At 51.5% G+C, this 57671-nt stretch carries 55 protein-coding genes and 2 tRNA genes (1 of these 57 only partly in view); 41 read left to right on the top strand and 16 right to left on the bottom strand.

Annotated features, from left to right (window positions below; all coding sequences use genetic code 11):
- Nucleotides 1-8, top strand: the 3' end of a protein-coding gene (gene gltX, locus HEM79_RS07580) for a glutamate--tRNA ligase (RefSeq protein WP_016158730.1). Its footprint begins 1408 nt before the window's first position; only the last 8 of its 1416 coding nucleotides appear in the window; the start codon falls outside the window, past its left edge; its stop codon occupies nt 6-8.
- Nucleotides 9-58: 50 nt separating this feature from the next.
- On the opposite strand, the gene HEM79_RS07575 is transcribed toward gltX, so the two are convergent.
- Both HEM79_RS07575 and HEM79_RS07570 read right to left on the bottom strand, forming a co-directional pair.
- Nucleotides 59-451 carry a MerR family transcriptional regulator gene (locus HEM79_RS07575; protein ID WP_000826491.1) on the bottom strand — a complete coding sequence of 131 codons (393 nt, stop codon included), beginning with the start codon at nt 449-451 and terminating at the stop codon, nt 59-61.
- Nucleotide 452: 1 nt separating this feature from the next.
- Nucleotides 453-812 carry a YfeC-like transcriptional regulator gene (locus tag HEM79_RS07570; RefSeq protein ID WP_000472025.1) on the bottom strand — a complete coding sequence of 120 codons (360 nt, stop codon included), beginning with the start codon at nt 810-812 and terminating at the stop codon, nt 453-455.
- A gap of 220 nt (nt 813-1032) precedes the next feature.
- Between HEM79_RS07570 and HEM79_RS07565 the strand changes: the two genes are divergently transcribed.
- Together HEM79_RS07565 and HEM79_RS07560 are read left to right on the top strand one after the other, a co-directional pair.
- Nucleotides 1033-1108 (top strand) — tRNA-Ala (locus tag HEM79_RS07565).
- A gap of 207 nt (nt 1109-1315) precedes the next feature.
- Nucleotides 1316-3505, top strand: a complete 2190-nt coding sequence (locus HEM79_RS07560; protein ID WP_021551172.1) for a bifunctional diguanylate cyclase/phosphodiesterase — start codon at nt 1316-1318, stop codon at nt 3503-3505.
- A 233-nt stretch (nt 3506-3738) separates the two neighbouring features.
- Here HEM79_RS07560 and nupC read toward each other — a convergent pair whose 3' ends face one another.
- Nucleotides 3739-4941, bottom strand: coding sequence for a nucleoside permease NupC (gene nupC / locus HEM79_RS07555; RefSeq protein ID WP_010351048.1), 1203 nt, complete (start codon nt 4939-4941; stop codon nt 3739-3741).
- 298 nt (nt 4942-5239) lie between these two features.
- On the opposite strand from nupC, the gene HEM79_RS23160 reads away from it, so the two are divergent.
- Entirely contained in the window at nt 5240-5299 is a 60-nt protein-coding gene (locus HEM79_RS23160; protein ID WP_423779531.1) for a hypothetical protein, read from the top strand.
- On the top strand, nt 5280-6518 hold the full coding sequence (locus tag HEM79_RS07550; RefSeq protein ID WP_021551171.1) for an Nramp family divalent metal transporter: 1239 nt from the start codon (nt 5280-5282) through the stop codon (nt 6516-6518). The genes HEM79_RS23160 and HEM79_RS07550 overlap by 20 nt, the downstream gene beginning before the upstream one ends.
- Before the next feature lie 143 nt (nt 6519-6661).
- Here the strand turns inward: HEM79_RS07550 and ypeC are convergent, their stop codons facing one another.
- Together ypeC and HEM79_RS07540 are read right to left on the bottom strand one after the other, a co-directional pair.
- Nucleotides 6662-6988, bottom strand: a complete 327-nt coding sequence (gene ypeC, locus HEM79_RS07545) for a DUF2502 domain-containing protein YpeC (RefSeq protein ID WP_000490072.1) — start codon at nt 6986-6988, stop codon at nt 6662-6664.
- A gap of 114 nt (nt 6989-7102) precedes the next feature.
- Nucleotides 7103-8359: an ion channel protein gene (locus tag HEM79_RS07540; protein ID WP_176242374.1), complete on the bottom strand. Its 1257-nt coding sequence runs from the start codon at nt 8357-8359 to the stop codon at nt 7103-7105.
- Between the two features lie 203 nt (nt 8360-8562).
- Here HEM79_RS07540 and glk point away from each other — a divergent pair, with 203 nt between their 5' ends.
- From glk to ptsP, 6 genes are all read left to right on the top strand, one after another.
- Entirely contained in the window at nt 8563-9528 is a 966-nt protein-coding gene (gene glk, locus HEM79_RS07535) for a glucokinase (RefSeq protein WP_176242372.1), read from the top strand.
- 218 nt (nt 9529-9746) lie between these two features.
- Nucleotides 9747-10073, top strand: a complete 327-nt coding sequence (locus HEM79_RS07530) for a PTS fructose transporter subunit IIB (protein ID WP_000038454.1) — start codon at nt 9747-9749, stop codon at nt 10071-10073.
- A gap of 21 nt (nt 10074-10094) precedes the next feature.
- The gene (locus HEM79_RS07525; RefSeq protein WP_000985310.1) at nt 10095-11342 is read left to right on the top strand and encodes a PTS fructose transporter subunit IIC; all 1248 of its coding nucleotides are present in this window, start codon (nt 10095-10097) and stop codon (nt 11340-11342) included.
- A 14-nt stretch (nt 11343-11356) separates the two neighbouring features.
- The gene (gene ypdF, locus HEM79_RS07520) at nt 11357-12442 is read left to right on the top strand and encodes an aminopeptidase (protein ID WP_176242370.1); all 1086 of its coding nucleotides are present in this window, start codon (nt 11357-11359) and stop codon (nt 12440-12442) included.
- The gene (gene ypdE / locus HEM79_RS07515) at nt 12442-13479 is read left to right on the top strand and encodes an aminopeptidase (RefSeq protein ID WP_176242368.1); all 1038 of its coding nucleotides are present in this window, start codon (nt 12442-12444) and stop codon (nt 13477-13479) included. Before ypdF ends, ypdE begins: the two co-directional genes overlap by 1 nt.
- Before the next feature lie 24 nt (nt 13480-13503).
- Nucleotides 13504-15999: a phosphoenolpyruvate--protein phosphotransferase gene (ptsP, locus tag HEM79_RS07510; protein WP_176242366.1), complete on the top strand. Its 2496-nt coding sequence runs from the start codon at nt 13504-13506 to the stop codon at nt 15997-15999.
- Nucleotides 16000-16001: 2 nt separating this feature from the next.
- On the opposite strand, the gene HEM79_RS07505 is transcribed toward ptsP, so the two are convergent.
- From HEM79_RS07505 to ypdA, 3 genes are read right to left on the bottom strand one after another with little or no spacing between them, the layout of a single operon-like run.
- A complete protein-coding gene (locus tag HEM79_RS07505) occupies nt 16002-16859 on the bottom strand; it encodes an AraC family transcriptional regulator (protein ID WP_176242363.1) in 858 nt (285 codons plus the stop codon).
- 12 nt (nt 16860-16871) lie between these two features.
- Complete coding sequence (gene ypdB, locus HEM79_RS07500) at nt 16872-17606, bottom strand: two-component system response regulator YpdB (protein WP_001298580.1); 735 nt, start codon at nt 17604-17606, stop codon at nt 16872-16874.
- A gap of 14 nt (nt 17607-17620) precedes the next feature.
- A complete protein-coding gene (ypdA, locus tag HEM79_RS07495; RefSeq protein WP_000544385.1) occupies nt 17621-19318 on the bottom strand; it encodes a two-component system sensor histidine kinase YpdA in 1698 nt (565 codons plus the stop codon).
- A gap of 377 nt (nt 19319-19695) precedes the next feature.
- Here ypdA and alaC point away from each other — a divergent pair, with 377 nt between their 5' ends.
- On the top strand, nt 19696-20934 hold the full coding sequence (gene alaC, locus HEM79_RS07490) for an alanine transaminase (RefSeq protein ID WP_000785931.1): 1239 nt from the start codon (nt 19696-19698) through the stop codon (nt 20932-20934).
- 63 nt (nt 20935-20997) lie between these two features.
- Here alaC and ypdK read toward each other — a convergent pair whose 3' ends face one another.
- Nucleotides 20998-21069 carry a membrane protein YpdK gene (ypdK, locus tag HEM79_RS22595; RefSeq protein ID WP_010723117.1) on the bottom strand — a complete coding sequence of 24 codons (72 nt, stop codon included), beginning with the start codon at nt 21067-21069 and terminating at the stop codon, nt 20998-21000.
- Between the two features lie 354 nt (nt 21070-21423).
- On the bottom strand, nt 21424-22344 hold the full coding sequence (lpxP, locus tag HEM79_RS07480; RefSeq protein ID WP_000484421.1) for a kdo(2)-lipid IV(A) palmitoleoyltransferase: 921 nt from the start codon (nt 22342-22344) through the stop codon (nt 21424-21426).
- 351 nt (nt 22345-22695) lie between these two features.
- Between lpxP and HEM79_RS07475 the strand changes: the two genes are divergently transcribed.
- Nucleotides 22696-22938, top strand: a complete 243-nt coding sequence (locus HEM79_RS07475; protein ID WP_000639882.1) for a YfdY family protein — start codon at nt 22696-22698, stop codon at nt 22936-22938.
- 4 nt (nt 22939-22942) lie between these two features.
- On the opposite strand, the gene HEM79_RS07470 is transcribed toward HEM79_RS07475, so the two are convergent.
- Together HEM79_RS07470 and HEM79_RS07465 are read right to left on the bottom strand one after the other, a co-directional pair.
- A tRNA-Arg gene (locus HEM79_RS07470) sits at nt 22943-23017 on the bottom strand.
- Nucleotides 23018-23092: 75 nt separating this feature from the next.
- Nucleotides 23093-24025, bottom strand: a complete 933-nt coding sequence (locus HEM79_RS07465; protein ID WP_000368111.1) for a formate/nitrite transporter family protein — start codon at nt 24023-24025, stop codon at nt 23093-23095.
- Nucleotides 24026-24328: 303 nt separating this feature from the next.
- On the opposite strand from HEM79_RS07465, the gene mlaA reads away from it, so the two are divergent.
- Nucleotides 24329-25084, top strand: coding sequence for a phospholipid-binding lipoprotein MlaA (gene mlaA / locus HEM79_RS07460; RefSeq protein ID WP_000776783.1), 756 nt, complete (start codon nt 24329-24331; stop codon nt 25082-25084).
- A 61-nt stretch (nt 25085-25145) separates the two neighbouring features.
- On the opposite strand, the gene fadL is transcribed toward mlaA, so the two are convergent.
- On the bottom strand, nt 25146-26486 hold the full coding sequence (gene fadL / locus HEM79_RS07455; protein ID WP_010355469.1) for a long-chain fatty acid transporter FadL: 1341 nt from the start codon (nt 26484-26486) through the stop codon (nt 25146-25148).
- A gap of 371 nt (nt 26487-26857) precedes the next feature.
- Between fadL and HEM79_RS07450 the strand changes: the two genes are divergently transcribed.
- From HEM79_RS07450 to HEM79_RS07400, 11 genes are all read left to right on the top strand, one after another.
- Nucleotides 26858-27142 (top strand): YfcZ/YiiS family protein, encoded by a 285-nt coding sequence (locus HEM79_RS07450; protein WP_001296261.1) that lies wholly within the window; start codon nt 26858-26860, stop codon nt 27140-27142.
- 181 nt (nt 27143-27323) lie between these two features.
- On the top strand, nt 27324-28634 hold the full coding sequence (gene fadI / locus HEM79_RS07445; RefSeq protein ID WP_176242362.1) for an acetyl-CoA C-acyltransferase FadI: 1311 nt from the start codon (nt 27324-27326) through the stop codon (nt 28632-28634).
- Entirely contained in the window at nt 28634-30778 is a 2145-nt protein-coding gene (gene fadJ, locus HEM79_RS07440; protein WP_176242360.1) for a fatty acid oxidation complex subunit alpha FadJ, read from the top strand. Before fadI ends, fadJ begins: the two co-directional genes overlap by 1 nt.
- 202 nt (nt 30779-30980) lie before the next feature.
- Nucleotides 30981-31466: a phosphohistidine phosphatase SixA gene (gene sixA, locus HEM79_RS07435; protein ID WP_001195811.1), complete on the top strand. Its 486-nt coding sequence runs from the start codon at nt 30981-30983 to the stop codon at nt 31464-31466.
- 672 nt (nt 31467-32138) lie between these two features.
- Nucleotides 32139-32702 carry a fimbrial protein gene (locus HEM79_RS07430; protein WP_176242358.1) on the top strand — a complete coding sequence of 188 codons (564 nt, stop codon included), beginning with the start codon at nt 32139-32141 and terminating at the stop codon, nt 32700-32702.
- A gap of 82 nt (nt 32703-32784) precedes the next feature.
- Nucleotides 32785-35421: a fimbrial biogenesis outer membrane usher protein gene (locus HEM79_RS07425; RefSeq protein WP_176242356.1), complete on the top strand. Its 2637-nt coding sequence runs from the start codon at nt 32785-32787 to the stop codon at nt 35419-35421.
- Nucleotides 35422-35440: 19 nt separating this feature from the next.
- On the top strand, nt 35441-36193 hold the full coding sequence (locus tag HEM79_RS07420; protein ID WP_176242354.1) for a fimbria/pilus periplasmic chaperone: 753 nt from the start codon (nt 35441-35443) through the stop codon (nt 36191-36193).
- A 15-nt stretch (nt 36194-36208) separates the two neighbouring features.
- The gene (locus HEM79_RS07415) at nt 36209-36724 is read left to right on the top strand and encodes a fimbrial protein (RefSeq protein ID WP_176242352.1); all 516 of its coding nucleotides are present in this window, start codon (nt 36209-36211) and stop codon (nt 36722-36724) included.
- Nucleotides 36721-37209, top strand: a complete 489-nt coding sequence (locus HEM79_RS07410) for a fimbrial protein (RefSeq protein ID WP_176242350.1) — start codon at nt 36721-36723, stop codon at nt 37207-37209. The genes HEM79_RS07415 and HEM79_RS07410 overlap by 4 nt, the downstream gene beginning before the upstream one ends.
- On the top strand, nt 37206-37745 hold the full coding sequence (locus tag HEM79_RS07405; RefSeq protein WP_176242348.1) for a fimbrial protein: 540 nt from the start codon (nt 37206-37208) through the stop codon (nt 37743-37745). Before HEM79_RS07410 ends, HEM79_RS07405 begins: the two co-directional genes overlap by 4 nt.
- A gap of 1 nt (nt 37746) precedes the next feature.
- Entirely contained in the window at nt 37747-38616 is an 870-nt protein-coding gene (locus HEM79_RS07400) for a StfH/YfcO family fimbrial adhesin (protein ID WP_176242346.1), read from the top strand.
- A 105-nt stretch (nt 38617-38721) separates the two neighbouring features.
- On the opposite strand, the gene smrB is transcribed toward HEM79_RS07400, so the two are convergent.
- Nucleotides 38722-39273 (bottom strand): endonuclease SmrB, encoded by a 552-nt coding sequence (gene smrB, locus HEM79_RS07395; protein ID WP_000730806.1) that lies wholly within the window; start codon nt 39271-39273, stop codon nt 38722-38724.
- Between the two features lie 165 nt (nt 39274-39438).
- Here smrB and prmB point away from each other — a divergent pair, with 165 nt between their 5' ends.
- Genes prmB through HEM79_RS07365 form a run of 6 tightly spaced genes read left to right on the top strand, consistent with a single transcriptional unit; the run spans nt 39439 to nt 43988 of the window.
- On the top strand, nt 39439-40371 hold the full coding sequence (prmB, locus tag HEM79_RS07390) for a 50S ribosomal protein L3 N(5)-glutamine methyltransferase (protein WP_010351486.1): 933 nt from the start codon (nt 39439-39441) through the stop codon (nt 40369-40371).
- Between the two features lie 34 nt (nt 40372-40405).
- A complete protein-coding gene (gene aroC / locus HEM79_RS07385) occupies nt 40406-41491 on the top strand; it encodes a chorismate synthase (protein WP_010351484.1) in 1086 nt (361 codons plus the stop codon).
- A 3-nt stretch (nt 41492-41494) separates the two neighbouring features.
- Nucleotides 41495-42319 (top strand): penicillin-insensitive murein endopeptidase, encoded by an 825-nt coding sequence (gene mepA, locus HEM79_RS07380; protein WP_001043810.1) that lies wholly within the window; start codon nt 41495-41497, stop codon nt 42317-42319.
- Nucleotides 42319-43128: a sulfite exporter TauE/SafE family protein gene (locus tag HEM79_RS07375; RefSeq protein WP_000447361.1), complete on the top strand. Its 810-nt coding sequence runs from the start codon at nt 42319-42321 to the stop codon at nt 43126-43128. The genes mepA and HEM79_RS07375 overlap by 1 nt, the downstream gene beginning before the upstream one ends.
- Nucleotides 43128-43676 (top strand): elongation factor P hydroxylase, encoded by a 549-nt coding sequence (gene epmC, locus HEM79_RS07370; RefSeq protein ID WP_001089209.1) that lies wholly within the window; start codon nt 43128-43130, stop codon nt 43674-43676. The genes HEM79_RS07375 and epmC overlap by 1 nt, the downstream gene beginning before the upstream one ends.
- Nucleotides 43677-43709: 33 nt before the next feature.
- Nucleotides 43710-43988 carry a YfcL family protein gene (locus HEM79_RS07365; protein ID WP_000559764.1) on the top strand — a complete coding sequence of 93 codons (279 nt, stop codon included), beginning with the start codon at nt 43710-43712 and terminating at the stop codon, nt 43986-43988.
- A gap of 213 nt (nt 43989-44201) precedes the next feature.
- Here the strand turns inward: HEM79_RS07365 and mnmC are convergent, their stop codons facing one another.
- Nucleotides 44202-46208: a bifunctional tRNA (5-methylaminomethyl-2-thiouridine)(34)-methyltransferase MnmD/FAD-dependent 5-carboxymethylaminomethyl-2-thiouridine(34) oxidoreductase MnmC gene (gene mnmC / locus HEM79_RS07360; protein WP_176242344.1), complete on the bottom strand. Its 2007-nt coding sequence runs from the start codon at nt 46206-46208 to the stop codon at nt 44202-44204.
- Nucleotides 46209-46366: 158 nt separating this feature from the next.
- Between mnmC and fabB the strand changes: the two genes are divergently transcribed.
- Nucleotides 46367-47587: a beta-ketoacyl-ACP synthase I gene (fabB, locus tag HEM79_RS07355; protein ID WP_000817178.1), complete on the top strand. Its 1221-nt coding sequence runs from the start codon at nt 46367-46369 to the stop codon at nt 47585-47587.
- 229 nt (nt 47588-47816) lie between these two features.
- Nucleotides 47817-48995 carry an MFS transporter gene (locus HEM79_RS07350; RefSeq protein ID WP_176242343.1) on the top strand — a complete coding sequence of 393 codons (1179 nt, stop codon included), beginning with the start codon at nt 47817-47819 and terminating at the stop codon, nt 48993-48995.
- On the opposite strand, the gene flk is transcribed toward HEM79_RS07350, so the two are convergent.
- The gene (flk, locus tag HEM79_RS07345) at nt 48992-49987 is read right to left on the bottom strand and encodes a flagella biosynthesis regulator Flk (RefSeq protein ID WP_000615848.1); all 996 of its coding nucleotides are present in this window, start codon (nt 49985-49987) and stop codon (nt 48992-48994) included. The genes HEM79_RS07350 and flk overlap by 4 nt on opposite strands.
- Nucleotides 49988-50086: 99 nt before the next feature.
- Here flk and pdxB point away from each other — a divergent pair, with 99 nt between their 5' ends.
- The 8 genes from pdxB (at nt 50087) to cvpA (ending at nt 57659) form a co-directional block, all read left to right on the top strand.
- The gene (gene pdxB, locus HEM79_RS07340; RefSeq protein ID WP_176242341.1) at nt 50087-51223 is read left to right on the top strand and encodes a 4-phosphoerythronate dehydrogenase PdxB; all 1137 of its coding nucleotides are present in this window, start codon (nt 50087-50089) and stop codon (nt 51221-51223) included.
- 65 nt (nt 51224-51288) lie between these two features.
- On the top strand, nt 51289-52302 hold the full coding sequence (locus tag HEM79_RS07335; protein WP_176242339.1) for an aspartate-semialdehyde dehydrogenase: 1014 nt from the start codon (nt 51289-51291) through the stop codon (nt 52300-52302).
- The gene (truA, locus tag HEM79_RS07330; RefSeq protein ID WP_001283597.1) at nt 52302-53114 is read left to right on the top strand and encodes a tRNA pseudouridine(38-40) synthase TruA; all 813 of its coding nucleotides are present in this window, start codon (nt 52302-52304) and stop codon (nt 53112-53114) included. Before HEM79_RS07335 ends, truA begins: the two co-directional genes overlap by 1 nt.
- An 82-nt stretch (nt 53115-53196) precedes the next feature.
- Nucleotides 53197-53856: a DedA family protein gene (locus tag HEM79_RS07325; RefSeq protein WP_000364335.1), complete on the top strand. Its 660-nt coding sequence runs from the start codon at nt 53197-53199 to the stop codon at nt 53854-53856.
- A 153-nt stretch (nt 53857-54009) separates the two neighbouring features.
- Nucleotides 54010-54924 (top strand): acetyl-CoA carboxylase, carboxyltransferase subunit beta, encoded by a 915-nt coding sequence (gene accD, locus HEM79_RS07320; RefSeq protein ID WP_000118402.1) that lies wholly within the window; start codon nt 54010-54012, stop codon nt 54922-54924.
- A gap of 69 nt (nt 54925-54993) precedes the next feature.
- On the top strand, nt 54994-56262 hold the full coding sequence (folC, locus tag HEM79_RS07315; RefSeq protein WP_176242337.1) for a bifunctional tetrahydrofolate synthase/dihydrofolate synthase: 1269 nt from the start codon (nt 54994-54996) through the stop codon (nt 56260-56262).
- Nucleotides 56252-56914 (top strand): cell division protein DedD, encoded by a 663-nt coding sequence (dedD, locus tag HEM79_RS07310; protein WP_000146984.1) that lies wholly within the window; start codon nt 56252-56254, stop codon nt 56912-56914. The genes folC and dedD overlap by 11 nt, the downstream gene beginning before the upstream one ends.
- Nucleotides 56915-57170: 256 nt before the next feature.
- Nucleotides 57171-57659, top strand: a complete 489-nt coding sequence (gene cvpA / locus HEM79_RS07305) for a colicin V production protein (protein ID WP_000262106.1) — start codon at nt 57171-57173, stop codon at nt 57657-57659.
- The last annotated feature ends 12 nt before the right edge of the window (nt 57660-57671 follow it).

Below are 57671 nucleotides of genomic sequence, written 5' to 3'. Positions count from 1 at the left end.
AGCAGTAATTAGCGCATAAAAGATAAACGGCAGGAGATAGTATCCTGCCGTTTTTTATTTATGCTGATTCGTCAATGTCGAGACGGGCAAGGAAATTACGAATCCCTTCACGCGATAAAAATTGCGCAACTTTTTCCTGCTCACTGTGAGTCATATTGTCTATTGCGCTGATTATTTGCCGATAAGCCGGAGTGCGCATACCCGGCGCGTATTCAGCAAGGGATTCTTCGGCCTCGAGAAGCATTGGCGTATTATGGAAGGCAGGCGTGTTTTGAATAAATTCGCAAACATGTGTGTCCAGTAGAATAAGTCTGGCTCGACCACCTTTCACTCCGGGAAATTTTTCTGTTTTCCAGCCTTTTTCTCTAATCCAGCGGTTAACTGTTTGTTTCGCCACACCGAGGCATTCCGCCAGTTCTTCGGTGGTCATTTTATTGCGTAATCTTTTCATATTATTTGCTGTTGCGAATCCCTAAGCGTTGTAATAACCCGATAATCCCTTCCCGCAGAAGCAATGATGTAAACTGCTTTTGTTCAGCCGGCGTCATCTCTTTCGCCAGCGTAGCTAACAGCACTTCAAGCGGTGCATCGCCAGACAGGGCGGGTATTTCTCCCTGACCCTCCGGGCGTTCTGCATTGCGAATATATTCACGAACCTGTTCATTGACGTGTACCAGTCGAGCCTTGCCCCCCTGGACGCCCGGTTTTGGTGATGTCGTCCAGCCTTCCTTGCGTACCCATTTATTAATGGTCTGCCGGCTATAACCGGTCAGTCTGGCAAGTTCATCTGGCGTCATCCTCTCCTTGAACATAACAATTCCCTGAATAGTTGTGGGTCTATTAAGTGTTCATTTTATAGCATCAATTTACATGAAACCGTGACATGAATAACTACTGAATGCGAGGCGTAATCCAAAAATGTTCATTTGCCTGATTTTTCAGCGATTGAAACAAGGCGCTGCAATTTGCCGTTGACACATTCGGACGGAATTCATATGATGCCGCCCGTCAACTCGACAAGCTTTACGTGATGGGGCTATAGCTCAGCTGGGAGAGCGCTTGCATGGCATGCAAGAGGTCAGCGGTTCGATCCCGCTTAGCTCCACCAAATTTCAAACCCTCGCTGTGAAGCGGGGGTTTTTTGTCTCTGATTTTTGCCGCTTTTGTAATACAGTCTACGCCCGGGTTAGTGCCGTCTGGTGAAAGCATTATTGGATGAAAAACCGGCAACAGGCCGACTCCTGTTTGCTTCGCGATGCGAATAAACTTATTATTTGGGTGCCTGAAAACCCCGATCAGTGAGAGTAGTCTACTCATGTTTGTGGAGCATAATCTGATAAAAAATATCAAGATATTCACACTGGCGTTTACGCTCACCGTGGTACTTATTCAGCTATCCCGTTTTATTTCGCCACTTGCCGTTATCCACTCCAGCTATATCTTTCTGGCGTGGATGCCACTGTGCGTAATGCTGTCAATATTGTTCATCTTTGGCTGGCGTGGTGTTGTTCCTGTTTTATGCGGGATGTTTTGCACTAATCTGTGGAATTTCCATCTCTCATTTTTGCAAACTGCCGTCATGCTCGGTAGCCAGACATTTGTAGTGCTGTGTGCCTGTGCAATATTACGCTGGCAGTTAGGAACGCGTTGGCGTTATGGGTTGACCACCCGATACGTCTGGCGACGTCTCTTCTGGCTTGGTTTAGTGACGCCGATTGGCATCAAAGGCAGCATGTATCTGGTGGGTAGCTTTTTTGATTTCCCGCTAAAGATATCGACATTTTTCGGCGATGCAGATGCTATTTTCACGGTCGTTGATTTGCTTAGCCTTTTCACGGCAGTGTTGATTTACAACATGCTCTATTACTATCTCACTCGCATGATTGTAAGCCCCCACTTTGCGCAGATATTGTGGCGCAGGGATATCGCTCCGTCGCTGAACAAAGAGAAACGTGCATTTACTTTAAGCTGGCTGGCGGCTCTTAGCGTACTGCTACTTCTGATGTGTACGCCTTATGAAAACGACTTTATTGCCGGTTACCTGGTGCCCGTTTTCTTCATCATCTTTACCCTTGGTGTTGGTAAACTTCGTTATCCGTTTTTAAATCTCACCTGGGCTGTTTCGACTCTTTTCCTCCTGAATTACAACCAGAATTTTTTACAAGGGGTCGAAACTGAATATTCGCTGGCATTTATTCTTGCGGTGCTGATTTCCTTTAGCGTTTGCCTGCTTTACATGGTGCGTATTTACCATCGAAGTGAATGGCTTAACCGCCGCTGGCATTTGCAGGCACTGACCGATCCATTAACGCTATTACCCAACTTTCGTGCACTGGAGCAATCGCAGGAGCAGGAGGCGGGAAAGAGTTTTTGCTGCCTGCGTATTGATAATCTTGAGTTTATGAGTCGTCATTACGGTCTGGTGATGCGTGTTCATTGTATCCGCTCAATTTACCGTACCTTGCTGCCGTTGATGCAGGAAAACGAAAAGTTGTATCAACTGCCGGGCAGTGAATTGCTGTTGGTACTGACCGGGCCGGAAACGGAAGGCCGACTACAGCATATGGTTAACATCCTCAATAGTCGGCAGATTCACTGGAACAACACCGGCCTGGATATGGGCTATGGTGCCGCCTGGGGGCGTTTTGATGGCAATCAGGAAACTCTGCAGCCCATGCTGGGGCAGTTAAGCTGGCTGGCGGAACAATCCTGCGTTCATCACCACGTGTTGGCGTTGGATAATCGAGAGGAAATAGCGTCCGGGCAGACCACCAAACAGGTACTGTTGCTGAACACCATTCGTAAGGCGTTAGATAATGGTGATTTGCTTCTCTACGCCCAGCCCATTCGTAACAAAGAGGGGCAGGGCTATGATGAGATCCTGGCGCGTCTGAAATATGACGACGGCATTATGACGCCGGATAAATTTCTGCCGCTTATCGCCCAGTTTAACCTTAGCGCGCGTTTCGATTTGCAGGTGCTGGAATCTCTGTTGAAGTGGTTAGCAACTCACCCTTCCAACAATAAAGGTCCGCGCTTTTCAGTCAATTTAATGCCGCTCACTCTGCTGCAAAAAAATATCGCCGGGCGGATTATTCGTCTGTTTAAGCGTTATCACATCTCCCCGGAGACAGTCATTCTTGAGATCACCGAGGAGCAGGCGTTTTCAAATGCAGAAAGCAGCATGTACAACATCGAGCAACTGCATAAATTTGGCTTCCGTATTGCGATTGATGACTTTGGCACTGGTTATGCCAACTACGAGCGATTAAAACGTTTGCAGGCCGATATCATCAAGATTGATGGCGTCTTTGTGAAAGATATAGTGACTAATACGCTAGATGCGATGATTGTGCGGTCAATTACCGACCTGGCGAAAGCGAAGTCGTTAAGCGTGGTAGCGGAGTTTGTCGAAACGCAACAGCAGCAGGCGTTATTGCATAAACTTGGGGTGCAATATCTGCAAGGGTATTTGATTGGTCGCCCGCAGCCATTAGCTGATTAACAGGCGTAAAAAAGCCGGGGGATTATCCCCGGCATTTGAGGCTGATGACAACCAGTAAACGGCCTGATGCGCTATGCTTATCAGGCCTGGATGGGAATCACAATCTATTGAATTTGCGATGTTTTGTATGCCGGATAAAGCGTTTACGCCGCATCCAGCATAAACAGAGCACACGTTGTCAACAAACTGAAGCCGGGGAACATTCCCCGGCTTTTTTAATTAATGTGTTGGACTTACAGCACCAGTGCTGCGATTGACGCAGAAAGTACGCTCACCAGCGTAGAGCCGTAAACCAGTTTCAGACCGAAGCGAGAAACCACGTTACCTTGCTCTTCGTTCAGGCCTTTAACCGCGCCCGCGATAATCCCGATAGAAGAGAAGTTAGCAAAGGATACCAGGAACACAGAGATGATGCCTTCTGCACGCGGAGAAAGCGTGGAAGCAATTTTCTGCAGATCCATCATCGCAACGAACTCGTTGGAAACCAGTTTGGTCGCCATGATACTGCCCACTTGCAGTGCTTCGTTGGACGGAACACCCATTACCCATGCAACCGGATAGAAGATGTAGCCCAGGATACCCTGGAAGGAGATGCTGTAGCCAAACCAGCCAGTCACGGTGGCAAACAGTGCGTTCAGTGCGGCGATCAGGGCGATAAAGCCGATCAGCATCGCTGCAACGATAATGGCGACTTTGAAACCTGCCAGAATGTATTCACCCAGCATTTCGAAGAAGCTCTGACCTTCGTGCAGGTTGGACATCTGGATGTTTTCTTCGCTGGCATCAACGCGGTAAGGGTTGATCAGCGACAGCACGATAAAGGTGCTGAACATGTTCAGTACCAGTGCAGCAACGACGTATTTCGGCTCCAGCATCGTCATGTATGCGCCAACGATGGACATCGACACGGTGGACATCGCTGTTGCTGCCATGGTGTACATACGATTACGGGAGATTTTGCCGAGAATATCTTTATAGGCGATAAAGTTCTCGGATTGTCCCAAAATCAGGGAACTGACGGCGTTAAAGGATTCCAGTTTGCCCATGCCATTGACTTTGGAAAGCAGGAAACCAATCGCGCGGATAATCACCGGCAACACGCGAATGTGCTGGAGAATACCGATCAACGCAGAAATAAAGACGATAGGGCACAGCACTTTCAGGAAGAAGAACGCCAGGCCTTGATCATTCATGCTACCAAAGACGAAGTTAGTACCTTCGTTGGCAAATCCGAGCAGTTTTTCGAACATTTCGGAGAAGCCTTTCACGAAGCCCAGACCAACGTCAGAGTTCAGGAAGAACCACGCCAGTAATACTTCGATAACAAGCAGTTGAATAATATAACGGATACGAATTTTTTTGCGGTCGCTGCTTGCCAGCAATGCGAGAATCGCAACAACGGCTAGTGCCAGTACAAAATGAAGGACGCGGTCCATATTTGCTCCAAATATGAGGCAGGTTAAATTTCCGTGCACATTCTATGCAACATGATTCAGGAAAACGAGATCTGACACACACTATAATGACGTCCTGTGACAAGCTTCAAAAATAGTGAGCTGTCCTACATTTCTGCTATGTTGTGTATGGAAGCGGAAAGTTATGTAAATGTGCTAACATTAAACATAAAAATAACATTCAAGCCATCAATCTTTTCGTAGTCATAATCCTGGTCTATCAGAGAAATCATCACAACCCATTTAAATGAATTTGATAATCATTCTCGTTTGACATAGCATGAAACATAGCAAAGGCTATGTTTTAGAGGCACAACAAGATGACGAACTATCGCGTTGAGAGTAGCAGCGGACGGGCGGCGCGCAAGATGAGGCTCGCATTAATGGGACCTGCGTTCATTGCGGCGATTGGTTATATCGATCCCGGCAACTTTGCGACCAATATTCAGGCGGGTGCTAGCTTCGGCTATCAGCTATTGTGGGTTGTTGTCTGGGCTAATCTGATGGCGATGCTGATTCAGATCCTCTCGGCCAAACTGGGGATTGCCACCGGTAAAAATCTGGCAGAACAAATTCGCGATCACTACCCGCGTCCGGTCGTCTGGTTCTATTGGGTTCAGGCAGAAATTATTGCGATGGCAACCGACCTGGCGGAATTTATTGGCGCGGCTATCGGTTTCAAACTGATTCTTGGGGTTTCGCTGTTGCAGGGCGCCGTATTAACGGGTATCGCAACCTTCCTGATTTTAATGCTGCAACGTCGCGGGCAAAAACCGCTGGAGAAAGTGATTGGCGGGCTACTGCTGTTTGTCGCAGCGGCTTACATTGTTGAGCTGATCTTCTCCCAGCCTAACCTGGCGCAGTTAGGTAAAGGAATGGTGATCCCGAGTTTACCTACCTCAGAGGCGGTCTTCCTGGCTGCGGGTGTGCTGGGGGCGACGATTATGCCGCATGTGATTTATTTGCACTCTTCGCTGACCCAGCATCTGCATGGTGGGTCACGCCAGCAACGTTATTCAGCCACCAAATGGGATGTCGCGATTGCCATGACTATTGCTGGTTTTGTCAATCTGGCGATGATGGCAACGGCTGCTGCCGCGTTCCACTTTTCCGGCCATACTGGTGTCGCCGATCTTGACGAAGCCTACCTGACGCTGCAACCGCTGTTAAGCAATGCTGCAGCGACAGTCTTTGGTTTAAGCCTGGTGGCAGCAGGGCTTTCTTCAACGGTGGTGGGTACGCTGGCGGGGCAGGTGGTGATGCAGGGTTTTATTCGTTTCCATATCCCGCTGTGGGTGCGCCGGACAGTTACCATGTTGCCGTCATTTATTGTCATCCTGATGGGATTAGATCCGACACGGATTCTGGTCATGAGTCAGGTGCTGCTAAGTTTTGGTATCGCCCTGGCGCTGGTTCCACTGTTGATTTTCACCAGTGACAGTAAGTTGATGGGCGATCTGGTGAACAGCAAACGCGTAAAACAGGCTGGCTGGGTGATTGTGGTGTTAGTAGTGGCGCTGAATATCTGGCTGTTGGTGGGAACGGCGCTGGGGTTGTAGTTGAACGGGTGTCGCATCAGGCACCACAGGCGGATTCGGCGTAAAACGCCTTATCCGCCCTACGCGTTCAATGGAGTGGGGCTGTAGGCCTGATAAGACGCGCGGGCGTCGCATCAGGCATCGTGCTCCATTGGTGGATGTGTTTAATGACGATGTCCGTGTCCACGGCCTTTCCCGCGATGATCATCACGGTCGCGCCAGCCTTCACGATAGCCACGCTCATACGCTTTACGCTTATCCCAGCCACGGTGGTAGCCATTATCGTGACGCCACCAGCGGTTTTTACGCCATTCGTAATTACGGTGCCAGTAATCACGGTCGCGCCAATGACCTCCGTCCCAGTAATTACCGTAATGATCGCGATCGCCAATTTGTAATTTGATTGATGGCAGTAGGGTAATTTCACCTGCGTTTGCCGCAAGTGGGGTAAAAGCCATCAGGGCGGCCGCCAGAAACAGTGACCTGAACATTGTTATTCTCCTTCACGATCGAAGCCGTCAGCGGCCTGTTAACGCAATATTACGGGGAGGTAAAGCCCCGTTTCATCGCCATAACTCTTAAATCATGATGGAGAGCATTTTTTGCTAAAGGTTATCGTGGGGTGGTTGCTGCTTCGGGCGATTCACGATCATCATTGGTTTGCCTGCCAGCAATAGCCATGCCGGAAGCATAACGATACAAAGTAGCGGTAGCAGATTGGTATCAGGTACAACGACCGCCGCCATAAACAGGCTTAACCAACCATCGCGCGTTACCACCAGTACCATACCGAGAATAGCGCAGGAGACAGTAATTGCCGCCGGGACTGCGGGAACGTGTTCATGTAGCATCAAACCTAATGCCACGCCAACAAACACTGCCGGGAAGATTCGCCCGCCACGAAACCCGCTGGCGGCGGCAATGACCAGGGCGGCAAGTTTAATCACCGCCAGTAAAAAGTAATCACTGGTGCTGAAAGCCTGATTCATCACCATTTGCTGCATCTCATCCAGCCCTTTAAACAGTGAAACCGGCCCACCAATAACGCCCAAAATACCGAGAATAAACCCGCCAACCCCGAGCATGAGCACAGGGTTTTTAATCTGATGCATCATTGCGTGCAACCGTGGCAGACACCATACGGCGACCATCCCCGCAGCGATGGCAATCGCCGCTACAATCGCACCGCTGATGATGTCTGCCACCTGCATCTGTCCGTAATGCGCAATGGGCAGCGAAAAATGAGGATGGAAAAATAGACTTGTCGTCAGCGCACCAGCCGCCGCTGCCATTAACGGCGCAAAGAGTCGATCCCATAGCGGCACTTCATTACTGCCATTTAAGGTTTGCGAAAATATCAACGCCGCCGCAACAGGTGTGCCAAACAGCGCACCGATAGTTCCGGCTGAGGCTAAAATAGTCCATTCCATCCGGTTAACTCGAGGTAACAGACGAGCGCCTATCGCCACTGCGAGGGCGATATTAACGGTCATAATCGGATGTTCCGGCCCCAGGCTGACGCCACCGGCAAGACCGAGAATTAATGCTACGATAAGCCCTGGTAGCGCAGAAGGGGGGACTGGCGCGCCGATCAGCGGTTCACTGGCGGGATCTGGTCCGGCATGACCCTGGCTGAAACGGATAACCAGCCCCACTGCGACCCCCGTCAGCGTTAATATTCCGATGATCCACAGCGGTGAATCCTGGGCTATCCCCAGACTTCCCGGCAGTCGTTGCCAGAGTAAATTCTGTAATACCGAGGCGATTTTCATCACCACAATCAGAATAAGACTGGACGCAATCCCAATTGCCAGGGCGGGAAGCGATAATAACAACATGGTTCTGGCTCGCGAATGGAGCATGTTCTATTCCTTATGCGGGGTCAGATACTTAGTTTGCCCAGCTTGCATAAAGGCATCGCTGCAATTGGTGCTGAAACGATAAAGTAATAGTGTGACCCAGATCGATATTTACAGGGAGCCCGCCTTTCCGGCGTTGTTGTTAGGCTCCCAGGTATTTACAGTGTGAGAAAGAATTATTTTGACTTTAGCGGAGCAGTAGAAGAATGACAAAGTATGCATTAGTCGGTGATGTGGGCGGCACCAACGCACGTCTTGCTCTGTGTGATATTGCCAGTGGTGAAATCTCGCAGGCTAAAACCTATTCTGGGCTTGATTATCCCAGCCTGGAAGCGGTTATCCGCGTTTATCTCGAAGAACATAACGTCGAGGTGAAAGACGGTTGTATTGCCATCGCTTGCCCAATTACCGGTGACTGGGTGGCAATGACCAACCATACTTGGGCGTTCTCAATTGCCGAAATGAAAAAGAATCTCGGTTTTAGCCATCTGGAAATTATTAACGATTTTACCGCTGTATCGATGGCGATCCCGATGCTGAAAAAAGAGCATCTGATCCAGTTTGGTGGTAAGGAACCGGTTGAAGGTAAACCTATCGCGGTTTACGGTGCCGGAACGGGGCTGGGCGTTGCGCATCTGGTTCATGTTGATAAACGCTGGGTAAGCCTGCCAGGCGAAGGCGGTCACGTTGATTTTGCGCCAAACAGCGAAGAAGAGGCCATTATCCTCGAAATACTGCGTGCGGAAATTGGTCATGTTTCGGCGGAACGCGTGCTTTCTGGCCCTGGACTGGTGAATTTGTATCGCGCAATTGTGAAAGCCGACAACCGCCTGCCAGAAAATCTCAAGCCAAAAGATATTACCGAACGCGCGTTGGCTGACAGCTGCACCGATTGCCGCCGCGCGTTGTCGCTGTTTTGCGTCATTATGGGCCGTTTTGGCGGCAATCTGGCGCTCAATCTCGGCACATTTGGCGGCGTGTTTATTGCGGGTGGTATCGTGCCGCGTTTCCTTGAATTCTTCAAAGCCTCTGGTTTCCGTGCCGCTTTTGAAGACAAAGGCCGCTTTAAAGAATATGTCCATGATATTCCGGTGTATCTCATCGTCCATGACAATCCGGGTCTTCTCGGCTCAGGTGCACATTTACGCCAGACCTTAGGGCACATCCTGTAAATCCTTCCTGCTATATCGGGAGGTAACCCTCCCGATAATCTTTTAAATCATATGGTTAGTTCAATTTTTCTTTGTGTTTCATCACAAGGCCGACCTGCGTCACACTTCCGCACAAGAGGATTAATTCTCCAGTAAATGCATTATTTGTCTGGTAACGGCAATTTGTTTTGCACGTTCATAATTTCATTCGTCAACTATAAACGAACGAGGAAATAACGATGAGTAAGAAACTGATTGCCTTATGTGCCTGCCCAATGGGCCTGGCTCACACCTTTATGGCCGCTCAGGCGCTGGAAGAAGCGGCGGTAGAAGCCGGTTATGAAGTGAAGATTGAAACCCAGGGCGCAGACGGCATCCAGAATCGCCTGACGGCGCAGGATATCGCCGAAGCAACCATCATCATCCACTCCGTAGCTGTTACCCCGGAAGATAACGAACGTTTCGAATCCCGCGACGTTTATGAAATCACTTTGCAGGACGCAATTAAAAACGCTGCGGGCATCATCAAAGAAATCGAAGAGATGATTGCCGCTGAACAACCGTAATTTTCGACAGGGATAATTGTTATGGCCATTAAAAAACGCAGTGCAACCGTTGTGCCTGGCGCATCCGGTGCGGCAGCGGCAATTAAGAATCCGCAGGCCTCTAAAAGCAGCTTCTGGGGTGAACTTCCGCAGCATGTGATGTCAGGGATTTCACGCATGGTGCCGACCTTAATTATGGGCGGCGTGATCCTCGCTTTCAGCCAGCTGATTGCTTATAGCTGGCTAAAAATTCCCGCTGACATTGGCATTATGGATGCACTTAATAGCGGGAAATTTTCCGGTTTCGACCTCTCCTTACTGAAATTTGCCTGGCTGTCGCAGTCCTTCGGCGGCGTGTTGTTTGGTTTTGCCATTCCGATGTTTGCCGCTTTTGTGGCGAACTCTATCGGCGGCAAACTGGCGTTCCCGGCTGGGTTTATCGGCGGGTTAATGTCTACCCAGCCAACGCAACTGCTGAACTTTGATCCCAGTACCATGCAGTGGGCGACCTCTTCACCAGTGCCGTCTACCTTCATTGGTGCGCTGATTATTTCCATCGTTGCGGGTTATCTCGTGAAGTGGATGAACCAGAAAATCCAGTTACCGGATTTCCTGTTAGCGTTCAAAACCACATTTTTGCTACCGATTCTTTCCGCCATTTTTGTCATGCTGGCGATGTATTACGTCATCACCCCATTTGGCGGTTGGATCAACGGTGGGATCCGTGCTGTATTGACCGCCGCAGGTGAGAAGGGTGCGCTGATGTATGCGATGGGCATCGCAGCAGCGACCGCAATCGACCTCGGTGGCCCAATCAACAAAGCAGCAGGTTTCGTTGCTTTCAGCTTTACGACTGACCACGTATTACCGGTTACCGCGCGTTCTATCGCAATCGTTATTCCGCCGATTGGTCTGGGTCTGGCGACCATTATCGACCGTCGTTTAACCGGCAAACGCCTGTTCAACGCCCAGCTTTATCCGCAGGGTAAAACCGCGATGTTCCTGGCGTTTATGGGGATCAGTGAAGGTGCGATTCCGTTTGCGCTGGAAAGCCCCATCACCGCAATTCCGTCCTATATGGTCGGTGCGATTGTCGGCTCCACCGCTGCTGTCTGGCTGGGGGCAGTGCAATGGTTCCCTGAATCAGCAATCTGGGCGTGGCCGCTGGTGACTAATCTGGGCGTCTACATGGCGGGGATCGCGCTGGGGGCAATCATTACCGCGCTGATGGTGGTGTTCCTGCGTCTGATGATGTTCCGCAAAGGCAAATTGTTAATCGATAGCCTGTAAGAAGGAAAATCCAGATGACATTACTCGCTTCGCTGCGTGACTGGCTTAAGGCGCAACAACTGGATGCGGTGCTTCTCTCCTCACGACAGAACAAACAGCCGCATCTGGGGATCTCCACCGGATCAGGCTATGTGGTGATTAGCCGTGAGAGCGCGCACATTCTGGTGGATTCGCGCTATTACGTGGAGGTGGAAGCTCGTGCGCAAGGCTACCAGCTACATTTGCTTGACGCGACGCACACGCTGGCAACCATCGTCAATGAAATCATTGCCGATGAGCAGTTGCAAACGCTCGGTTTTGAAGGCCAGCAGGTGAGTTGGGAAACCGCGCACCGCTGGCAGTCTGAACTCAATGCGAAACTGGTAAGCGCCACGCCGGATGTGCTGCGGCAAATCAAAACGCCAGAGGAGGTGGAGAAAATCCGCCTCGCCTGTGGGATTGCCGATCGCGGAGCGGAGCATATTCGCCGCTTTATTCAGGCGGGGATGAGCGAGCGCGAGATAGCCGCTGAACTGGAGTGGTTTATACGCCAGCAGGGCGCAGAAAAAGCCTCTTTTGACACCATTGTCGCCAGCGGCTGGCGTGGGGCGCTACCGCACGGTAAAGCCAGCGACAAAGTGGTTGCAGCGGGCGAGTTTGTCACCCTCGATTTTGGTGCGCTGTATCAGGGCTACTGCTCTGATATGACGCGCACCTTCCTGGTTAATGGCGAAGGGGTGAGCGCCGAATCTCACCCGCTGTTTGGTGTGTATCAGATTGTCCTGCAAGCGCAGCAGGCGGCAATCTCCGCGATTCGCCCCGGCGTGCGTTGCCAGCAGGTTGACGACGCCGCGCGCCGGGTGATTACAGAGGCAGGTTTTAGCGAGTATTTCGGTCATAACACCGGCCATGCTATCGGCATTGACGTTCATGAAGATCCGCGTTTTTCACCACGTGATACCACGATGCTCCAGCCAGGCATGTTACTGACCGTAGAGCCGGGGATTTATTTGCCAGGACAAGGTGGGGTACGCATCGAAGATGTCGTGCTGGTTACCCCGCAAGGCGCAGAAGTGCTCTACACCATGCCGAAAACAGTGTTGCTCACGGGAGATGCATAATGGATTTATCGCTATTAAAAGCGTTGAGCGAGGCAGATGCGATCGCCTCCTCGGAACAGGAAGTGCGGCAGATCCTGCTGGATGAAGCGGATCGCCTGCAAAAAGAAGTGCGATTTGACGGTCTGGGATCGGTGCTGATCCGCCTCAATGAATCGACGGGGCCGAAGGTGATGATTTGCGCCCATATGGATGAAGTGGGGTTTATGGTGCGTAGCATCTCCCGCGAAGGCGCTATTGACGTGCTGCCGGTTGGCAACGTGCGCATGGCTGCCCGCCAGTTGCAGCCGGTGCGCATCACCACCCGTGAAGAGTGCAAAATTCCCGGCCTGCTTGACGGCGACCGGCAGGGGAATGATGTCAGCGCCATGCGCGTGGACATTGGTGCGCGCTCGTATGACGAAGTGATGCAGGCGGGAATTCGTCCAGGCGATCGCGTCACGTTTGATACAACTTTTCAGGTTCTCCCCCACCAGCGAGTGATGGGGAAAGCTTTTGATGACCGCCTCGGTTGCTATCTGCTGATGACGTTACTACGTGAGCTGCACGACGCCGAACTGCCTGCGGAAGTGTGGCTGGTGGCAAGTTCCAGCGAAGAGGTGGGATTACGCGGCGGGCAAACTGCCACCCGCGCGGTGTCGCCGGACGTCGCCATTGTGCTTGATACCGCCTGCTGGGCGAAAAACTTTGATTATGGCGCGGCTAACCATCGCCAGATTGGTAACGGCCCGATGCTGGTGTTAAGCGACAAGTCACTGATTGCGCCGCCAAAACTCACCGCCTGGATCGAAACCGTGGCGGCAGAAATTGGCGTGCCGTTACAGGCGGATATGTTCAGTAACGGCGGCACGGACGGTGGAGCGGTTCACTTAACCGGTACTGGCGTACCCACAGTGGTGATGGGGCCAGCAACCCGCCATGGACATTGCGCCGCATCGATTGCCGACTGCCGCGACATCTTGCAGATGCAGCAGCTTTTATCTGCCCTTATTCAACGTCTTACGCGTGAGACGGTTGTTCAACTGACGGATTTCAGATGATCTCCTGATTAACCCGGAGCGGTTATGTTAACGATTCAATTTCTCTGTCCTTTGCCTAACGGTCTACATGCTCGTCCGGCGTGGGAACTTAAAGAGCAGTGCAGCCAGTGGCAAAGCGAAATCACTTTTATTAACCATCGCCAGAACGCAAAGGCCGATGCCAAAAGCTCGCTGGCGCTGATTGGCACCGGCACTTTATTTAATGACAGTTGCAGCCTGAACATTAGCGGCAGCGATGAAGAGCAGGCGCGGCGCGTGCTGGAAGAGTACATCCAGGTGCGCTTTATCGACAGCGACAGCGTTCAGCCGACGCAGGCAGAACTGACGGCGCATCCGCTGCCGCGTTCATTAAGCCGCCTTAACCCTGATTTGCTGTACGGTAACGTGCTGGCGAGCGGCGTCGGCGTTGGTTCGTTAACGTTGTTGCAGAGCGACAGCCTCGACAGTTATCGGGCGATCCCTGCCAGTGTGCAAGACTCCACTCGCCTGGAACACAGCCTGGCAACGCTTGCCGAGCAACTGAACCAGCAACTGCGTGAGCGTGACGGCGAAAGTAAAACCATTCTTAGCGCCCATTTGTCGCTGATTCAGGATGATGAGTTCGCGGGCAATATCCGTCGTCTGATGGCGGAACAGCATCAGGGGCTGGGGGCGGCGATCGTCAGCAATATGGAGCAGGTTTGCGACAAACTTTCTGCTTCTGCCAGCGATTATCTGCGTGAGCGAGTTAGTGATATTCGTGATATCAGCGAACAGTTGCTGCATATCACCTGGCCGGAGTTGAAACCGCGCAATAATCTGCTGCTTGAAAAACCGACCATTCTGGTCGCAGAAGATTTAACTCCAAGCCAGTTTTTGAGCCTCGATTTAAAAAATCTTGCGGGCATGATTCTGGAGAAAACCGGGCGCACCTCGCATACCCTGATTCTGGCGCGAGCTTCGGCGATCCCGGTACTGAGCGGCCTGCCGCTGGATGCGATAGCCCGTTATGCCGGGCAACCGGCGGTGCTTGACGCCCAGTGCGGCGTGCTGGCGATTAATCCTGATGACGCGGTGAGCGGTTATTACCAGGTCGCGCAGACGCTGGCGGATAAACGTCAGCAGCAACAGGCGCAGGCCGCCGCGCAGCTGGCCTATTCCCGTGATAACAAGCGAATTGATATCGCCGCGAATATTGGCACCGCTCTGGAAGCCCCTGGTGCGTTTGCCAATGGCGCGGAAGGCGTCGGGCTGTTCCGTACCGAAATGCTGTATATGGATCGCGACAGCGCGCCAGACGAGCAGGAACAGTTTGAAGCCTACCAGCAGGTGTTACTGGCGGCGGGCGACAAGCCGATTATTTTCCGCACGATGGACATCGGCGGCGATAAAAGCATTCCATATCTCAACATTCCCCAGGAAGAGAACCCGTTCCTCGGCTATCGTGCGGTACGTATTTACCCGGAATTTGCTGGCCTGTTCCGCACTCAACTGCGGGCCATTTTGCGCGCCGCCAGTTTCGGCAACGCCCAGTTGATGATCCCGATGGTCCACAGCCTCGATCAGATCTTATGGGTGAAGGGCGAGATCCAAAAAGCGATCGTTGAGCTTAAGCGCGATGGCCTGCGTCATGCAGAGACGATTACGCTGGGTATCATGGTGGAAGTGCCGTCGGTGTGCTACATCATCGATCACTTCTGCGATGAGGTCGATTTCTTCAGTATCGGCTCCAACGATATGACCCAGTATCTGTATGCGGTCGATCGTAATAACCCGCGCGTATCGCCGCTGTATAACCCGATTACGCCATCGTTCCTGCGCATGTTGCAGCAGATTGTTACCACAGCTCATCAGCGGGGTAAATGGGTAGGCATTTGCGGTGAACTGGGCGGTGAAAGCCGTTACCTGCCGCTACTGCTTGGGCTGGGTCTGGATGAGTTAAGCATGAGTAGCCCACGCATTCCGGCGGTGAAAAGCCAGTTGCGTCAACTGGATAGCGAGGCGTGTCGGGAACTGGCACGTCAGGCATGTGAATGTCGCAGCGCGCAGGAAATTGAAGCGTTACTCACCGCGTTTACGCCGGAAGAAGACGTTCGTCCGCTGCTGGCGCTGGAGAATATCTTTGTTGATCAGGCCTTTATCAATAAAGAGCAGGCGATCCAGTTCCTGTGCGGCAACCTTGGCGTCAACGGGCGTACTGAACATCCGTTTGAGCTGGAAGAAGATGTCTGGCAGCGGGAAGAGATTGTGACTACTGGCGTTGGTTTTGGCGTGGCGATCCCGCACACTAAATCTCAGTGGATCCGTCATTCCAGTATCAGTATTGCCCGGCTGGTGAAACCGGTTGACTGGCAGTCAGAAATGGGCGAAGTCGAACTGGTGATCATGCTGACGCTGGGCGCTAGCGAAGGGATGAACCATGTGAAAGTCTTCTCGCAGCTGGCGCGCAAACTGGTGAATAAAAACTTCCGCCAGTCGCTGTTCGCCGCGCAAGACGCACAAAGCATCCTGACGCTGCTGGAAACGGAATTAACCTTCTAAAGTTAGCCCTGAAAACGGGCGCTGTACTCTCCCGGCGTCAGGCCAAACTGACGCCGGAAGACGCGACAAAAATAGTCGCTGTCCGGGAAACCGCAACGCTCTGCCACTTCATGAATGGGCAGATGATATTTCTGCAAAATCATCCTCGCCTTCGCCATTCGCACCCAGCGAACATACTCGATAAAACGCATCGTTCCATGCTGAGCAAACAGTTTTGACAGATGATTGGGCGTGATATTAAAAAACTGCGCTACGCTCTCGCGGGTGAGCGGCTGGGCGTAGTTATCCTGAACCCAGTTACAAATGCTGTGATAGAGAAAATCCCCGCGCGGCTGTGAATTGCCCGGCGGCATATTCGCCACGTTGCGGCAAAGATGCAGCAAACTTAACACCAGTGGCTGAATGATATTCTGCTCCAGCGGCGAACGGCTGAGATGGGTGAGGGCGGTGAGCATCGCTTCACCTTCACCGCGTTGTAGACTTGGAAGCTGGATCTGACGAACCGGATGCAGTAACGACGTGGTGCGGCTATCGTAATACGATAACCCAAGCCAGGTTGGTGCGAACACCAGGCTTAACAGCATCACCGGTTTGTTGTTGATCGGTAAATTAGCCGCGCGCGCCGGAATAAACAGCATTTCTCCTTCCACCAAACGTTGCTGCTTTGCTTCCAGCAGATTGCCGTATTCGCCGCGCAGCACGATATCCAGACGGGGAAAATCAATACATAAACTGCCCACCGGCAACGAGGCAGGCTGGCTGGCAAACCAGACGCGCCCCAGTAGTTGCGGGTTAAGCACCAGGCCGCTGAACAGATCGGCGAAAAATTGTTGATCGGCGGGCAAGCCTGGTGCTTTCATGAAAGTTCCCGATTAAAGATGCATTAACTGGCGGAATTCTTTTACTTTGCTGCGGCTGACTGGCACTTCAAAATCCAGATCTTTCAGTCGCAGAATGTAGGTGTTATTAAACCATGGTTCGATCTCGCGGATTTTGTTCAGATTGACACAAAATGAGCGATGGCAGCGGAAAAAATGCGACGGCGGCAGTTTGCTGCAAAATTCGGTAATGTTCATCGGCATTACGTAGGATTCACGCCGCGTATAAACAAAGGTCATTTTCTCGTGCGCTTCGGCGTAATAGATATCATTAATTGGCGTAACGATAATTCGCTCATCTTTCACCAGATTAATGGTGTCATTCTCACGCGTTACTGTTGTGGCAGGCGTACTGCTGGTTTGCTGTTGCTGCCAGGCCGCTTCCAGTTTTTGCAGCATCCCGGTGATGCGTGACTCCTGATACGGTTTGAGAATGTAGTCAAACGCCTCCAGTTCAAACGCTTCTACCGCATGTTCTTTCCACGCGGTGATAAAAACAATAAACGGTTTATGGGCAAACTGGCTGATGTTTTGCGCCAGCAGCACGCCATCCAGCGACGGAATATTGATATCCAGAAAAATGGCGTCGACGCGGTTATGCTGCAAAAACTTCAACACGTCCAGACCGTCGTCAAAGGTGCCGACAATCTCCATCTGGCTGTGCTCTTTAATCAGCCAGCTCAGTTCCTGTTGTGCCAGGAATTCGTCTTCAACAATGATGACTTTCACAATATCACTCCGGCTCAAAGCAATAACGTAGCCTGTGAGGCGACAGGGGTGCGTTGGTTAGGAATGTAAAACGCGATTTCCGTTCCTGGTTCCAGGCGGCGGATATGCAGCCCCTCGCCATATAACAACTTCACGCGATGATGGACATTCAGCAGGCCAATTTTATTGCCCGGCATTTCGTTCGCTTCGACCCGCTCAATCACTTTCGGATCGATACCGTGCCCGGTATCTCTCACCGCAATACGAACCCGATTACCGCACTCTGCAACGCTAATAGTGACAACGCCTTTACCTTTGCAAGGCTGAATACCGTGGACAATGGCGTTCTCCACCAGCGGCTGAATCAGCAGGCTGGGAATGCAGCAATTCACCTCTTCATCAATATCATAGATAACCGTCAGCTTGTCGCCAAAGCGGGCCTGCTCAATGGCGATATAGTCTTTGATTTGATACAGCTCTTTTTTGATATCGATTTGCTCATCGTCTTTTAATTCAATGTTATAGCGCAGATAACGTGACAGATTAAAGATCAGCTGGCGAGCGGTATCCGGATTCAGGCGAATTGATGAGGAGATTGCATTCAGAGCGTTAAACAGAAAATGGGGATTAATTTTGCTTTGCAGGGCGCGAAGCTCTGCCTTATTTGCCATTTCACGCAGCTGCTCGGCGCGAGAAACTTCCAGTTGCGTGGAGATGATTTGCGACAAACCGACCGCCATTTCCTGCAATGACGAGGTGATCTGATGTGCGTGGCAGTAGTAAATTTTCAGCGTCCCGGTAACGACTCCTTTCTCCCAAAGTGGGATCACCAGCATTGAGTGGATTTCCGGTGTGCGATGGGCTTCATCATTGTTTTTAATGATGATTTTACCGTAATTCATCGCCTGACGTGTGGTTGGGCTAATAAAGTCATCACCATTTTGATAGTTATGTTCACCCACGCCAACGTAGGCCAGCACATGATCGGTATTGGTGATTGCTACCGCATCGGCGTGAATATCATCGCGGATAATTTCGCAGACCTTGCGTAATGACTCGCTATTGACATGGCGAAACAGCGGCAGCGTTTTGTTGGCGATATCCAGCGCCAGCTTGGCTTGCCGCGCGGCGCTGGCCTCCTTTTCGCCCTCAACGCTTTGCACCAGCAGCACAATAAAACCGATACAGACGCTGCCGAGGATCATCGGAATCCCGATTTTTGACACAATGTCCAGCCCCAGTTCAGTGGTCGGCGCCCAGACAATCACCAGAATCATGGTCAACGTTTCACACAACATGCCGCCGAGAATACCGACTCGCCAACGCTGCGCTTTGGGGATTTTCAGGTTGATCCAACCCGATATACATCCCGCCAGAATACTGGTGATAAAGCAGGGGATCGCCGTCACGCCACCAATATCAATAAGATAGCGGTGAATCCCGGCTATCACGCCGGTAATGATCCCCACCCACGGGCCAAATAAAATCCCGCCTGACATTACCGCAATAATACGTACGTTAACCAGTGAGCCTTCCACCGGCACGCCGGACCAGGTGCTGAACAGGGCGAACAGCGAGAAAATGGCGGTAACGGCGAGCAGCTCTTTTGGTGAGTGCGCCGACTTGTGTAACAACTCGCGAAACAGGCGGATACGAATAAGGAAGAACAGGCAGATAAGCATTAACGCTGCCCGATCGAAGACCGCCAGCAGCATGTTGAATATTTCGTGCACGGATGACTCTGAATAAGGATTAAACCTCTATGATAGGTAACCTGAAGGCTGATGACCAGCAGGCCGTTTTTGAGGAAAAACCACAATTTTAAAAGGGGATTGTCAGGTAAATGGTGTATTGGCAATGCATCTCTTGATAATGCACACTCAATAAGTAAATTTATTGAAATTATAATGTTAATTAATGTGGGTTTAATTTTCCTGGAAGAAATTAAAGATTTCCCGTTTTATTACAGGTGTTCCTCTTTTTTTGGTAGAAAAAAATTTTTGCTAAAACGCTCGACAGACAGAAATTAATCAGGCTATTTTCAAAACAGCCACCCATCGTGGCAGCGTCGCTCGGACGGTCCGGGCGCTCACGTTAATCTGAGGAAATTATGGCTGACACTCGCCCTGAACGTCGCTTTACGCGTATTGATCGTCTCCCGCCCTACGTTTTTAACATTACCGCTGAACTGAAAATGGCTGCGCGCCGGCGTGGCGAAGATATTATCGATTTCAGTATGGGGAATCCGGACGGCGCGACCCCGCCGCATATCGTCGAAAAACTCTGTACCGTGGCGCAGCGCCCGGACACACACGGCTATTCCACTTCACGCGGCATTCCCCGGTTGCGTCGCGCCATTTCCCGCTGGTATCAGGATCGCTACGACGTTGAGATAGATCCGGAATCAGAAGCCATCGTCACTATTGGCTCGAAAGAGGGGCTGGCGCACCTGATGCTGGCGACGCTGGATCACGGCGACACTGTGCTGGTGCCGAATCCAAGTTATCCGATTCATATCTACGGCGCGGTGATTGCCGGTGCGCAGGTACGTTCAGTGCCGCTGGTGGAAGGTGTTGATTTCTTCAATGAACTGGAACGCGCAATTCGCGAAAGTTATCCGAAACCGAAGATGATGATCCTCGGTTTCCCGTCGAACCCAACCGCGCAATGTGTGGAACTGGAGTTCTTCGAAAAGGTTGTTGCGCTGGCGAAACGCTACGATGTGCTGGTGGTTCACGACCTGGCCTATGCCGATATCGTCTACGATGGCTGGAAAGCGCCTTCAATCATGCAGGTTCCGGGCGCACGTGACGTGGCGGTTGAGTTCTTTACCTTGTCGAAAAGTTACAACATGGCAGGCTGGCGTATTGGCTTTATGGTCGGTAACAAAACGCTGGTCAGTGCGCTGGCGCGTATCAAAAGCTACCACGATTACGGTACTTTTACGCCATTGCAGGTGGCTGCAATCGCCGCGCTGGAAGGCGATCAACAGTGCGTTCGCGATATTGCCGAACAGTATAAACGTCGGCGTGATGTGCTGGTCAAAGGGCTGCATGAAGCGGGCTGGATGGTTGAAATGCCGAAGGCTTCGATGTATGTCTGGGCAAAAATCCCTGAACCGTATGCGGCAATGGGCTCGCTGGAGTTTGCCAAAAAGCTGCTTAACGAAGCGAAGGTCTGTGTCTCTCCGGGGATTGGCTTTGGCGACTACGGCGACACACATGTACGCTTTGCGCTGATTGAAAACCGTGACCGTATTCGTCAGGCGATACGCGGGATTAAAGCGATGTTCCGCGCCGACGGTTTACTGCCCGCCAGCAGTAAACATATTCACGAAAACGCCGAATAAATGCATTCTCAGAAAAGCAAACAGGAGCCAGATGGCTCCTGTTTTTCGTTGCACAGTTTGCTTTTAGATCATCAGGGCAAAAGTACCGGCCCAAACGATGACCATAAAAGAAATGCCCATAAAGAAATATTTCACTTTACATCTCTCCGCGTAATTACAGTTACGCCTGAATGACTTCATTACAGCTGATACAGTGAGTTGACACCGGGAAAACGACCTTAACAGGCCTCTGTTTTGCCGTGGGCATCACCCCAGAATTCTGAGCTGATTTGCTCGAGACGGCGCTAATGTACGCCTAAAACTAAATTGAAACAAGTGGCATTTTCTTATTTACTTTTAGTAACTTACGAGTGTCTCATATCGGCGACAGTTTAATTTCTGTCAGTAATAATTCATGATTCAGCGAAGGGAAAAACCTTAAGAAAAAAGCCATAAAAACCATTGGGTTATTATGGCTAATTTGAGGAGGGAAGAAGAGCTGGTCGTTTGTTAAACGTATAACGACGCTTCACCCACCGGACGCGTTTTGAAGCGGCGGTGGATCCAGAGATACTGCTCCGGTGCGCGCATAATCTCTTTCTCAATAATCTTGTTCATATAAGCCGCAGCCTGACCTTCATCTGTCGGGTAGCCTTCCATTTCTGGGGTGATATACAAACGGTATCCGCTGTAATCGGCTTTTCGTACCATCGTCACAGTCAACATGGCGGAACCTGAGAGGCGTGACAATACGTAAGTGCCATTGGTTGTCGCAACATTTTCTACCGCAAAGAACGGAGCGAAGGAGCTTCCTTTACGACCATAATCCTGGTCGGGAGCGAACCATACGGCTTCTCCTTTTTTCAAAGCACCAACAATACCGCGCAGATTATTCCTGCCGATCATCGCTTTATTTGAACGCATCCGACCACGGGTCTGCACCCATTCCATCAATTGATTATTATGCGGACGATAAGTTGCCATCATTGGCTGGCAAAGCCCCATTACGCGGCCACCCAGTTCCAGAGACATAAAATGTACGCCGACGACCATCACGCCGCGATTTTGCATTTGTGCGCGTTGCAGGTTATCCAGACCTTCAACATCAAACCATTTACGCACGCGACGATCGGGCCAGAACCACGCCATGCCGGTTTCTACCAGAGCCATACCAAGAGAACGAAAGTTTTCGGCAATCATCTTCTCGCGTTCTTCAGATGAATGCTGCGGGAAGCAAAGTTCAAGGTTTTTGCGGGCGATGGATTCGCGACGTTTCAGAAATGGTCTGGCCATCGTGCCGATACGTGTGCCAAGAAAACACAGGACAGGATAAGGAAGCTGTACCCAAAGCCAGAGTACGCCCAGACCAAACCACGTGAGCCAGTAGCGAGGATGGAGAAACTCGCGGGAAAATTTGCGTTGTGGAAACATAGTTACCTTCTGTAGATACGAATTGTTGTATCGCAGAAGATTCCATGTCGACAGCGGTACACTCAATATATTAGGCCATCATGTACGACAATGGTTCCTGTAAAGAGTGTAAAGACTAGCCAGGACAAAACCACGAGGAGCATGAATGCGGTACTTCCATTTTATCATCAGCCGATTGTTTTCAGCTACTGATTATTAATCACCCAAGTAAATATTTTTCAGAACCGGATAGCTCTATTTTTAACATCTTGTTTTTATTAGAACCTGGCAAAAATTGCCAGCGATTAAGAATTGTCTTACTATTAAACTACCTGAAGTAACAGGTTTTTTAGCGCGGCAGGAGGTTGAGCTATGATTTATTTATGGATGTTTCTCGCCCTGTGTATTGTTTGTGTCAGCGGATATATTGGCCAGGTACTAAATGTAGTATCTGCTGTCTCTTCATTTTTCGGCATGGTGATCCTCGCCGCCCTCATTTATTACTTCACTATGTGGTTAACTGGCGGTAATGAGCTGGTAACGGGGATATTTATGTTTATTGCCCCAGCTTGTGGCTTGATGATCCGCTTTATGGTGGGGTATGGAAGGCGGTAATAAATGGTGTCCCCTGCAGGAATCGAACCTGCAATTAGCCCTTAGGAGGGGCTCGTTATATCCATTTAACTAAGAGGACAATGCGGCATGAGTATAACCGCTATTAAACAGCGGAGTAAGTACACTGCTGCTCGATTGCTTAAACCCTCGCCACTTATAGCGGATTTTTATCATTTTTCTTAATGATTTCCGCATGTTCTGCTTTCTGGCGTGCCTCTTCTTTACGCTTGTTACTCATATCGTTACGGATTTGCGCATGGCTCATTAATGCGAAGATGAAGGTGCCGCCGCAGATGTTTCCCGCCAGAGTAGGGAGCGCGAATGGCCAGATGAAATCGCTCCAGTGCAGCGTGCCGTTAAAGACCAGATAGAGGATCTCTACAGAACCGACGACGATGTGGGTAGTGTCGCCCAGTGCGATAAGCCACGTCATCAATATAATTACTACAATCTTTGCCGCTCCCGCCGCAGGGAACATCCATACCATTGTGGCTATAAGCCAGCCGGAGATGATCGCGTTGGCAAACATCTCGCTGGGGGTGTTTTTCATCACACCCATGCCGATTTTGACAAACGCATCGCGGGTTTCTTCATTAAAGATAGGCATATACTCAAACGCCCACGCCGCAATACCTGTTCCGAGAATATTACCCAGCAGCACGACGCCCCATAACCGCATCAGTAAGCCGATGTTGCCGATAGTCGGTTTTTGCATCACCGGCAGTACCGCAGTTACGGTATTCTCAGTAAATAATTGCTGGCGAGCCATAATGACGATAATAAAACCAAAGGTATAACCCAGATTCTCCAGCAAAAAACTCCCCGGCACACCTTCCAGTTCGACATGAAATATCCCTTTTGCCAGTAACGAAGCGCCCATCGACAGACCCGCCGCAATGGCTGACCATAGTAGCGCCATTGCGTCGCGCTCCAGCTCTTTTTCGCCGTCCTGGCGGATATGTTCGTGAATAGCCATCGCTCTGGAGGGGAGCCGGTCTTCATCTATTTCTATTTTTTTTCCACGCTCTTTTTCTTCGCTCTCTACTTCAAGTTCGTCGCTGTGTTTATCTATTTTGTCATTGTCCATGGTGTCGTCTCTTGAATTAGCACGTATAGCTAAAGCGTAGCGGCTTTTTTGCTCGCAACTGGCGGGAGTTACTCTGAAAATGTATAAAAGGCTGCGTTTGCCTTTTTCTGTTTCTACAGAATCAAGTAGCCTACAGGGCGGCGATTACCAGGCTATGATCAAGTCAGCATTCCAGGGCGTCTGGACATCAGTTGACGTGCTGTTACAATCGCCCACACCTAAACAGGCGGATACGGTATCGTTCCGTCATGGATGGCAAACTGCATAAGCCATAAAAAAGCCATAAAAAACAGGGAGACATTTATGAAGCTTCGCCTGTCGGCGCTTGCTCTGGGAACTACGCTTCTGGTGGGGTGTGCGAGTTCCGGTACAGATCAGCAAGGGCGTTCTGACCCGTTAGAAGGGTTCAACCGCACCATGTACAATTTTAACTTCAATGTGTTAGACCCGTATGTGGTTCGACCGGTAGCTGTCGTCTGGCGTGATTATGTTCCACAACCGGCGCGTAACGGTTTGAGCAACTTTACCGGCAACCTTGAAGAACCTGCGGTGATGGTTAACTACTTCTTGCAGGGCGACCCTTATCAGGGGATGGTTCACTTTACCCGCTTTTTCCTGAACACCATTTTGGGTATGGGCGGCTTTATTGATGTTGCGGGGATGGCGAATCCGAAGCTGCAACGGACTGAACCTCACCGTTTTGGTAGTACGCTCGGTCACTATGGCGTGGGCTATGGGCCGTATGTTCAGTTACCGTTCTACGGTAGCTTTACACTGCGTGATGACGGCGGTGATATGGCAGATAGTCTTTACCCGGTTCTTTCCTGGCTGACCTGGCCTATGTCGGTGGGTAAATGGACGCTTGAAGGGATCGAAACTCGTGCGCAGTTGCTGGATTCTGACGGCTTGCTTCGCCAGTCCTCCGATCCTTATATCATGGTGCGCGAGGCTTACTTCCAGCGTCATGATTTCATCGCCAATGGCGGTGAACTCAAACCACAAGAAAACCCGAATGCGCAAGCGATTCAGGATGATTTAAAAGATATCGATTCTGAATAAGCCGCAAATAAAAAAGGTGAGTCGTAAAACTCACCTTTTTTCTTATTAAACGAACATGTTATTAGAACGCGTAGTTAAAGTTAGTCCCGAACAGCCAGGCTTTACCTTCAGACTCGAAGGAATAAGCTGCCGCGCCTTCACCTTCGGTGAATTTCACTTTCTGACCATGCATATAAGATGCGCCAACGTCAATGGATGCATCTTCATTAAATGCGTAGGTTAACCCAGCACTTAACCACAAGCGATCCTGGTCAGGAATGGAAATAGAACGTTTGTCCGCCGGAACCGGGCTGTCGTCATAGGCGATACCGGTACGGAAGGTCCAGTTTTTATCGTAATAGTAGGTTGCACCCAATGCGATACGATATGCGTCACGGAATCCTTCATCTTTATAGAACAGCGTCTGACCACTATCGCCTTTCGCTTTCAGCTCCTGAAACTGGCTCCAGCTGGTATAGGCCATGCTGTAGTGAATTGCCCACTGCGGCGCAACACGGTTATAACCAGAAATCTCCCACATCTCAGGCAGGTTGAGTGTCAAGGATCCATTTTGTGTTGCACCCATCGTGCCATACGGCAAGCCCATGTTACCCAAAATGTTGTTCAGATTTGGGTTAATGGAGCTTTTGTAATCCCCTTCGAAGTCGATTTTAACTTCTGAACGATATGTCAGGCCCCAACGGTTATCTTTATCCAGTTCATAAAGAATACCCGCGTTCCAGCCAAAGCCCCACTCGTCACCTTTCAGATGAGCAATTTGAGAGTCCGGAGTATTAATACCATTGGTCAATGAAGCGGGTACACCCTGGGCAATCAACTGTTGAGACAACAAAGGTCCCAGCGAACCGGCGTAACGCTCAATTTTTGCCTTGGCGTAAACAGCATCAAAACCAAGACCAAAACTCCAGCTATTGTTAAGGCGATAAGCCCCGCTAAGGTTAAGGTTGATTGTCTGCAGATCGGTTTTACCGCCATAGATACCAGCAGCGTAGTTGTCGGTAAATTCCGTAGCCAGGCCGTAGTTGGACGTTATTGACGCTCCCCAACCAAACTGATCGTTAATAGGCGCGACAAAGTGCAGGTTAGGTACCCACGCTGTCGGTGCGATATTTTTAGCATTTGCACTCTGACCGGTTAAATTAGAATGTCCGGTAATATCTACATCCGGATCAATATAAACCGCACCCGCAGAAAAAGTCGGGCGGTCAAACATGGTAATCAACGCGGGGTTACGGCTGACGTTACCGGCATCATCGGCAATTGCGCCTTCCCCTGAGTAAGCCCGGCCCAGGCCAGAGGAAGAAAATTCGTTTAACTGAAAGCCTGCCGACCAGGCCTGGGTGGAGATAAGTGCCACTGCGACTGCGAGAGCAGACTTTGTAAACAGGGTTTTCTGGCTCATGACCATAACCTCAATAATTTATTTTTATACAAACTATGTTACGTGCTGTAACAGGAGCGCGAAGTGTAGGGGCTGATGTACATCTTAGAAATCAGACCAGTGGCGAGAGTATAGGTCTGACCAGATGGGATGTTGCAAGTATGTTTCTATCTTTTTTCAAATATGATCTAAGAAACGCGATCCAGCTGGCAAAATTTGGAGGTGGCGCACTCATCCATCCGGGTGAATTTTGTTTTAGATCATTTTTAAGTGTGATTTCGGTCACTTATCCGATTTTGCAGAATTAACAACTGGAGCAGCACTTTCCGGAAGCGTAAAATATCCGCAACGTTTATCTGGCACCTTGGGTGCACATACAGAGGAAATCAACGATGAGTAAATGTAGTGCTGATGAAACCCCGGTTTGCTGCTGTATGGATGTTGGCACCATTATGGACAACTCCGATTGCACCGCGTCTTACAGCCGCGTGTTTGCAAACCGCGCAGAAGCAGAACAAACGCTGGCGGCGCTGACTGAAAAAGCCCGTAGCGTGGAATCCGAACCTTGCAAAATCACCCCGACTTTCACAGAAGAGTCTGACGGTGTTCGCCTGGATATCGATTTCACTTTTGCCTGCGAAGCTGAAATGCTGATCTTCCAGCTGGGTCTGCGTTAATTCCTCTCAGGTACGCACGCCCCTGCCAGCAACTGGCAGGGGCGTTTTGTTTTCTCTTCTTCTTTTCTCTCTGTGTCATAGCTCCCACTTTCCCTTTTCTCCACTTGGCTAAATGTAAAAAAATGGTTAAGACTATAATCAGGTCAGACCACTTTATATATATTTTTTACAGGGGAGTGTTATGGGTCAGGTTTTACCGCTGGTTACCCGCCAGGGCGATCGTATCGCCATCGTTAGCGGATTACGCACGCCTTTTGCTCGCCAGGCGACGGCTTTTCATGGCATTCCCGCTGTTGATTTGGGGAAGATAGTCGTCGGAGAACTGCTTGCTCGTAGCGAGATCCCCGCCGAAGTGATTGAACAACTGGTATTTGGTCAGGTTGTGCAAATGCCGGAAGCCCCCAACATTGCGCGTGAAATTGTTCTTGGCACCGGAATGAACGTCCATACCGATGCTTACAGCGTCAGTCGTGCCTGTGCCACCAGTTTCCAGGCTGTGGCAAACGTCGCAGAAAGCCTGATGGCGGGAACTATCCGAGCGGGGATTGCCGGTGGGGCAGATTCCTCTTCCGTATTGCCAATTGGCGTCAGTAAAAAACTGGCGCGCGTGCTGGTGGATGTCAACAAAGCACGCACAATGAGCCAACGGCTGAAACTCTTTTCTCGCCTGCGTTTGCGTGACTTAATGCCTGTACCGCCTGCGGTAGCAGAATATTCCACGGGCTTGCGGATGGGTGACACCGCCGAACAAATGGCGAAAACCTACGGTATTACTCGCGAACAGCAAGATGCGCTGGCGCACCGTTCGCATCAGCGAGCCGCTCAGGCGTGGTCGGACGGTAAACTCAAAGAAGAAGTGATGACCGCCTTTATCCCTCCTTATAAACAACCACTCGCGGAAGATAATAATATTCGCGGTAATTCCACGCTTGCCGATTACGCAAAGCTGCGTCCGGCGTTTGATCGCAAACACGGAACGGTAACGGCGGCAAACAGTACGCCGCTGACCGATGGTGCTGCGGCGGTGATCCTGATGACCGAATCGCGGGCGAAAGAATTAGGGTTGTTACCGCTGGGGTATCTGCGCAGTTATGCATTTACCGCGATAGATGTCTGGCAGGACATGCTGCTCGGCCCGGCCTGGTCAACACCGCTGGCGCTGGAACGTGCCGGTTTGACGATGAGCGATCTGACATTGATTGATATGCACGAAGCCTTTGCTGCCCAGACGCTGGCGAATATTCAGTTACTGGGTAGCGAACGTTTTGCCCGCGATGTGCTGGGGCGCGCACATGCCACTGGTGAAGTGGACGACAGCAAATTTAACGTGCTTGGCGGCTCGATAGCTTATGGGCATCCCTTTGCGGCGACTGGCGCGCGGATGATAACCCAGACATTGCATGAACTTCGCCGTCGCGGCGGTGGATTTGGTTTAGTGACCGCCTGTGCTGCCGGTGGGCTTGGCGCAGCAATGGTTCTGGAGGCGGAATAATGGAAATGGCATCAGCATTTACCCTCAATATACGTCTGGACAACATTGCCATCATCACCATAGACGTTCCCGGTGAGAAAATGAACACCCTGAAGGCGGAGTTTGCCTCACAGGTGCGCGCCATTATTAAGCAACTCCGCGAAAATAAAGATCTGCGCGGCGTGGTGTTTATCTCCGCGAAACCGGACAACTTTATTGCCGGCGCGGATATCAACATGATCGGCAACTGCAAAACGGCGCAAGAAGCGGAAGCCCTGGCGCGGCAGGGGCAACAGTTGATGGCGGAAATTCACGCCTTGCCAGTTCCGGTTATTGCCGCTATTCACGGCGCTTGCCTGGGCGGCGGGCTGGAGCTGGCATTAGCGTGCCACGGTCGTGTTTGTACCGACGATCCTAAAACGGTGCTCGGTTTGCCTGAAGTTCAGCTTGGGTTGTTACCCGGTTCAGGTGGAACCCAGCGTTTACCGCGCCTGATAGGTGTCAGCACAGCATTAGAGATGATCCTCACCGGCAAGCAGCTTCGGGCAAAACAGGCGTTAAAGCTGGGGCTGGTGGATGACGTCGTTCCGCAATCCATTTTACTGGAAGCCGCTGTAGAGCTGGCGAAGCAGGATCGTCCGGTTTCGCGGACACTCCCGGTTCGCGAACGTGTGATGGCGGGGCCATTAGGTCGTGCGCTGTTATTCAAAATGGTAAGCAAAAAAACAGAACAGAAAACCCAGGGCAACTACCCGGCGACGGAACGTATTCTTGAGGTTGTCGAGACAGGGTTAGCGCAGGGCACCAGCAGCGGCTATGACGCTGAAGCACGAGCCTTTGGTGAACTGGCGATGACGTCGCAATCAAAGGCATTGCGCAATATCTTTTTTGCCAGTACTGATGTGAAGAAAGATCCTGGCAGCAATGTTGCACCCGCTCCCTTAAACAGCGTGGGGATTTTAGGCGGCGGCTTGATGGGCGGCGGTATTGCTTATGTCACTGCCTGTAAAGCGGGTCTGCCGGTACGAATTAAAGATATCAACGCTCAGGGGATTAATCATGCGCTGAAATACAGTTGGGATCAGTTGGAGAGTAAAGTGCGCCGTCGTCATCTCAAAGCCAGCGAACGCGACAAACAGCTGGCATTAATTTCGGGAACGACGGATTATCGCGGCTTTGCTCATCGCGATCTGATTATTGAAGCAGTATTTGAAAATCTCGAATTAAAACAACAGATGGTGGCAGAAGTTGAGCAAAACTGCGCTACTCATACCATTTTTGCTTCGAATACTTCATCTTTACCGATTGGCGATATCGCCGCTCACGCCACGCGACCAGAGCAAGTTATCGGCCTGCATTTCTTCAGTCCGGTGGAAAAAATGCCGCTGGTGGAGATCATTCCTCATGCAGGGACATCGGCGCAAACCATCGCCACTACGGTAAAACTGGCGAAAAAACAGGGCAAAACGCCAATTGTCGTGCGTGACAAAGCCGGGTTTTACGTCAATCGCATCTTAGCGCCTTACATTAATGAAGCTATCCGCATGTTGACCGAAGGTGAGCGGGTAGAGCACATTGATGCCGCGCTGGTGAAATTTGGTTTTCCGGTAGGTCCAATCCAACTTTTGGATGAGGTAGGAATCGACACCGGGACTAAAATTATTCCTGTACTGGAAGCAGCTTATGGGGAACGTTTTAGCGCGCCTGCAAATGTTGTTTCTTCAATTTTGAACGACGATCGCAAAGGCAGAAAAAATGACCGGGGTTTCTATCTTTACGGTCAGAAAGGGCGTAAAAGCAAAAAACAGGTCGATCCCGCCATTTACCCGCTGATTGGCGCGCAAGGGCAGGGGCGGCTCTCCGCACCGCAGGTTGCTGGACGGTGCGTGATGTTGATGCTGAATGAAGCAGTACGTTGTCTGGACGAGCAGGTTATCCGAAGCGTGCGTGACGGGGACATTGGCGCGGTATTTGGCATTGGTTTTCCACCGTTTCTTGGTGGGCCGTTCCGCTATATCGATTCTCTCGGCGCGGGTGAAGTGGTTGCAATAATGCAGCGACTGACCACGCAGTATGGTTCTCGTTTTACCCCTTGCGAGCGTTTAGTAGAGATGAGCGAGCGAGGGGAAAGTTTTTGGAAAACAACTGCAACTGACCTGCAATAAGAAGGTCAAAGCTATATGAATCCGCGCTGAATGGCGGAGTGTTGGTTAAAATGTAAACACATATTGACTATACTTACGCCATTGAGGTAAAAAACAGCGTTTCATTCGGTGAATGGATAAGGCACAATGCCGGCCACCGTCCTCTTTATCTGGTTTCAGATGAAAGAAGACGGGCGAATCTGGTTAACAAAAGCGGTGCAATATGCAAGTTTTTATCATGCGTCACGGCGACGCAGCCCTCGATGCCGCCAGTGATTCGGTTCGTCCTCTGACCACTAACGGTTGTGACGAATCTCGCCTGATGGCGAACTGGCTGAAAGGTCAAAAAGTGGAAATCGAACGCGTTCTGGTGAGCCCGTTCCTGCGAGCCGAGCAAACACTGGACGAAGTAGGGGATTGTCTGAACCTGCCTTCCAGTGCAGAAGTTCTGCCGGAGTTAACGCCCTGCGGCGATGTTGGCCTGGTCAGTGCCTATCTACAGGCGTTGACCAATGAAGGTGTTGCTTCGGTACTGGTGATCTCCCATTTACCATTAGTCGGGTATCTGGTTGCTGAGTTATGTCCGGGCGAAACGCCGCCTATGTTTACCACCTCGGCCATTGCCAGCGTAACGCTTGATGAAAGCGGAAAAGGTCAATTCAACTGGCAGATGAGCCCGTGTAATCTGAAGATGGCAAAAGCAATTTGATATGAATGTGTAAGGCCCGCTGGCGTAAGCTGTCGGGCCTTAGTTTTGCTTACCGTATTGAAATTATTGCTATTTAAATGCGTTTAATCGTCCTGGTGTGAAAAAATAAATGTTTCCATTTATAGCAAGGGCGCTTATTTATTTTCACAAAGTTACATATGGAAGTAATTGTTACTTTTTTGCATGGGTTATTATTTTTCGAAAAGAGGTGTTAAAAAATAAAGGATGACATTGACGAGTAGATATTTTTGGGTCTTGATATAATATTAATTCAGAAAGATTAATATTATATCTTCGGGAAGATAAAGTCACAATTGTCATATTTATTTTTGGCTGTTTTATGATCCGAAATCATTCATGGGATAAAGTGTTTGTGCCGTTTTGATGAAATGTTCTGCGGTTTTTTTGAGATAACTCTCAAGAAATTATTTATCCTGTTTATTATTTAAAAAAATCTACACAGTGTTGTTAGTAAATTTAAATTGAACCAGCCTCATTAAAATATCAACATTACTACCACGCCAAAGAATATCATCTCGTGCAACCCGTATTTTATGGATCAGAAATCCTATTCAATGGTTGGTTAAAAGCTGCTGAAGAAAGATTGAGGGATTTTATCGTCAATATTTCAGTTGGCTTATATTCTAATTATTTATGATTTAAGGACAAATAATGAGTAAGTTTGTAAAAACAGCTATTGCAGCAGCAATGGTAATGGGTGCGTTCACTTCAACATCTTCTTTCGCAGAAGGTAACAACGGTACTGCTCGTTTTTACGGCACCATTGAAGATTCCGTTTGCTCTATCGTACCAGACGATCACAAACTGGAAGTGGATATGGGTAATATCGGTGCAGATAAACTGAAAAACAACGGCACTACCACGCCGAAAGATTTCCAGATTCGTTTACAGGACTGCGTGTTTGATACCCAAACTACCATGACCACTACTTTCACCGGTACTGTGTCTACGGCGAATAGCGGCAACTACTACACCATTTTTAATACCGATACCGGTGCGGCATTTAACAACGTGAGCCTGGCGATTGGCGATCAACAAGGAACCTCTTACAAAAGTGGGGTTGGTATCAACCAGCAGATCGTAAAAGATACTGCAACCTCCAAAGGCAAACCGAAGCAAACTTTAAACTTTAAAGCCTGGCTGGTAGGTGCGACTGACGCGCCGGACCTGGGTGGTTTTGAAGCTAATACCACCTTCCAGATTACCTATCTCTAAGGTATGTCCCCTCATAGCAGCAATGCTATGAGGGGTTTTTAGCGTTTCGATAGTCTTTAAATAACCATGGATGGATACGTGTATGCCTGACCATTCCCTTTTCCGCTTACGGGCGCTTCCCTGGTGCGTTGCTATGGCAATATCTGGATGCCATATCAATGCCTGGGCCGACGAAGATATTCAGTTTGATTCCCGTTTTCTGGAATTAAAAGGCGACACGAAAATTGATCTGAAGCGTTTTTCCAGCCAGGGTTATGTTGAACCGGGTAAATATAATTTACAGGTTCAGGTAAATAAACAGCCGTTACCTGATGAATATGATATTTACTGGTATGCGTCAGAAAACGATAAAAATAAAACTTACGCCTGCCTGTCGCCAGAGCTGGTGGCGCAGCTTGGTTTTAAAGAAGATATTGCACAAAAATTGCAATGGGATCGCGATGGTAAATGCCTCAAACCAGGTCAACTTGACGGTCTGGAAATACGTGCTGATTTAAGCCAGTCCGCACTGCTCATCACCTTACCGCAGGCTTATCTTGAATACAGCGATGTAGACTGGGACCCGCCTTCACGCTGGGATGATGGCATTCCCGGTTTCATTGCCGATTACAGCATTAACGCCCAAACACGACACGAAGAAAATGGCGGCGATGACAGCAACGACATCAGCGGCAATGGTACGGTTGGCGTTAACCTTGGGCCGTGGCGCCTGCGCGCCGACTGGCAGAGCGATTATCAGCACACCCGCAGTAACGATGAAGAGACGGATAACAGCACCGAGAGAAACTGGGACTGGAGCCGTTACTACGCCTGGCGTGCGTTACCGAGCCTGAAAGCCAAACTGGCACTCGGCGAAGACTACCTCGATTCTGATATTTTTGATGGTTTTAACTACATCGGCGGTAGCATCAGCACCGACGATCAAATGTTGCCGCCGAACCTGCGCGGCTATGCTCCGGATATTTCCGGCGTGGCGCATACGGCGGCGAAAGTCACCGTCAGTCAGGCAGGGCGCATAATTTATGAAACCCAGGTGCCTGCCGGGCCATTCCGTATTCAGGATCTCGGTGAATTTAACTCTGGTACGCTGCATGTGCGCATTGAAGAGCTGAACGGCCAGGTGCAGGAGTATGACATCAGCACCGCTTCCATGCCGTTCCTGACGCGCCCGGGTCAGGTGCGCTATAAAGTGATGATGGGGCGCCCGCAGGAGTGGGGACACCATGTACAGGGCGGATTCTTCTCCGGTGGTGAAGCGTCCTGGGGGATAGCCAACGGCTGGTCGCTGTACGGCGGGGCGCTGGGCGATGAAAACTACCAGTCTGCCGCGCTTGGCATCGGGCGCGATCTCTCTATTTTCGGCGCGATGGCGTTTGATATCACCCACTCGCATACCCGACTTGACGATTCAACCGCTTACGGCAAGGGGACGCTCGACGGTAACTCCTTCCGGGTCAGTTACTCCAAAGACTTTGATGAACTAAACAGCCGCGTCACCTTCGCCGGATACCGCTTCTCTGAAGAAAACTATATGACCATGAGCGAGTATCTGGACGCGAATGACAGCGAAATGGTCCGCGCCGGCAACGATAAAGAGATGTACACCGCCACCTATAACCAGAACTTCAGGGATGCCGGCGTTTCTGTTTATCTGAACTATACGCGCCATACCTACTGGGATCGCGAGGAGCAGACCAACTACAACGTCATGCTCTCGCATTATTTCAATATGGGCGGTATTCGTAACATGAGTATCTCCCTGACGGGTTATCGCTACGAGTATGACAACAGCGCCGACAAAGGCGTCTATATCTCCTTAAGTATGCCGTGGGGTGATAACAGCACCGTGAGTTACAACGGCAACTACGGCAGCGGTTCAGACAGCAGCCAGGTGGGATACTTCAACCGTATTGATGACGCCAGCCACTATCAGATAAACGTTGGCAGCAGTGAAAATCACTCCAGCGTCGATGGCTATTACAGCCATGACGGCTCTATGGCACACGTGGATCTGAGTGCTAACTACCATGAAGGGCAATACACTTCTGCCGGGTTGTCGCTGCAAGGTGGAGCCACGCTAACTGCGCACGGTGGCGCACTGCATCGTACTCAAAACATGGGCGGTACGCGCCTGCTTATCGACGCTGACGGCGTGGCTGACGTACCGGTCGAAGGTAACGGTTCAGCGGTGTACACCAACATGTTCGGTAAAGCTGTCGTTGCGGACGTCAATAACTACTACCGTAACCAGGCCACTATTGACCTGACTAAACTGCCAGAGAACGCCGAAGCCACGCAGTCAGTGGTGCAGGCGACGCTGACCGAAGGAGCCATTGGCTACCGTAAATTTGCGGTCATCAGTGGACAAAAGGCGATGGCTGTCTTGCGCATGAGTGATGGTAGTTATCCACCATTTGGTGCAGAAGTGAAAAACGAACACGACCAGCAGGTCGGTCTGGTCGACGACGACGGCAACGTCTATCTGGCTGGGGTAAAAGCTGGCGAACGTATGAGCGTCTCATGGAATGGGGCTTCCCACTGTGAGATCGCCCTGCCAGACCCACTGCCTGCTGACTTGTTCAACGGCCTGTTACTGCCGTGTAAGCAAAAAGGCACAGTGACGCCTGCTACTCCGGTGGAAATCAAACCGGTGATTCAGGAACAGACGCAACAGGTCACTCCGGGTACACCGCCAGTCGCTATCTCCGCTAACCAATAACGTGATTAAGGAATGATCCATGTATACACAGACTAATACCGCAAAAATAGTTGCCCCGGCGCTGGCGCTGCTGGTGACCGCCGCCAGTTTTACAACCCACGCATCGGTAACGCCCGACCGCACCCGCTTGATCTTCAACGAAAGTGACAAATCCATCAGCGTCACGTTACGCAATAACGATCCTAAGCTGCCATACCTGGCGCAAAGCTGGATAGAAGACGAAAAGGGCAACAAAATCAGTTCGCCATTGACGGTTCTGCCGCCGGTACAGCGCATTGATGCGATGATGAATGGTCAGGTAAAAGTCCAGGGAATGCCGGATATCAGCAAGTTACCTGCCGATCGTGAGAGCATGTTCTACTTTAACGTGCGTGAAATTCCGCCAAAATCGAACAAACCTAACACCCTGCAAATTGCGCTGCAAACGCGTATCAAACTGTTCTGGAGACCGAAGGCGCTGGCAGAAATCAACATGAGAGATCCGTGGCAGCACAAGGTGACCTTAACCCGCAATGGTCAGACCTTCACTGTTAATAACCCGACGCCGTATTACGTGATCCTCAGCAACGCCAGTACGCAGAAAAATGGTAATCCGGCAGCCGGGTTTACGCCGCTGGTGATGCCGCCTAAAACATCTGCGCCGTTGAATGTGAAGATGGACAGTGTGCCGGTGCTGACTTACGTCAACGACTACGGCGCGCGACTTTCGCTGATCTTTAAATGCAACGGCAATAGTTGCCAGGTGGATGCAGAGCAGAGCCGTAAAGGTTAATGCCGGGAGAGTCTTATGAAATACACGTTTCTGGTGGGAACGGGCATTTTGCTCCTGAGCGGCTGGCTGACGGGCAACATTGCCGTCGCAGGGGAAAGTAAAAAGGTGTCATTATCGTTGCGCATTCTGGTCGATGCGCCACCGCCCTGTTCCGTGAAGGGGAGCAATGTTGAATTTGGCAATGTGTACATTAGCAAAATAAATGGCACAAATTACCGCACGACGGATGCGCTTTATACCCTGAACTGCGGTAACAAAATAGCAGGTGTTGATGATCTGCGGATGCAGCTTAAAGGCTCCACCACCGTGATTAACGGGGAAACGGTCATTGCGACGCAAATTTCAGGCCTGGGCATTCGCATTGAAAACGGTGCCGATAACTCCCTGTTTAAAGTCGGTGAAGGTAACTGGTCTGATTTCAATACTAACCAATTACCCAATCTCAAAGCGGTGCCGGTAAAACAGAGCGGAGTGCAGCTTACACCAGCGGAATTTAACGCCAGTATGACGATGGTGGTGGATTACCAATGAAAAAACTCACGTTCTTTTTACTCTGCGCGTATGGCGGCATGGCTCTGGCGGCTAATGAAGACATCACCTTCCACGGTACGCTGGTGGCACCACCAGCCTGTACCATTAGCGGTGGAAAGACCATCGAAGTGGAATTTCGCGATCTCATCATCGACAGCATCAACGGTGATTATGGCCGCAAGGAAGTGAACTATGACCTGAGCTGTGACTCCGCAGTTCGCGATCCCGACTGGAATATGACGCTCACCTGGACGGGGACGCAGACCTCGTACAATGATGCGGCTATCGAAACAGATGTTCCCGGCTTTGGTATTGAGCTTCGACACGATGGTCAGCGTTTTAAGCTGAATACGCCGCTTACTATTAACGCCACCGATTTTACTCAAAAGCCGAAGCTGGAGGCGGTGCCGGTGAAATCGGCAGATGCGGTGTTGAGTGATACCACGTTTTCAGCCTGGGCAACATTACGGGTGGATTATCAATGAAGACAGGACACATTTATTCGCTCGGTTACGCGCTGTTAACGGGTCTGCTGTTGACCGGTGGCACTCGTGCCCTGGCCGTGGACAACAACCTGCATTTTTACGGCAACTTGTTAAGCCGCTCCTGCACGCTGGTAGTTGATGGCGGAAATCTGGCAGAAGTGCATTTTCCTGCCATCAGCCGTCAGGATCTTATGGTCGCCGGGGAATCCCCGCGCGTTCCGGTGGTGTTTAAGTTGAAAGATTGTAAGGGGCCGGCGAGTTATCAGGTGCAGGTGACCCTTACCGGTACGGAAGACAGCGAGCAGCCGGGTTTCCTTGCGCTGGATACCACCTCAGCCGCTCAGGGCGTCGGGATTGGGATGGAAACGACCGACGGTGTGCGGGTGTCGATTAACAACCCGACCGGAGCGAAATTTATGCTCAGCGACGGCAGCAATGATATTCATTTCAGAGCCTGGTTGCAGGCGAAGAGCGGTCGCGATGTCACGCTCGGTGATTTTACCGCCAACCTGACGGCAACTTTTGAGTATATATAAGATGAAAAAAATACGATTACTGCTCTGCGCCATGCTGGTGCTGTGCTTTAGCCAGGGAGCTCAGGCGAAACTGGGGGGAGTCTATAATAACGTGACGATCTATTTTGGTACGGTTGGCGCCAATGCAACGCTTCGTTTCTACCTGGACTTACTCACCACCAATGGAGTTTATCATGGGGAGTATTATCAGGATCGAGCGTATGGCATCGCTTATGGGGATCTTCCTAATAAGTCATGGACCGGTCCAGGAAACGTGCCCGCTCCCAAAATCACAATCCGTACAGTAGACAGTGGTGTACCAGATTCTTTTTGTCCGGGCGTGAAAAACATTGATAAAGATATACCCTGGGTATGCTCATCAGCAGGACTGACCATAGAAGTCGATGGTTCGGCAGAGACGTGTCCGTGGATGGTGGGGTTGACGGCAAACAGCTCTACACGTGTATTCGATGGTGGTCAAATGATAACGGAAAACTACAGGGGGCCGACAACCTATAGAACAACGTGCCCGGGTGAACCATTAACAAATTATGATATCTCCTGGAGTGCTAGTCGCGTTGTCCACAGCCAGCTATTGAATCTGAAATCAACCGGGGCCGTGATTGAACAAAACTTATCGACCTACCTGATGAAAGATGGTCAGCTCTGCGATGGTAGTGGAACGGATGAACGCGCCGCGTATTGTCGCTATGTAAATCAGTTGATTACCTTTACTGCTGAAGGATGCGATAACGCTAAAGTGACGGTGGCGCCAACCAGGCACTCGATTACCGATCGGCAACTGCACGATATGTTAGTGCGTGTCGATACCAGTAGCAGGCAGCCAATAGACTCCACGTGTCGGTTCCAGTACATATTAAATATGCTGTAGCGCCCATGCCGGATATGGCGTTCACGCCGCATCCGGCATTTCTTGTCGGATGCGATGCTGACGCATCTTATCCGACCTACAAATTCCATATCCGGTTGTTGCCATTCAGGGCAATTCTGGCGGCAGCCACTCTTCCACTTCAATCAACACCAGCAACGCCGCGTCGCCACCATACTCTTTCGGTGCCTGGTGAAATGCCATTACATGCGGATGCTGCGCCAGCCACAGCGGTGTTTGCTGTTTTAAAATATGCTTCCCGTGACCATGCATCACACAGGCACAAAACACATGCTCACGGCGGCAGGCGGCAATCAACGCGCCTAACTCTTGTTTGGCCTGAAGCTGCGTCAGACCATGCAAATCCAGAAACAGCTCTGGCGAATAATCACCACGGCGCAGTTTCTTCGCCTCAAAATGACTGACATCCGGGCGGACATATTTCACCGGGCCTTCGGTATTTAATAACGGTTGAAACTCATCGGAGAAATAATGGCTAGCATCCGCCTGTTCCTGAATCAACCGCTTAACGGGTACTTCGCTGATTTTTTTACGCTGTGGTCGATGGACAATAGTGTCCTGCTTAATCTTGCGAGTGCCCGCCATCAGCTGGCGAAACAGTGCCTGATCCTCCTCGCTGAGTGTTGTTTTCTTTTTCATTTATGCATCTCTGTTTTAATTTTCCTACAGTTTACCCGACTCGCAGCGCAATCGATCGGCCAAAACATAATTTTCCTGTGTCATCGCCGCGTGAATGCTGATTTATCGTCATCTTCATGGCAAACTAGCCGCCGAAATTAATGCGACCATGCCCTGGAGGAATACGTGGATAAAATTTTCGTCGATGAAGCAGTAAATGAGCTGCAAACCATTCAGGACATGTTGCGCTGGTCGGTTAGCCGCTTCAGCGCGGCAAATATCTGGTACGGTCACGGCACAGACAACCCGTGGGACGAAGCAGTGCAACTGGTATTGCCATCGCTCTATCTGCCGCTGGATATTCCGGAAGATATGCGTAACGCCCGCCTGACCTCCAGCGAAAAACACCGTATTGTTGAGCGCGTGATCCGTCGCGTCAACGAACGCATTCCGGTGGCCTATTTGACTAACAAAGCCTGGTTCTGCGGTCACGAATTTTACGTCGATGAACGCGTGCTGGTGCCGCGCTCGCCGATTGGTGAACTGATCAACAATAAATTTGCCGGACTCATCAGCAAGCAACCGCAGCATATTCTGGATATGTGCACTGGCAGCGGCTGCATTGCCATTGCCTGCGCTTATGCCTTCCCGGAAGCGGAAGTCGACGCGGTGGATATCTCTCCCGACGCGCTGGCGGTTGCCGAACAGAACATCGAAGAACACGGCCTGATCCATAACGTCATTCCGATTCGATCCGATCTGTTCCGTGACTTGCCGAAAGTGCAGTACGACCTGATCGTCACCAACCCGCCGTATGTCGATGCGGAAGATATGTCCGACCTGCCAAACGAATATCGTCACGAGCCGGAACTGGGCCTGGCATCTGGCACCGACGGCCTGAAACTGACGCGCCGCATTCTCGGTAACGCGGCAGATTACCTTGCTGATGATGGCGTGCTGATTTGTGAAGTGGGCAACAGCATGGTACATCTTATGGAACAATATCCGGATGTTCCGTTCACCTGGCTGGAGTTTGATAACGGCGGCGATGGTGTGTTTATGCTCACCAAAGCGCAGCTTATTGCGGCACGGGAACATTTTGGAATTTATAAAGATTAAGTAAACACGCAAACACAACAATAACGGAGCCGTGATGGCTGGAAACACAATTGGACAACTCTTTCGCGTAACCACCTTCGGCGAATCGCACGGGCTGGCGCTCGGCTGTATCGTCGATGGTGTTCCGCCAGGCATCCCGCTCACGGAAGCGGATCTGCAACATGACCTCGACCGTCGTCGCCCTGGGACATCGCGCTATACCACCCAGCGTCGTGAACCGGATCAGGTCAAAATTCTCTCCGGCGTTTTTGAAGGCGTCACCACCGGCACCAGCATTGGCTTGTTGATCGAAAACACCGACCAGCGTTCCCAGGATTACAGCGCAATTAAAGACGTTTTCCGTCCGGGTCATGCCGATTACACCTACGAACAAAAATACGGCCTGCGCGATTATCGCGGCGGCGGACGTTCTTCCGCCCGTGAAACCGCCATGCGCGTTGCGGCAGGGGCGATTGCCAAAAAATATCTCGCTGAGAAATTTGGTATTGAGATTCGCGGTTGCCTGACCCAAATGGGCGACATTCCGCTGGAAATCAAAGACTGGTCGCAGGTCGAGCAAAATCCGTTCTTCTGCCCGGACCCGGACAAAATCGACGCCTTAGATGAACTGATGCGCGCGCTGAAAAAAGAGGGCGATTCTATCGGCGCGAAAGTGACCGTTATTGCCAGTGGCGTCCCCGCCGGACTTGGCGAACCGGTCTTTGATCGCCTGGATGCCGACATCGCCCACGCGCTGATGAGCATCAACGCGGTGAAAGGCGTGGAAATTGGCGATGGTTTTGACGTGGTGGCGCTGCGCGGCAGCCAGAATCGCGACGAAATCACTAAAGAAGGTTTTCAGAGCAACCACGCAGGCGGCATTCTTGGTGGTATCAGCAGCGGGCAGCAAATCATCGCCCATATGGCGCTGAAACCGACCTCCAGCATTACCGTGCCAGGGCGCACGATCAACCGCTTTGGCGAAGAAGTTGAGATGATCACCAAAGGCCGTCACGATCCTTGTGTCGGGATCCGCGCGGTGCCGATTGCTGAAGCGATGCTGGCGATCGTTTTGATGGATCACCTGTTACGGCAACGGGCGCAAAATGCCGATGTAAAGACTGATATTCCACGCTGGTAAAACATGAACAAAACCGCGATTGCGCTGCTGGCTCTGCTTGCCAGTAGCGCCAGCCTGGCAGCGACGCCGTGGCAAAAAATAACCCAACCTGTGCCGGGTAGCGCACAATCGATAGGCAGTTTTTCTAATGGCTGTATCGTCGGCGCTGACACGCTGCCGATACAGTCCGAACATTATCAGGTCATGCGTACCGATCAGCGTCGCTATTTCGGTCACCCGGATCTGGTGATGTTTATCCAGCGACTGAGTAGCCAGGTGAGCAATCTGGGCATGGGTACGGTGCTGATTGGCGATATGGGGATGCCTGCTGGTGGGCGCTTCAACGGTGGTCACGCCAGCCACCAGACCGGACTGGATGTCGATATCTTCCTGCAACTGCCGAAAAAACGCTGGACCTCCGCGCAGCTCTTGCGCCCGCAGGCACTGGACTTAGTTTCCCGCGACGGCAAACACGTCGTCCCGACGCTGTGGAAGCCGGAAATTTTCAGCCTGATCAAACTCGCTGCGCAGGACAAAGACGTCACCCGCATTTTTGTTAATCCGGCGATTAAACAACAACTTTGCCTTGATGCGGGCACCGATCGCGACTGGTTGCGTAAAGTGCGACCCTGGTTCCAGCATCGTGCGCATATGCATGTACGATTACGTTGTCCTGCCGATAGCCTGGAGTGTGAAGACCAACCTTTACCGCCGCCGGGCGATGGCTGCGGGGCAGAACTGCAAAGCTGGTTTGAACCACCGAAACCAGGAACAACCAAGCCTGAGAAGAAGACACCGCCTCCGTTGCCGCCTTCCTGCCAGGCGCTACTGGATGAGCACGTGATCTAATGGAAACGTTTAATAGCCTGTTTATGGTCTCCCCGCTGTTGCTGGGCGTTCTCTTTTTTGTCGCCATGCTGGCGGGATTTATTGACTCGATTGCCGGTGGCGGTGGGTTACTCACCATTCCGGCATTGATGGCGGCGGGGATGTCTCCGGCTAACGCGCTGGCAACCAATAAACTGCAAGCCTGCGGTGGCTCTATTTCCGCCACTATCTATTTTATTCGCCGCAAAGTCGTCAGCTTAAGCGATCAGAAGCTCAATATCGCGATGACCTTTGTTGGTTCAATGAGCGGCGCATTGCTGGTGCAGTACGTGCAGGCTGATGTGCTACGGCAGATTTTACCCATCCTGGTGATTTGTATCGGTCTCTATTTCTTGCTGATGCCAAAACTGGGAGAAGAAGATCGCCAGCGCCGGATGTACGGCCTACCTTTTGCGTTAATTGCCGGTGGTTGTGTCGGTTTTTACGATGGATTCTTTGGTCCGGCAGCCGGATCGTTTTATGCGCTGGCCTTCGTTACGCTGTGCGGATTCAACCTCGCCAAAGCCACCGCCCACGCCAAATTACTCAACGCAACCTCAAACATCGGCGGCCTGCTGCTGTTTATTCTCGGCGGCAAAGTGATCTGGGCGACGGGTTTTGTGATGCTGGTGGGGCAGTTCCTCGGCGCGCGCATGGGTTCAAGACTGGTGTTGAGCAAAGGACAAAAGCTGATCCGCCCGATGATTGTTATCGTCTCGGCGGTGATGAGTGCCAAATTACTTTACGATAGCCACGGACAGGAGATCCTCCACTGGTTGGGGATGAACTAATGAACAGTACACACCACTACGAGCAGTTGATTGAAATTTTTAATGGCTGCTTTGCCGATGAATTTAATACCCGTCTGATTAAAGGCGACGACGAACCGATCTATCTTCCTGCTGATGCGGAAGTACCGTATAACCGAATCGTCTTTGCTCATGGTTTTTATGCCAGCGCCATCCACGAAATTTCGCACTGGTGTATTGCCGGGAAAGCTCGCCGTGAACTGGTTGATTTCGGCTACTGGTATTGCCCGGACGGACGCGATGCCCAGACGCAAAGCCAGTTTGAAGATGTTGAAGTTAAGCCGCAGGCGCTCGACTGGTTGTTCTGCGTGGCGGCGGGATATCCGTTTAATGTTAGCTGCGACAATCTGGAAGGCGACTTCGAACCGGATCGCGTGGTGTTTCAACGGCGGGTACATGCTCAGGTAATGGATTATCTGGCAAACGGTATTCCCGAACGTCCGGCACGCTTCATAAACGCATTACAAAATTATTATCACACGCCGGAACTTACGGCGGAACAGTTCCCGTGGCCGGAAGAGCTCAACTGAAGCCAGTGCCACGTTTTACAATGAGGAAAGAAGATGATCGCGGAGTTTGAATCACGCATTCTGGCATTAATCGACGGTATGGTTGACCATGCCAGTGATGATGAGTTGTTTGCCAGTGGGTATTTGCGTGGCCACCTGACATTAGCCATTGCAGAACTGGAAAGTGGTGATGACCACTCCGCCCAGGCGGTGCATACAACCGTTAGCCAGAGTCTGGAAAAAGCCATTGGCGCAGGTGAATTGTCGCCGCGTGACCAGGCGCTGGTGACCGATATGTGGGAAAACCTGTTTCAGCAGGCGTCACAGCAGTAAGTTGTTGGCGTCTGGAGCACCATGCCTGATGCGACGCTTGCTGCGTCTTATCAGGCCTACATGTTACCGTAGGTCGGATAAGGCATTCACGCCGCATCCGACATTGAGTGCACTATGCCTGATGCGACGCTTAGCGCGTCTTATCAGGCCTGCATGTTACCGTAGGTCGGATAAGGCGTTCACGCCGCATCCGACAAACAATGCCAAAGCTGATTACCCGGCTTTCACTGTTTTACCTTTCAACAATTTCCGTACCCATAACCGATTCGGGTTTAACGCCGCCAGCGTACTGGCATCCATCGGAATCGGTTCGTCGCTCATCTGCGCCGCCAGAATTTCGGCACACAGTGGGGCAGAACACAAACCACGCGAACCCAAAGCTGCAAGCATAAACAGATCGTCATAAATCGGCGCGCTTACCGCTTCATCTTTCTGTTCCGCCAGCGAGGCATATTCCGCGAGCGTTGCGTCATAATCGGGCACATTTCCCACCATTGGCAGATGATCGCGGGTAGCACAACGCACACCGCAACGAGCCTCTTTTTCACTGACATCGACTTCTGTCGCCCATTGCGCCTGCGGGAAACAATCAATCAACCGCTGGCGATTCTGCAGCTGATCATCTTCACTGTACGCCGTGTCCTCACTACCGCGATGGTAACTGGCACCAATACAATGATGCTGATTCGCCGGATTTTGTGGCGTGAGATAACCGTCATAACACAGCACCTGCTTAAGCTTCGCCAGTTCCGGCGTTGTCGGAATATGGCTAACCTGCCCGGCAACTGAATACACCGGCAGAGGCGATGTTTGGCTGAAACGGCTAATTTGATGCCCGTTCGCCAGTACCACCACGCTATGCATCGTTTGCTGACTATCCGCAAATGTCAGTTGCCACTTATCATCTTTACGGGATAAATCCTTTAACTGATGCTGATAACGAATCTGCAAACCTTGCTGTTCCGCCAGTTCCAGCACATTACGGGTAAGTTCTGCCGGACACAGCCAGCCGCCTTGCGGATAAGTAATACCACCACAATTTGTCGCAACACCTGTAACGCCTTTAATCTCATTTGCATCGACCTCCATCGCCAGATCTGCGGGTAAATCCATCGACAACATCTGCGCGATTTTATGCTCGCTTTTCTCATCCCAGCCTAACTGCGTGACGCCGCACCAGTCATGATCAAATTTAACGGGCAATAAATCGTAAAGCCGACGAGCAAATGTAAACGCATTAGAGAAAAAGCGATTCAACGCCTCATCGTGTTTACTTAAAAGCGGATACAGCGCCCCCTGACGATTGCCGGAAGCACCCAGCGCGGGGGCTTCATCCGCGCAATAAAGCGTTACCTGCCAGCCGCGACGCAATAGCGCCAGCGACAACAACGCGCTGGCAATACCGCCGCCGATAATCGCCACTTCCCGTTTGTTGCTGCCCGTGCGGTTAAACCACGGCGTGGAGCAGGGGAGTGGTAATGTCTGTTCCATCACCCCACAAAGCATTTCCCGTTTGCGCCCAAAGCCCTTACGTTTTTGCATCGTGAATCCGGCTTCCTGCAAACCGCGACGGACAAATCCGGCAGATGTGAAGGTCGCCAGCGTGCCGCCAGGACGCGCCAGACGCGCCATGGCGTTAAACAGGTTTTGCGTCCACATATCCGGGTTCTTCGCGGGCGCAAAACCGTCCAGAAACCAGGCATCCACTTTTTGATTTAGCGAATCGTCCAGTTGGCTGGTCAGTTCATTAATATCGCCAAACCATAAATCCAGCGTCACGCGGCCTTCATCGAGCAATAAACGATGGCAACCGGGCAAGGGTAAAGGCCACTGCGCCTGGAGTTGTTCCGCCCACGGCGCCAGTTCCGGCCAGTGTTGATGCGCTAACGCTAAATCAGCACGGGTGAGGGGAAACTTCTCAAAACTAATGAAATGCAATCGCTGCAATTGTGCCTGCGGATGCGCCTGGCGAAACTGATCAAATGCCTGCCAAAGCGTCAGGAAGTTTAATCCGGTGCCGAAGCCGCTCTCCGCTACCACAAACAGAGGATCTGGATGAGCAGGAAAACGTGCCTCTAATTGGTTACCCCCAAGAAAAACATAACGCGTCTCTTCCAGCCCGTTATCGTTGGAAAAATAGACATCGTCAAAATCTCGGGAAACAGGTGTACCCTCAGCATTAAATTCGAGGTTGGCAGGTTGTATTGAGTAGTGTTTCACGTAAGTTACTCGTCTTACAGGCGGTGGCTCGATCTTAGCGATGTGTGTCAGGCCGCGCAAATTTCTCTATAAATTGTCTGATCGGACTTGTTCGGCGTACAAGTGTACGCTATTGTGCATTCGAAACTTACTCTATGTGCGACTTACAGAGGTATTGAATGAAACGTGCAGTGATTACTGGCCTGGGCATTGTTTCCAGCATCGGTAATAACCAGCAGGAAGTCCTGGCATCTCTGCGTGAAGGACGCTCAGGGATCACTTTCTCTCAGGAGCTGAAGGATTCCGGCATGCGTAGCCACGTCTGGGGCAACGTAAAACTGGATACCACTGGCCTCATTGACCGCAAAGTTGTGCGCTTTATGAGCGACGCATCCATCTATGCATTCCTTTCTATGGAGCAGGCAATTGCAGATGCTGGCCTCTCTCCGGAAGCTTACCAGAATAACCCGCGCGTTGGCCTGATTGCAGGTTCCGGCGGCGGTTCCCCACGTTTCCAGGTGTTCGGCGCTGACGCAATGCGCGGCCCGCGCGGCCTGAAAGCGGTTGGCCCGTATGTGGTCACCAAAGCGATGGCATCTGGCGTTTCTGCCTGCCTCGCCACACCGTTTAAAATTCACGGTGTTAACTACTCCATCAGCTCCGCGTGTGCGACTTCCGCACACTGTATCGGTAACGCAGTCGAGCAGATCCAACTGGGCAAACAAGATATCGTGTTTGCTGGCGGCGGCGAAGAGCTGTGCTGGGAAATGGCGTGCGAATTCGACGCAATGGGCGCGCTGTCTACCAAATACAACGACACCCCGGAAAAAGCCTCCCGTACTTATGACGCTCATCGTGACGGTTTCGTTATCGCTGGCGGCGGCGGTATGGTCGTGGTGGAAGAGCTGGAACACGCTCTGGCACGTGGCGCCCACATCTACGCTGAAATCGTTGGCTACGGTGCAACGTCTGATGGCGCGGATATGGTTGCTCCGTCTGGTGAAGGCGCAGTTCGCTGCATGAAGATGGCAATGCACGGCGTTGATACCCCAATCGACTACCTGAACTCTCACGGTACTTCAACTCCGGTTGGCGACGTGAAAGAGCTGGCGGCTATCCGTGAAGTGTTTGGCGACAAGAGCCCGGCAATTTCTGCAACCAAAGCAATGACCGGTCACTCACTGGGCGCGGCGGGTGTGCAGGAAGCTATCTACTCTCTGCTGATGCTGGAACACGGCTTTATCGCCCCGAGCATCAACATTGAAGAGCTGGACGAGCAGGCGGCGGGTCTGAACATCGTGACCGAAACAACCGATCGCGAACTGACCACCGTTATGTCTAACAGCTTCGGCTTCGGCGGCACTAACGCCACGCTGGTAATGCGTAAGCTGAAAGATTAATAGGTAGAGTCGGTCGGATAAAACGCGTCAGCGTCGCATCCGACAGTAACGCAAAAGGGAACCTGATGGTTCCCTTTTTCACATCGTTGACAATCGCTGCCGCTTCCAGGCAAACTTCCCGCTTTGTCAATTGCCTTCTGAAAACACGTGCGTGACGCACCGTAACCCTGAAAACCAGAGAGATGAGACGGGGACACTCCTCGCCTTGCGCTGCATTCTGGAGTAATGCATGACTGCTGTAAGCCAAACAGAAACACGATCTTCTGCCAATTTTTCACTCTTTCGTATCGCCTTTGCGGTTTTTCTAACTTACATGACCGTTGGGTTACCGTTGCCGGTTATCCCGCTGTTTGTTCATCATGAACTGGGCTATGGCAACACCATGGTCGGGTTTGCCGTCGGCATTCAGTTTCTGGCTACGGTGCTGACGCGTGGCTACGCCGGGCGGCTGGCCGATCAATATGGCGCAAAACGTTCGGCGCTTCAGGGGATGTTAGCTTGTGGTCTGGCTGGCGGCGCGTTGCTGCTGGCGGCGCTTTTACCCGTCTCTGCACCGATTAAATTTGCTCTGCTGGTTGTCGGGCGTTTGATTCTTGGCTTTGGTGAAAGTCAGTTGCTGACAGGGGCTTTGACATGGGGATTAGGCATTGTCGGGCCGAAACACTCCGGTAAAGTGATGTCCTGGAACGGAATGGCCATTTACGGCGCACTGGCAGTCGGCGCACCGCTTGGCTTACTGATTCATAGCCATTACGGTTTTGCCGCACTGGCGCTCACCACAATGGCATTACCCTTACTGGCGTGGGGCTGCAACGGCACAGTACGCAAAGTACCGGCAATGGAGGGAGAACGCCCATCGCTGTGGAGCGTTGTTGGGCTTATCTGGAAACCAGGGCTAGGACTGGCGCTTCAGGGTGTTGGCTTTGCGGTTATCGGGACTTTTGTTTCGCTCTACTTTGCCAGCAAAGGATGGGCGATGGCGGGCTTTACGCTCACCGCCTTTGGCGGCGCATTTGTCGTTATGCGCGTGATGTTTGGCTGGATGCCAGACCGTTTTGGCGGCGTAAAAGTGGCGATTGTCTCTCTGCTGGTGGAAACGGTAGGCTTGTTGCTGCTCTGGCAGGCGCCGGGTGCGTGGGTCGCGTTAGCTGGCGCGGCGTTAACCGGAGCAGGGTGTTCGCTTATTTTCCCTGCGCTGGGCGTGGAAGTGGTTAAACGTGTTCCTTCCCAGGTTCGCGGTACTGCGCTCGGCGGCTATGCCGCGTTTCAGGATATCGCCCTCGGCGTTTCCGGGCCGCTGGCGGGAGTGCTGGCGACCTCGTTTGGTTACTCTTCAGTATTTCTTGCCGGGGCGATATCGGCGGTGCTGGGGATTATCGTGACGATACTGTCGTTTCGCCGGGGTTAACTCACCAGCCAAAACAACATCACAATGATGACGACGAATAATATCCACAAGCTGGGGCGCATTGACATTTTTTGTATCGTGTCAATTAATGGGGTAAAGGGATTGAACAGCGGTTGAATATCACGCGGTTCAATGCCTTTTACCCGCCGCTGATAGAGCTGGTTAAGGATATCCTCGGCCTGTGCAGAAGTCAGGGCTGAATGCGTAGAAAGGCCATACTTTTGCTCAACATATGTCGATAATACCGTTAACTCGCTTGCATCCAGTGGCTGTTTTAGCGCCATCTGGAGCGACTCCAGCGTCGGTGTGTGTTGCTGACTTAACGCCTGACGCGCCTGTAACCAGGTGACCAGATGGTTAAACTGTTTCGCTGGAATCAACTCGCCGTCTTTCACCCCTGAAAGTTCCAGCATCGATTGCCAGATCTGTTTACTGGGTTCCCCCGTGGCTGCCGCGAGTTTTGTGACCAGTTGTTTGAGCGTATTGTGCTCCGCTGGTAATAAAGGTCGATCGGTCGCCTGGCGCTGTTGCGGCTGCGGGATAACCATCTTCCCTTCCTGTAGCAGAGTCAGGACGGTTTTTAATTGCTCTGGTGAGAGTTGATTCAGCGGCGTCTGACCAAAATTATGCCGGATATAATCCGTGACGGCCTGACGATTATTCCCCAGACGTAAATACTCCCCCAATTGAGCCAGAAGTTGGCGGACAGAATAACTTTTTTGCGCAGACAGCAGACGTTGCGCAAGGTTTTGTTCTGCGGCCGGGAAGTGGCGTGAAAGCAAAGGTGAATCACCCGGCAGACCGATGTCGTGCTTTATATTGGCCCACAATTCCGCTCTCTGCTGTTGCGTCAGCGAAGTTATTTTAGTCATCAAACTTTCCAACGCGGTACGTTGCAAGCTGGATAAAGGCTGATTGCCTGCGCCAGACGACAGGTTATCCCCCTGACCTGGTGGTTGCGCAGGTGGAAGGCCTGAAAGAGGTTGTATCATTACGTATCCTTATACCTGAAATCATCGCAAGTATGCCTGGCCGCGAGATTATGGCACACTTGTCCGGTTAACTCTCGTTCTCATACAGGTAGCACAAACGTGAAAATCCTTGTTGATGAAAATATGCCTTATGCCCGCGAATTATTTAGCCGTCTGGGTGAGGTGAAAGCGGTTCCGGGGCGTCCAATTCCAGTCGCTGAGCTGGATGATGCAGATGCGCTGATGGTGCGTTCAGTCACAAAAGTGAACGCGTCGCTGCTGACGGGGAAACCGGTAAAATTTGTTGGCACTGCCACGGCAGGGACAGACCATGTTGATGAGGCATGGTTGAAGCAGGCGGGGATTGGTTTTTCTGCGGCACCTGGCTGTAATGCGATTGCGGTAGTGGAATACGTTTTCTCGTCATTGCTGATGCTTGCCGAACGCGATGGATTTTCACTGCATGACCGTACCGTAGGGATCGTGGGCGTCGGTAATGTCGGTCGTCGATTACAGGCGCGGCTGGAGGCGTTGGGGATTAAAACCTTGCTTTGCGATCCGCCACGCGCCGATCGTGGGGATGAGGGGGATTTCCGTTCTCTTGATGAGCTGGTTCAGCACGCAGATGTTCTGACTTTCCATACACCGCTCTTTAAAGATGGGCCGTACAAAACGCTACATCTGGCGGATGAAAAATTGATCCGCCGCCTGAAGCCAGGGACTATTTTGATTAACGCTTGCCGTGGCGCGGTCGTTGATAATACCGCGTTATTGACTTGCCTGAACGAAGGCCAGAAGTTAAGCGTGGTGCTGGATGTCTGGGAAGGGGAGCCGGAACTCAACGTAGAACTGTTGAAGAAAGTGGATATCGGCACGCCGCATATCGCCGGTTATACCCTGGAAGGAAAAGCGCGCGGAACCACACAAGTATTTGAAGCGTACAGCAAATTTATTGGTCATGAGCAGCACATTGCGCTGGATACCTTACTGCCAACGCCAGAGTTTGGTCGCATCACGCTGCATGGCTCGCTCGATCAGCCAACGCTGAAAAGGCTGGTGCATTTGGTGTATGATGTGCGACGCGATGACGCACCGCTGCGTAAAGTCGCCGGAATACCGGGTGAGTTTGATAAACTGCGCAAAAACTACCTTGAGCGCCGTGAATGGTCGTCTCTATATGTGATCTGTGATGACGCCAGCGCGGCGGCATTACTGTGTAAACTGGGTTTTAACGCCGTTCATCATCCGGCACGTTAATCTCTTCTTCATACTCTCTGCTGTAATATCGGCAGGGAGTTTTGCTATTTCTGGAGTAAACCACCATGTCTGAAGGCTGGAACATTGCCGTCCTGGGCGCGACTGGCGCTGTGGGCGAAGCCCTGCTTGAAACGCTGGCTGAACGTCAGTTCCCGGTTGGGGAAATTTATGCACTGGCACGTAACGAAAGCGCAGGTGAACATCTGCGCTTTGGTGGTAAGACAATCACCGTGCAGGATGCCGCTGAATTTGACTGGACGCAGGCGCAACTTGCATTTTTTGTCGCAGGCAAAGAAGCGACCGCTGCCTGGGTTGAAGAAGCGACCAACGCGGGTTGTCTGGTGATCGACAGCAGCGGATTGTTTGCTCTCGAACCCGACGTACCGCTGGTGGTGCCGGAAGTGAATCCTTTTGTACTGACCGATTACCGCAACCGCAACGTCATTGCTGTTCCTGATAGCCTGACCAGTCAGTTACTGACAGCACTGAAACCGTTAATCGATCAGGGCGGTTTGGCGCGCATCAGCGTCACCAGTCTGATTTCTGCCTCCGCCCAGGGTAAAAAAGCGGTCGATGCCTTAGCAGGGCAGAGCGCGAAATTGCTCAACGGTATTCCGATTGATGAAGAAGATTTCTTTGGTCGTCAGCTGGCATTCAACATGCTGCCTCTGTTGCCGGATCGCGAAGGTAGCGTGCGCGAAGAACGCCGTATCGTCGATGAAGTGCGCAAAATCATGCAGGACGAAGGACTGATGATTTCGGCAAGCGTCGTCCAGGCACCGGTATTTTATGGTCATGCTCAGATGGTCAACTTTGAAGCACTGCGCCCGCTGGCGGCGGAAGAAGCGCGTGATGCATTTGCTCAAAGTGAAGATATTGAGCTTTCTGAAGAGAATGAATTTCCAACACAGGTGGGCGATGCTTCCGGGTCGCCGCATCTTTCTGTTGGTTGCGTGCGTAATGACTATGGTATGCCGGAACAAATTCAGTTCTGGTCGGTGGCTGATAACGTTCGCTTTGGCGGCGCATTGATGGCAGTGAAGATCGCTGAAAAACTGGTGCAGGAGTACCTGTACTAATGTCCGACCAGCAACAACCGCCAGTTTATAAAATTGCGCTGGGCATTGAGTACGACGGCAGCAGATATTACGGCTGGCAACGGCAGAACGAAGTTCGCAGCGTGCAGGAGAAGCTGGAAAAGGCGCTCTCGCAGGTGGCGAACGAACCGATCACCGTCTTCTGCGCCGGGCGTACCGACGCAGGCGTACACGGCACCGGGCAGGTTGTGCATTTCGAAACCACCGCGCAGCGTAAAGACGCTGCGTGGACGTTGGGCGTAAATGCGAATTTACCTGGTGACATCGCCGTGCGTTGGGTTAAAGCTGTACCCGATGATTTTCATGCCCGATTTAGCGCCACGGCTCGCCGTTATCGCTATATCATCTACAATCATCGGCTGCGCCCGGCGGTACTGAGTAAAGGGGTAACCCATTTTTACGAACCGCTGGACGCTGAACGGATGCATCGGGCTGCGCAATGTCTGCTGGGCGAGAATGATTTCACCTCGTTTCGCGCGGTGCAATGTCAGTCCCGAACGCCGTGGCGCAACGTTATGCATATCAACGTCACGCGTCACGGTCCTTATGTGGTGGTGGATATCAAAGCGAATGCCTTTGTACACCATATGGTGAGGAATATTGTCGGCAGCCTGATGGAAGTCGGTGCCCACAACCAGCCAGAGAGCTGGATAGCAGAGCTGTTGGCGGCAAAGGACAGAACGCTGGCGGCAGCAACGGCGAAAGCGGAAGGGCTGTATCTGGTTGCGGTGGATTACCCTGACCGATTTGATCTTCCAAAGCCGCCAATGGGCCCGCTATTTCTGGCGGACTAACGAGAACAATGCTCTGAACATTTCAGGCCGTAGCCAGCGCAGTTACGGCCGGAAAGAGTAAGAGCAAAAGGCATAGGCAATTATGGACCTGATTTATTTCCTCATCGATTTTATCCTGCACATTGATGTGCATCTGGCGGAGCTGGTCGCAGAGTATGGCGTCTGGGTTTATGCCATCCTGTTTTTGATTTTGTTCTGTGAAACCGGTCTGGTGGTGACACCGTTTCTGCCGGGAGATTCGCTGCTGTTTGTCGCTGGAGCACTGGCTTCGCTTGAAACCAACGATCTCAATGTTCATATGATGGTCGTACTGATGTTAATTGCCGCGATTGTTGGTGATGCAGTTAACTACACCATCGGACGGTTGTTCGGTGAGAAATTATTCAGTAATCCGAACTCGAAAATTTTCCGTCGTAGCTATCTCGACAAAACGCATCAGTTTTATGAGAAACACGGTGGCAAAACCATTATTCTCGCCCGTTTTGTGCCGATCGTCAGAACGTTCGCCCCGTTCGTTGCGGGGATGGGCCACATGTCGTACCGTCATTTTGCCGCTTACAATGTGATCGGCGCGCTGTTATGGGTACTGCTTTTTACCTACGCAGGCTATTTCTTCGGTACAATCCCAATGGTTCAGGATAACCTTAAGCTGCTGATCGTCGGGATTATTGTGGTTTCCATATTGCCGGGCGTCATCGAAATTATCCGTCACAAACGCGCTGCGGCACGCGCCGCAAAATAAAGTAACTCGGCGGTTCGACCACTTTTTTATCCAAAGTTTCGGGCTGTTATGTTTTAATGTGCAACATTGATGGTCTGTTGGGGGCAAAAATGGCATTATGCGTCCCCAAAGATAAAACTGGCATCGAACCAGGTTCAGACAGAAAGGTCCCTAATGAGCTGGATTGAACGAATTAAAAGCAACATTACTCCCACCCGCAAGGCAAGCATTCCTGAAGGTGTGTGGACTAAGTGTGATAGCTGCGGTCAGGTTTTATACCGTGCAGAGCTGGAACGTAATCTTGAGGTCTGTCCGAAGTGTGACCATCACATGCGTATGACGGCGCGTAATCGCCTGCATAGCCTGTTAGATGAAGGAAGCCTTGTGGAGCTGGGTAGCGAGCTTGAGCCGAAAGATGTGCTGAAGTTCCGTGACTCCAAAAAGTATAAAGATCGTCTGGCATCAGCACAGAAAGAAACCGGCGAAAAAGACGCGCTGGTAGTAATGAAAGGCACCCTGTATGGAATGCCGGTCGTTGCTGCTGCCTTCGAATTTGCCTTTATGGGCGGTTCAATGGGATCCGTAGTGGGTGCTCGTTTTGTGCGTGCCGTTGAGCAGGCGCTGGAAGACAACTGCCCACTTATCTGCTTTTCCGCCTCTGGTGGCGCACGTATGCAAGAGGCGCTGATGTCGCTGATGCAGATGGCGAAAACCTCTGCGGCGCTGGCGAAAATGCAGGAGCGCGGTCTGCCGTACATTTCCGTACTGACCGATCCGACCATGGGCGGCGTTTCTGCAAGTTTCGCGATGCTTGGCGATCTCAATATTGCTGAACCGAAAGCGTTGATCGGCTTTGCCGGCCCGCGAGTTATTGAACAGACCGTTCGCGAAAAACTGCCGCCGGGATTCCAGCGCAGTGAGTTCCTGATCGAAAAAGGCGCGATCGACATGATCGTCCGCCGTCCGGAAATGCGCCTGAAACTGGCGAGCATTCTGGCGAAGCTGATGAATCTGCCAGCGCCAAATCCTGAAGCGCCACGTGAAGGCGAAGTGGTGCCACCAGCACCGGATCAGGAACCTGAGGCCTGATAACTGATAAGGGCAGGGCCGCTGGCTCTGCCCTTTTGCTATTATCCCCGTAATGAATCAGCGGATACCATGATTATCAAACGCACACCTCAAGCCGCGTCGCCTTTGGCTTCGTGGCTTTCTTATCTGGAAAACCTGCACAGTAAGACTATCGATCTCGGCCTTGAGCGCGTAAGCCAGGTGGCAGCGCGTCTCGGCGTTCTGAAACCAGCACCGTTTGTGTTTACCGTTGCGGGTACTAATGGCAAAGGCACAACCTGCCGCACGCTGGAATCGATACTCATGGCGGCAGGGTACAAAGTGGGTGTTTACAGTTCGCCGCATCTGGTGCGTTATACCGAGCGCGTTCGTGTACAGGGTCAGGAACTACCAGAATCGGCCCACACCGCCTCTTTTGCTGAGATTGAATCGGCACGCGGTGATATTTCCCTGACCTATTTTGAATACGGCACGTTGTCGGCGCTGTGGCTGTTTAAACAGGCGCAACTTGATGTGGTAATTCTGGAAGTGGGGCTGGGTGGTCGTCTGGATGCCACCAATATTGTCGATGCTGATGTGGCTGTGGTGACCAGCATTGCGCTGGATCATACCGACTGGCTGGGGCCAGATCGCGAAAGCATTGGTCGCGAGAAAGCGGGGATCTTCCGCAGTGAAAGACCGGCGATCGTTGGTGAACCTGAAATGCCGTACACCATCGCCGATGTGGCGCATGAGAAGGGCGCACTGTTGCGACGTCGAGGCGTAGAGTGGAATTATTTCGTCAGCGACCATGGCTGGTCGTTTACCGACGCACACGGCACGCTGGAAAACCTGCCGTTACCACTTGTCCCACAACCGAATGCCGCAACGGCGCTGGCGGCGCTGCGTGCCAGCGGTCTGGAGGTCAGTGAACAGGCAATTCGCGATGGCATTGCCAGCGCAATTTTGCCGGGACGTTTCCAGATTGTGAGCGAGTCGCCACGCGTCATTTTTGATGTCGCCCATAATCCCCATGCGGCAGAATATCTTACCGGGCGTATGAAAGCGTTACCGAAAAACGGGCGCGTACTGGCAGTAATCGGTATGCTACATGATAAAGATATTGCTGGGACATTGGCCTGGTTGAAAAGCGTGGTGGATGACTGGTATTGTGCGCCACTGGAAGGGTCGCGCGGTGCCACGGCAGAACAACTGCTTGAGCATTTGGGTAACGGCAAATCATTTGATAGCGTTGCGCAGGCATGGGATGCCGCAATGGCGGACGCTAAACCGGAAGATACCGTGCTGGTGTGTGGTTCATTCCACACGGTCGCACATGTCATGGAAGTGATTGACGCGAGGAGAAGCGGTGGCGAGTAAGTTTCAGAATCGGTTAGTTGGCACAATAGTGCTGGTGGCGCTGGGAGTGATTGTGCTGCCAGGGCTGCTGGACGGGCAGAAAAAACATTATCAGGATGAGTTCGCGGCAATCCCGCTGGTGCCGAAAGCGGGCGATCGCGATGAGCCTGATATGATGCCAGCCGCTACCCAGGCATTGCCGACACAGCCGCCTGAAGGGGCTGCAGAGGAAGTGCGTGCGGGCGATGCTGCGGCACCTTCGCTCGATCCGGCAATTATTGCGGCCAATAATACCGAGTTTGAACCGGAACCTGCACCGGTCGCTCCACCGAAGCCGAAACCGGTGGAACCGCCTAAGCCGAAAGTAGAAGCACCACCTGCGCCGAAGCCAGAACCGAAACCGGTCGTGGAAGAAAAAGCTGCACCGACGGGTAAAGCGTATGTTGTGCAACTGGGCGCGCTGAAAAATGCCGACAAAGTGAATGAGATTGTTGGTAAATTGCGCGGTGCGGGATACCGGGTTTATACGTCGCCGTCAACGCCAGTACAGGGTAAAATCACCCGTATTCTGGTTGGGCCGGATGCCTCGAAAGAGAAGCTGAAAGGCTCGCTGGGTGAGCTGAAGCAACTTTCAGGCTTAAGCGGCGTGGTAATGGGCTATACGCCGAATTAATACGGTTTTGCCTGATGCGACGCTGGCGTCTTATCAGGCCCGAACAAGAGCAGCCCTGTAGGTCGGATAAGGCGTTCACGCCGCATCCGACATGTATTGCCCGATGCCGCAAAGGCAAAAAAAACCGATGGCGTTGAATATTTTTTCAGCGCCATTTTTATTGATGCACGGGAAGGAAATCCCTACGCAAACGTTTTCTTTTTCTGTTAGAATGCGCCCCGAACAGGATGACAGGGCGTAAAATCGTGGGACACATATGGTCTGGATTGATTACGCCATAATCGCGGTGATTGCTTTTTCCTCTCTGGTTAGCCTGATCCGTGGCTTTGTTCGTGAAGCGTTATCGCTGGTGACATGGGGCTGTGCTTTCTTTGTCGCCAGTCATTACTACACTTACCTGTCACCCTGGTTTACGGGCTTTGAAGACGAACTGGTTCGAAATGGGATTGCCATCGCGGTACTGTTTATTGCCACGCTTATCGTTGGCGCTATCGTGAACTTCGTGATAGGCCAGCTAGTGGAGAAAACAGGGTTGTCAGGCACCGATCGGGTGCTGGGCGTCTGTTTCGGTGCGTTGCGTGGTGTGCTGATTGTTGCTGCCATTCTTTTCTTTCTCGACTCCTTTACCGGAGTGTCGAAAAGCGAAGACTGGAGCAAATCACAGCTGATCCCGCAGTTCAGTTTTATCATCAGATGGTTTTTTGATTATCTGCAAAGCTCGTCAAGTTTCTTGCCCAGAATCTAACGGTTCTGAGAT

Source organism: Escherichia sp. 93.0816 (assembly GCF_013368855.2).
GTDB lineage: Bacteria > Pseudomonadota > Gammaproteobacteria > Enterobacterales > Enterobacteriaceae > Escherichia > Escherichia ruysiae.
The sequence above is the reverse complement of the archived record's forward strand: the minus strand, read 5'-3'. Positions and strand labels throughout refer to the sequence as shown.

What these genes read in the sequence shown, in the direction of transcription:
- HEM79_RS07575 (WP_000826491.1), bottom strand. Translation starts at nt 451, where the DNA reads ATGAAAAGATTACGCAATAAAATGACCACCGAAGAACTGGCGGAATGC.
- HEM79_RS07570 (WP_000472025.1), bottom strand. Translation starts at nt 812, where the DNA reads ATGTTCAAGGAGAGGATGACGCCAGATGAACTTGCCAGACTGACCGGT.
- HEM79_RS07560 (WP_021551172.1), top strand. Translation starts at nt 1,316, where the DNA reads ATGTTTGTGGAGCATAATCTGATAAAAAATATCAAGATATTCACACTG.
- nupC (WP_010351048.1), bottom strand. Translation starts at nt 4,941, where the DNA reads ATGGACCGCGTCCTTCATTTTGTACTGGCACTAGCCGTTGTTGCGATT.
- HEM79_RS07550 (WP_021551171.1), top strand. Translation starts at nt 5,280, where the DNA reads ATGACGAACTATCGCGTTGAGAGTAGCAGCGGACGGGCGGCGCGCAAG.
- ypeC (WP_000490072.1), bottom strand. Translation starts at nt 6,988, where the DNA reads ATGTTCAGGTCACTGTTTCTGGCGGCCGCCCTGATGGCTTTTACCCCA.
- HEM79_RS07540 (WP_176242374.1), bottom strand. Translation starts at nt 8,359, where the DNA reads ATGCTCCATTCGCGAGCCAGAACCATGTTGTTATTATCGCTTCCCGCC.
- glk (WP_176242372.1), top strand. Translation starts at nt 8,563, where the DNA reads ATGACAAAGTATGCATTAGTCGGTGATGTGGGCGGCACCAACGCACGT.
- HEM79_RS07530 (WP_000038454.1), top strand. Translation starts at nt 9,747, where the DNA reads ATGAGTAAGAAACTGATTGCCTTATGTGCCTGCCCAATGGGCCTGGCT.
- HEM79_RS07525 (WP_000985310.1), top strand. Translation starts at nt 10,095, where the DNA reads ATGGCCATTAAAAAACGCAGTGCAACCGTTGTGCCTGGCGCATCCGGT.
- ypdF (WP_176242370.1), top strand. Translation starts at nt 11,357, where the DNA reads ATGACATTACTCGCTTCGCTGCGTGACTGGCTTAAGGCGCAACAACTG.
- ypdE (WP_176242368.1), top strand. Translation starts at nt 12,442, where the DNA reads ATGGATTTATCGCTATTAAAAGCGTTGAGCGAGGCAGATGCGATCGCC.
- ptsP (WP_176242366.1), top strand. Translation starts at nt 13,504, where the DNA reads ATGTTAACGATTCAATTTCTCTGTCCTTTGCCTAACGGTCTACATGCT.
- HEM79_RS07505 (WP_176242363.1), bottom strand. Translation starts at nt 16,859, where the DNA reads ATGAAAGCACCAGGCTTGCCCGCCGATCAACAATTTTTCGCCGATCTG.
- alaC (WP_000785931.1), top strand. Translation starts at nt 19,696, where the DNA reads ATGGCTGACACTCGCCCTGAACGTCGCTTTACGCGTATTGATCGTCTC.
- lpxP (WP_000484421.1), bottom strand. Translation starts at nt 22,344, where the DNA reads ATGTTTCCACAACGCAAATTTTCCCGCGAGTTTCTCCATCCTCGCTAC.
- HEM79_RS07475 (WP_000639882.1), top strand. Translation starts at nt 22,696, where the DNA reads ATGATTTATTTATGGATGTTTCTCGCCCTGTGTATTGTTTGTGTCAGC.
- HEM79_RS07465 (WP_000368111.1), bottom strand. Translation starts at nt 24,025, where the DNA reads ATGGACAATGACAAAATAGATAAACACAGCGACGAACTTGAAGTAGAG.
- mlaA (WP_000776783.1), top strand. Translation starts at nt 24,329, where the DNA reads ATGAAGCTTCGCCTGTCGGCGCTTGCTCTGGGAACTACGCTTCTGGTG.
- fadL (WP_010355469.1), bottom strand. Translation starts at nt 26,486, where the DNA reads ATGAGCCAGAAAACCCTGTTTACAAAGTCTGCTCTCGCAGTCGCAGTG.
- HEM79_RS07450 (WP_001296261.1), top strand. Translation starts at nt 26,858, where the DNA reads ATGAGTAAATGTAGTGCTGATGAAACCCCGGTTTGCTGCTGTATGGAT.
- fadI (WP_176242362.1), top strand. Translation starts at nt 27,324, where the DNA reads ATGGGTCAGGTTTTACCGCTGGTTACCCGCCAGGGCGATCGTATCGCC.
- fadJ (WP_176242360.1), top strand. Translation starts at nt 28,634, where the DNA reads ATGGAAATGGCATCAGCATTTACCCTCAATATACGTCTGGACAACATT.
- sixA (WP_001195811.1), top strand. Translation starts at nt 30,981, where the DNA reads ATGCAAGTTTTTATCATGCGTCACGGCGACGCAGCCCTCGATGCCGCC.
- HEM79_RS07430 (WP_176242358.1), top strand. Translation starts at nt 32,139, where the DNA reads ATGAGTAAGTTTGTAAAAACAGCTATTGCAGCAGCAATGGTAATGGGT.
- HEM79_RS07425 (WP_176242356.1), top strand. Translation starts at nt 32,785, where the DNA reads ATGCCTGACCATTCCCTTTTCCGCTTACGGGCGCTTCCCTGGTGCGTT.
- HEM79_RS07420 (WP_176242354.1), top strand. Translation starts at nt 35,441, where the DNA reads ATGTATACACAGACTAATACCGCAAAAATAGTTGCCCCGGCGCTGGCG.
- HEM79_RS07415 (WP_176242352.1), top strand. Translation starts at nt 36,209, where the DNA reads ATGAAATACACGTTTCTGGTGGGAACGGGCATTTTGCTCCTGAGCGGC.
- HEM79_RS07410 (WP_176242350.1), top strand. Translation starts at nt 36,721, where the DNA reads ATGAAAAAACTCACGTTCTTTTTACTCTGCGCGTATGGCGGCATGGCT.
- HEM79_RS07405 (WP_176242348.1), top strand. Translation starts at nt 37,206, where the DNA reads ATGAAGACAGGACACATTTATTCGCTCGGTTACGCGCTGTTAACGGGT.
- HEM79_RS07400 (WP_176242346.1), top strand. Translation starts at nt 37,747, where the DNA reads ATGAAAAAAATACGATTACTGCTCTGCGCCATGCTGGTGCTGTGCTTT.
- smrB (WP_000730806.1), bottom strand. Translation starts at nt 39,273, where the DNA reads ATGAAAAAGAAAACAACACTCAGCGAGGAGGATCAGGCACTGTTTCGC.
- aroC (WP_010351484.1), top strand. Translation starts at nt 40,406, where the DNA reads ATGGCTGGAAACACAATTGGACAACTCTTTCGCGTAACCACCTTCGGC.
- mepA (WP_001043810.1), top strand. Translation starts at nt 41,495, where the DNA reads ATGAACAAAACCGCGATTGCGCTGCTGGCTCTGCTTGCCAGTAGCGCC.
- HEM79_RS07375 (WP_000447361.1), top strand. Translation starts at nt 42,319, where the DNA reads ATGGAAACGTTTAATAGCCTGTTTATGGTCTCCCCGCTGTTGCTGGGC.
- epmC (WP_001089209.1), top strand. Translation starts at nt 43,128, where the DNA reads ATGAACAGTACACACCACTACGAGCAGTTGATTGAAATTTTTAATGGC.
- HEM79_RS07365 (WP_000559764.1), top strand. Translation starts at nt 43,710, where the DNA reads ATGATCGCGGAGTTTGAATCACGCATTCTGGCATTAATCGACGGTATG.
- fabB (WP_000817178.1), top strand. Translation starts at nt 46,367, where the DNA reads ATGAAACGTGCAGTGATTACTGGCCTGGGCATTGTTTCCAGCATCGGT.
- HEM79_RS07350 (WP_176242343.1), top strand. Translation starts at nt 47,817, where the DNA reads ATGACTGCTGTAAGCCAAACAGAAACACGATCTTCTGCCAATTTTTCA.
- flk (WP_000615848.1), bottom strand. Translation starts at nt 49,987, where the DNA reads ATGATACAACCTCTTTCAGGCCTTCCACCTGCGCAACCACCAGGTCAG.
- HEM79_RS07335 (WP_176242339.1), top strand. Translation starts at nt 51,289, where the DNA reads ATGTCTGAAGGCTGGAACATTGCCGTCCTGGGCGCGACTGGCGCTGTG.
- truA (WP_001283597.1), top strand. Translation starts at nt 52,302, where the DNA reads ATGTCCGACCAGCAACAACCGCCAGTTTATAAAATTGCGCTGGGCATT.
- HEM79_RS07325 (WP_000364335.1), top strand. Translation starts at nt 53,197, where the DNA reads ATGGACCTGATTTATTTCCTCATCGATTTTATCCTGCACATTGATGTG.
- accD (WP_000118402.1), top strand. Translation starts at nt 54,010, where the DNA reads ATGAGCTGGATTGAACGAATTAAAAGCAACATTACTCCCACCCGCAAG.
- folC (WP_176242337.1), top strand. Translation starts at nt 54,994, where the DNA reads ATGATTATCAAACGCACACCTCAAGCCGCGTCGCCTTTGGCTTCGTGG.
- cvpA (WP_000262106.1), top strand. Translation starts at nt 57,171, where the DNA reads ATGGTCTGGATTGATTACGCCATAATCGCGGTGATTGCTTTTTCCTCT.